We start from the raw sequence: 53,873 nt of genomic DNA, 5'->3' as shown, positions 1-53,873 counted from the left end.
GCCCGCAAAACGCGCCGCTCGCGATCTCCGAGACCCCGAACTGGGTCGACAACTGGGTGAAAACCGGGCTCTTGAAGGTCACCGACCTGAATGGCGACGGCCTGATCCAGTACTACAACGATGGCGCCGCCAAACAGGCTGCCGCGATCGCCGATGCCAAGAAAGCCGGCGCGGATGAGGCGAAGATCGCCGAACTCACCGCCGCCTTCAACGAAGCGGCGGCGGCCGGTGCGGCCAAACTCGCCGAGAAGAACCCGCAAGCCGCCGGCTGGAAGGGCAACGAGCTGACCGTGAACAACGACATCATGGTGCTCGCCAACCCGGAAATCGCGCAGCTCCCCGCTTGGGTTATCGCGCTCGTCGCCGCCGGCGGTCTCGCCGCCGCGCTCTCGACGGCTGCGGGCCTCCTGATGGCGATCTCCTCGGCGGTCTCGCACGACCTGATCAAGGGCCAGCTCAACCCGAACATCTCGGAAAAAGGCGAGCTCCTGGCGGCCCGTGTCTCGATGGCGGTTGCGATCGCCGTGGCGACCTGGCTCGGCCTGAACCCGCCCGGCTTCGCGGCGCAAACCGTGGCTCTGGCCTTCGGTGTGGCGGCGGCGACGATCTTCCCGGCGCTGATGATGGGCATCTTCACGAAGCGCATCAACTCGAAGGGCGCGATCGCGGGGATGGTTGTGGGTCTGGTGTTCACCGTGGTCTACATCTTCCTGCACAAGGGCTGGTTCTTCGTGGCCTCGACCGCGTCCTACTCGGATGCTGCCCCGATGCTCTTCGGCATCAAGTCGACCGCGATCGGCTCGATCGGTGCGATCCTCAACTTCGTGGTGGCCTATCTCGTCTCGAACGCGACGGAAGAGACCCCGGCCGAGGTGCAGGAACTGGTCGAATCGATCCGTATCCCCAAAGGTGCGGGCGCGGCGACCGGCCACTGAGGCCCGGGCTGCGGGCGGGGCTCCGGCTCCGCCCCCTTCAAGATCCGGGTCGCCCCCAAGGGCGGCCCCCCTTCCCGGGGAGAGTTCCATGGACGCCGATATTCAAGCCATCACCGCCTTTCTCGAAAGCGTCCACCCCTATGATACCCTGCCGCGTGACGAGCTGGCGTCGGTCGCCCGTTCCTTCCGCCGCATGGAATTCAAGTCGAATTCGCTGATCTATGTCTTCGACGCGCCGATCGGCGGGCTTTACCTGATCAAGCAGGGCGCGGTGGAGATCACCGATGGCAACGGCGGGCTGGTCTCGCTTCTCGGGCCCCGCAACAGCTTTGGCGAGCGCGGCTTGATGCGCGGCGGCATCGCCGTGACCCAGGCCAGGGCGACCGAGGATTCGATCATCCTCGTGCTGCCCGCGCCCACGTTCAAATATCTCAACGAGACCTTCCCGGCGTTTTCGCGCTTCTTCACCCGCACCCGCGGCGACCGCGTGACCAACGATATCGCCACCCAGAAGGTCGCCGATCTGATCGCGCGCAAGCCGCTCTCCTGCGGGCCGGGCGCCTCGGTGCTCGAGGCCGCGCAGTTGATGCGCGATGCGCATGTCTCCTCGCTCGGCATCGTCGACCCCGAGGAGCGGCTCCTCGGCATCGTCACGGTGCGCGATCTGTCCAACAAGGTGCTCGCCGAGGGGCGCGATCTGGCCACCCCGGTCGCCGAGGTGATGACCGCCGACCCGGTCTCGCTGCCGCCCACCGCGCTCGGCTCCGATATCCTGCATATCATGCTCGAGCGGCGCATCGGCCATCTGCCGATCACCGAGGGCGGCAAATTCGCCGGCATGATCACCCAGACCGACCTGACCCGCTTCCAGGCGGTCTCCTCGGCGGTCTTGATCCGCGATGTGGTCTCCTCGGAAACCGTCGCCGAAATGGCCGCCGTCACCGCGCGGATCCCGCAGCTTCTCGTGCAGCTCGTCGGCGGGCATCAGAGCCATGAGGTCGTCACCCGGCTGATCACCGATATCGCCGATGCGGTCACCCGCCGGCTCCTGGTGATGGCCGAGCGCGAGCTTGGCGCGCCGCCGGTGCCCTATCTGTGGCTCGCCTGCGGCAGCCAGGGCCGCCAGGAACAGACCGGCGTCTCGGATCAGGACAACTGCCTGATCCTCGATGACAGCGCCACCGAAAACGACATGGCCTATTTCCGCGCTTTCGCGAAAATCGTCTCCGACGGGCTCAACGATTGCGGCTATGTCTATTGCCCGGGCGACATGATGGCCACCGCCGAGCGCTGGTGCCAGCCCGTGCGGGTCTGGCGCGACTATTTCCAGGGCTGGATCAACACCCCGAGCCCGGAGGCGCAGATGCTCGCCTCGGTGATGTTCGACCTGCGCCCGATCGGCGGCACGGGGCTGCGGCTCTTCCAGGATCTGCAGGCCGAAACCCTCGATCTCGCGGCGCGCAATTCGATCTTCACCGCGCATATGATCTCGAATTCGCTCAAACATACCCCGCCGCTCGGGCTTTTGCGCGGCTTTGCCACGATCCGCTCGGGCGAGCATCGCAACCATATCGACATGAAACACAACGGCGTCGTGCCGGTGGCGGATCTGGCGCGCGTCTATGCGCTCAAGGGCCAGCTCAGCGCCGCCAATACCCGCGCGCGGCTTCTGGGCGCCGAGGAGCACGGGATCATCTCCGCCTCGGGCGCGCGCGATCTGATCGAGGCCTATGATCTGATCGCCACGATGCGGCTCGAAAACCAGTCGCATCTGATCAAATCCGGGCGTAAACCCGACAATTATCTCGCCCCGTCCGATCTGTCGGATTTCGAGCGCTCCCATCTGCGCGACGCCTTCGTCGTCGTGCGCACGATGCAATCGGCGATCGGTCACGGCAAGGGCGTGGTGAGCTGAGGATAGAAAATGACCAATGATTTCATCACGATGTTCGCAGCGGGCCTGTTCGCGCTGATCATCGTGTTTGCCGCGCGCCATGCGGCGAAAAAGGCGCTTGGCGTGGTGTTTCCGCGCTGGGTGATGCCGGCGGCGGCGGGGCTTGCGATGCTGGGCGTGACGATCTGGGGCGAATATGCGTGGTTCTCGCGGCTGCGGGCGGGGCTTCCGGCCGAGGTCGTGGTGCTGCGCTCGGTCGAGCAGAGCATGGGCTGGCGGCCCTGGACCTATCTCGTGCCGATCACCACCCGCGCGATCGCGCTCGACCGGCGCGAGCTGGTGCAGGTCGCGCCGGGGATCGTTTCGGGCAAGCTGATCTTGCTGCAACGCTGGGCGCCGGTGCAGACCGTGCCGGTGGCGTGGGATTGCACCAAGGGCGCGCGGGCGGATCTGCTCGACGGCGCCACGATCGGGCCCGATGGCGCGCTGACGGCCGGCGCCTGGGTGCCGCTCGAGGCCGATGATGCGGGGTTGAAGGCCGCCTGTATGGGAGGATGAGTATGGCTGGGGGGAGCAAGCCGCGGGTTCTCATTGTGGAGGATGAGGACAATATCGCGATCGCACTCGACTACCTGATGAGCCGCGAGGGCTATGAGCACGACCGGATCGCCTCGGGCGCGGGGGCGCTCGAGCGGATCCGCGACACGCGGCCCGATCTGGTGTTGCTCGACGTCATGCTGCCGGAGGTCTCGGGCTATGAGATCTGCCAGGAGGTGCGCGCCGACCGCGGGCTCGCGGGGGTGAAGATCTTGCTGATGACCGCGCGCGGCTCGGCGATGGAGCGGCGCAAGGGGCTCGCGCTCGGGGCCGATGGCTTTATCGCGAAACCCTTTGAGCTCAAGGAGTTGCGGGAAGAAGTTCACAGATTGCTCGAAGCGGGGGCGACGCCATGAGCCTCGCCGGTCTGAGCCTGCGGCTGCGTATCTTCCTGTTCTTCGCCGCGCTCGCGCTTGGCAATGTCGCCGCGCTCGTGGCGGGGCTCGTCTATGGTTACACCAAGCTCGGCGAGCCCGATCTGCTCGACGGTTTCCTGATCGGCGGCACGGTGGCGGGCTTCGTGATCTTCGGCCTCGTCGTCGCGGTCTGGTTCCTCTTCGACGAAAACGTCGCCAAGCCGATCGAGCGGCTCGCCGGGGGGATGCGCGCGCGCACCCATGCCGAGGTGGTGGCCGAGCTCGACCAGACCGCCGGGCGCTACTTGGGCGATCTCGCCCCGGCGGCGGCGGCGGTGACGCAGCATCTGGCCGAGACCCGCTCGGCGCTCACCGAGGCGGTGCAGCGCGAAACCACCCGCCTTGCGCGCGAGAAGGAGCGGCTCGAGGCGCTCCTGTCGGATGTGCCGGTCGGCGTGCTGCTGTGCACGGCCGATCATCAGCTCGTTTTCTACAACGGCCAGGCGGTTGATCTTCTCGGCGGCGCCCATGCGCCCGGGCTTGATCGGCGGGTGTTCGATTACCTCCACCAGCCGCCGATTTCCCACGCCTATGCGCGGCTGATCGAGACCGACGACCCGGATGCGGCCTCGGATCTGCTCTGCGCCACCACCGCCGACGGCAAGGTGCTTGCCGCGCGGATGCGGCTTTTGTCGGAGGGCGAGGATCATCATCTGACCGCGCGGCCGGGCTATGTGCTGACCTTGCGCGATGTCTCGGGCGACATGCGCGCGCATGCGAGCCGCGAGCAGCTGATGGATGAGCTTTTCGACCGGATCCGCCGGCCTGCGGCGGCGCTGCAATCGCTCACTGGGGTGCTGACCGCCGATGACGGCCCGACGGGCGCCGCGCGCGATCGGGTGCGCGAGGCCGCGCGCAGCGAGGCCGCCCATCTCGCGCAGGCGATCCACACGCTCTTCGAGCGCCACGAGCAGAACCGCGCCGATTGGTGGCCGCTCGCGATGATCCGGGCCTCCGATCTCGGCGAGGCGGTGCGCGCGCGGGTCGAGGCCGAGGGGGGGGCGCTGCTCGCGGTCGCCGCGCCCTTGATGCTTCGCTGCGAAGGCTTTGAAATGGTTGCGCTTTTGGCCGGCCTCGCGGCGCGGCTCGAGGGTCGGAGCGACCTGCGTCTCGAGATTTCCGAGGATGGCGCGGGGGCGATGATCGCGCTCGAATGGACCGGCGCGCCGGTCGCGATCGGCGCGCTCGAGCGCTGGCTCGATGCGCCGCTCGAGACCGGGCTTGCCGGTGTCACCGGGCGCAGCGTGCTGGTCAGCCATGCCAGCGAAATCTGGCCCGAGCGGCTTGGCGAGGGGCGCGCGCGGCTGTGCATCCCGCTGCGCGAGGCGCGCCGCTCGGTCAAGCGCCCGAAACCGGTGCCGCGCAAGGTGGTCTATGATTTCGACCTGCTCGGCCAATCGCGCGAGGCGGAATTCGCCGCAACCCCGCTCGAGCGGCTCACCTATGTCGTCTTCGATACCGAAACGACGGGGCTTTTGCCCTCGGAGGGCGACGAGATCGTGCAGATCGCCGCGGTGCGGATCGTGAACGGCCGGCGCGTCGAGAGCGAGGTCTTCGACACGCTCGTCAACCCCGGGCGGCGGATCCCGCCGGCCTCGACCGAGATCCACGGGATCTCCGATGCGATGGTCGAGGACGCCCCGGATATTGTGGATGTCGGTCGGCGGTTCCACAAATTCGTGGAAGGCGCGGTGCTGGTCGCGCATAACGCGCCCTTCGATATGGAGTTCCTGCGGCGCAAGGAACTCGCCATCGGGCTCAATTTCGACAACCCGATCCTCGACACGGTGCTGCTCTCGGCGGTGGTCTTCGGCCAATCCGAAACCCATAGCCTCGACGCGCTGACCCATCGGCTCGGCATCACCATCCCCGAGGAGGCGCGCCACACCGCGATCGGCGATACGGTGGCGACGGCGGATGCGTTTCTCAAGCTGATGCCGGCCTTGAAGGCGCGCGGGCTGGCGACCTTTGGCGATGTGGTGGCCGAGGTGCGCAAGCACGGGCGGCTGATCAAGGATCTGAACGGCTGATCAGAGCAGCGCGAGCACGGCCTCGGGCGGGCGGCCGAGCCGCGCGGCGGTCTCGCTGAGCACGAGCGGGCGCTCGATCAGCCGCGGCCTGGCGGCCAGCGCGTCGAGGATCTCGTCCTCGCTCGCGTCGCGCGCAAGGCCCGCCTCGGCGGCCTCTTTCCAGCGCACCAGCGCCTCGGCGGGCGCGTTAAGACGCGCGAGTGCCGCCGCGAGCTCGGCCCGGCTGGGTGGGGTTTCGAGGTAAAGCCGCACCTCGGGCGCCGCGCCATGCTCTTGCAAGAGCGCGAGCGTTTGGCGCGATTTCGAGCAGCGCGGATTGTGCCAGATCGTCAGAGCCATTTGTCGCGCCCTGTGCCCACCGCCTGCGCGACCGAGCCGAAGCCATCGCGGACCAAAAGCGCGTCGAGCCCGCGCGCGATCTCGGCGGCGAGCGAGAGCCCGCCATAGACCATCGCGGTATAGATCTGCACGGCCGAGGCGCCGGCGCGGATCTTTTCATAGGCCTGCTCGGCGGTGGCGATGCCGCCGACCCCGATCAGCGGCAGTTTCCCGGCCGTCAGACGCGAGAGTTGTGCGAGCACGCGCGTGGACTTTTCGAACAATGGCGCGCCCGAAAGCCCGCCCTGTTGGCCCGCATTTGCACTTTTCAAACCTTCGCGCGAGAGCGTGGTGTTCGTCGCGATGATCCCGTCGAGGCCCGAGCCGAGCGCAACCTCGGCGATCTCCTCGATCTCGGCGGGGCTCAGATCGGGGGCGATCTTGAGGAACACCGGGATCGGGCGGGCGAGCTCGGCGCGCGCGGCCATCACCCCGGCGAGGAGCGCGGCGAGCGCCTCCTTGCCCTGCAGATCGCGCAGCTTTTCGGTATTGGGGGAGCTGACGTTCACGGTCGCGAAATCGAGATGCGGGCCCGCGTGGCGCAGCACGGTCGCGAAATCGGCGGCGCGGTCGGCGCTATCCTTGTTGGCGCCGAGGTTGAGCCCGACCGGGATCCCCGCCGGGCGCGCGGCGAGGCGGGCGGTGATCGGGGCCATGCCCTGATTGTTGAAGCCAAACCGGTTGATCGCGGCGCGATCCTCGGTCAGGCGCCAAAGCCGGGGCTTGGGGTTGCCGGGCTGGGCGCGCGGCGTCGCGGCGCCAACCTCGAGAAAGCCAAAGCCCGCGCGCATCAGCTGCGCGAGCGCCTCGGCGTTCTTGTCAAAGCCCGCGGCAAGCCCGACCGGGTTGGGCAGCGCCAGCCCCGCGAGCTCGGTCGCGAGCCGCGCCGAGCTGACCGGGCCGGGCAGCGGCGCGAGCCCCGCCCGCAGCGCGCGGATCGAGAGCCCATGGGCGGTTTCCGGGTCGAAGCGGTGCATCAGCGCAAGGCCTGCGCGTTCGAACGGGGTCATTGCAGGGCCTCCGGGAAGATATGGCCCGCGGGCCCGAGCGGCAGATCATGGACCTGCACGACCTCGGTGAGCGTGAGCGGGCGGTAGAGATGCGGGAAGAGGGCGCCGCCGCGCGAGACCTCCCATTTCAGCTCGGGGCCGAGCGCCTCGGCCTCGACCGCGGCCAGAACCAGATCGGCCACGCCCGCGAAATGTTTCGCGGCGGTCTCGGGCGCCTGGGCGGCGGTCGAGAAATGGATGAAGCCATCGGCCAGATCGACGGGGGCGCCGAGGGTGAAACCGACGGCGCGGAGGGCATCCCATTCGGGGCGGCGGAGGATTTTATAGATCAGCATCGCTCTCACATGCCTTTTGCCCGGGGATTGGTCAATCCCGCCGATCGGCGCAGAGGGGCTTTGACAGCGGCGCGCCTTGCCCGCAAGCTGGGCCCATCTCAATTTCCGGAGGGTTACATGATTGCTCGTTTTCTCGCTTCGGCGGCCGTTTTGGCGCTTTCGGCCGGGGCGGCATCGGCCGATTACACGCTGCATATCCTGCACACCAACGATCTGCACAGCCGGATCGAGCCGATCAACAAATACGATTCGACCTGTGGCGCCGAGGATGAGGCCGAGGGCAAATGTTTTGGCGGCATCGCGCGGGTGGCGGCGAAAGTGGCCGAGCTGCGCGATCAGATCACGGCCGAGGGCGGCCATGTGATCGTGCTCGATGCGGGCGACCAGTTCCAGGGCTCGCTGTTTTACACGACCTACAAGGGCGCCGATACGGCAGAGTTCATGACCGATATCGGCTATGATGCCATGGCTGTCGGCAACCATGAGTTCGATGACGGCCCGGCGGCGCTGGCCGCCTTCATCGAAAAGGTCAAGTTCCCTGTCATTTCGGGCAACCTCGATCTGTCGAACTCGGCCGAGCTGAAGGGCAAGGTCGCCAAACATGCGGTGCTCGAGGTGGGGGGCGAGAAGATCGGGGTGATCTCGGCGCTCGCGACCGATACGGTCGAGACCTCCTCGCCCGGGCCGAATGTGATCTTCCAGGCCGAGGCCGACAGCCTTGCGGCGGAGGCGGCGGCGCTCGAGGCCGAGGGGGTGACGAAGATCATCGCGCTCACGCATACGGGCTTCGTGAAGGACAAGGCGCTCGCGGCGGTGCCCGGGGTCGATGCGGTCGTGGGCGGGCATTCGCACACGCTCTTTTCCAACACCGAGGAGGGGGCGGAGGCCTATCCGACGATGGTCGGCGCGGTGCCGGTGGTGTCGGCCTATGCCTATTCGAAATATCTCGGCCATCTGGTTTTGACCTTTGACGACGCGGGCGTGCTGAAGGAGGCCAAGGGCGACACGATCTTGCTCGATGCCTCGGTGACGCCCGATGCGGCGGTCGCGGCGCGGGTGGCGGAGCTGGCCAAGCCGTTGCAGGAGATGCGCGAGAAGGTGGTGGCGGAGGCCGCGGCCGAGATCGACGGCGCGCGGGAGAACTGCCGGCTGAAGGAATGCGCGATGGGCAATCTGATCGCCGAGGCGATGCTCGACCGGGTCAAGGATCAGGGCGTGACGATCGCGATCCAGAACGGCGGCGGCGTGCGCGCCTCGATCGATGCGGGGCCGGTGACGATGGGCGAGGTGCTCACGGTTCTGCCGTTCCAGAACACGCTCTCGACCTTTGAGGCCAAGGGCTCGACCATCGTTGCGGCGCTGGAAAACGGCGCGAGCCAGATGGAGGAGGGCGCGGGGCGGTTTGCGCAGGTTGCGGGGCTGAAATACACCGTCGACCCGGCGGCCGCGGTGGGCGCGCGGATCTCGGAGGTGATGGTGCGCTCGGGCGAGGATTGGGCGCCGATCGACCCCGAGGCGGTCTATGGCGTGGTCACGAACAACTATGTCCGCACCGGTGGCGACGGGTTCAAGATGTTCGATGCCGAGGGGATGAAGGCCTATGATTTCGGGCCCGATCTCGCCGATGTCACGGCGGAGTATCTGGCCAAGGTCGGGCCCTATAGCCCGGTTCTCGATGGTCGCATCACGGTGAAGTGACGCCTTTTCAACGGGTTGCGGGGGCCTTTCGGGGCCCCCGTTTGCATGGGGGGCAAGATGGACGCAGAGGGCCTGTTGCGGGCGATGTTTGGCGCGGCGGTGGCGGCGGCCGATCCGATGCGGGTCTTGCCGCGGGTTTTGGGGCCGCGGCCGGGGGGCCGGGTCGTGGTGGTCGGCGCGGGCAAGGCTTCGGCGCGGATGGCCGAGGCCGTCGAGGCGGCTTGGGGGCCTTGCGAGGGGCTGGTGATCACGCGCTATGGCTATGCGCGGCCGTGCCGGGGGATCGAGATCGTCGAGGCGGGCCATCCGATCCCCGATGCGGCGGGGGTGGCGGCGACGGAGCGGATGCTCGGGCTCTTGCGGGGGCTTGGCGCGGAGGATTTCGTGCTGGCGCTGATCTCGGGCGGGGGCTCGGCGCTTCTCTGTGCGCCGGCGCCGGGGCTGGGTTTGGCGGAGAAACAGGCGCTGACGGGGGCGCTTCTGGCCTCGGGCGCGCGGATTTCGGAGATCAATCTGGTGCGCAAGCATCTGAGCGCGGTGAAGGGCGGGCAGCTTGCGGCGGCGGCCTATCCGGCGCGGCTGCGGGCGCTTTTGATCTCGGATGTGCCGGGCGATGACCCGGCGGCGATCGCCTCGGGGCCGACGGTGGGCGAGGCCCAAGGCGCGGGGGCGGCGGCGGCGGTTCTGGCGCGCTACGGGATCGCGCCGCCTGCGGCGGTTTTGGCGGCGGGGGCGGGGGTGATTGCGCCGGGCGATGCGCGGCTCGGGCGGGCCGAGACGGAGGTGATCGCGGCGCCAGGGGCCTCGCTGGCGGCGGCGGCGGAGGTTGCGCGGGCGGCGGGCTGCGCGGTCGAGATCCTCGGCGATGCGCTCGAGGGCGAGGCGCGGGAGGTGGGCCGGGCGCAGGCGCGTGCGGCCTTGGCGCGGCGCGGGGCGGGGCCGCTCGTGCTCCTCTCCGGGGGCGAATGCACGGTGACGCAGACGCCCGGCGCGCGCGGGGTCGGGGGCCCGAACGCGGAATTCGCGCTCGCGGCGGCGCTCGAGCTTGCCGGTGCGGCGGGGATCTGGGGGATCGCCTGCGATACCGACGGGGTCGATGGCGCGGCCGAGGTGGCGGGGGCGGTCTTCGGCCCCGAGACGCTCGCGCGCGGGGCCGCGGCGGGGCAGGACCCCGCGCGCGCCTTGGCCGAGCATGACAGCCACGGCTTCTTCGCGGCGGCGCAGGGCGCGGTGGTGACCGGGCCGACGCTCACCAATGTCAACGATTTCAGGGCGTTGCTGGTTCTTCCGGCAGAACGGTGACCGGCGCGGGGAGGACCACCTCCTCGAGGTTGGCGCTCGGCCCGATCCGGTCGACGACGGCGAAGAGGCCCGGCGCGGCGAGCGGGGTCAGCACGCCATGCCAGGTGCCGCGGCGAAAGTTGATGCCCTGCGCGCCGCTCGTGAGGAAGGCGCGCGGCGCGCCGGGGCGCCCGCCCGCATCGGGGGCGACGATGATCAGGAACGGATCGGCCGTCATCGGCAGGAAGGCCTGGCTGCCCTCGGGGTGGCGCTCGAGCAGCTCGAACGTATAGGGCAGCGCGCGCGGCACCGCCTGAAAGACCGAGATCCCGGCGCGGCCGGGCGCGGGGCCGAAATCGAGCGTGGCGCGGTCATGAAAGCGCCCGCAGAGGCCCGCGTTGATGATCTTGTCGGGCGGGCCGGCGGCCTCGAGCACCTCGCCGAAGGGGGCGAAGGCGGCGGCGGTCAGCGGTTCGGCGCGGATCTGCATGGCTCAGCGCGCGAAGGGGCCGCGCAGATGGGCGTGGCGGTTCACATCCTTGTAAAGCAGGTAGCGGAACGGCCCCGGCCCGGCGGCGTAGCAGGCCTGCGGGCAATAGGCGCGCAGCCACATGAAATCGCCCGCCTCGACCTCGACCCAATCGCGGTTGAGTTTGTAAACCGCTTTGCCTTCAAGGACATAGAGGCCGTGCTCCATGACATGGGTTTCCTCGAAGGGGATCAGCCCGCCGGGTTGGAAGGTGACGATATTGACATGCATGTCGTGGCGCAGGTCGGTCGGGTCGACAAAGCGGGTGGTCGCCCAGCGGCCCTGGGTGTCGGGCATCGGCGTGGGCGCGATCTCGCGCTCATTGGTCACGAAGGCCTCGGGCGGCGTCAGGCCGGGCACGCGGTCGTAGAGTTTGCGCAGCCAATGGAAGCGCAGCGGGTGGTCGGCGCCGTTCTTGACGCGCCAGGCGGTGCCCGGCGGGATATAGGCATAGCCCCCCGCGGCGAGCTCATATTCCTGCCCGTCGAGCGAGAGCCACATCTCGCCCTCGGTGACGAAGAGCACATGTTCGGCGCCGGGCTCCGGGTCGGGCTCGTCCGAGCCGCCATCGGGGGCGACCTCCATGACATATTGCGAGAAGGTCTCGGAAAAGCCGCTCATCGGGCGGGCGATCAGCCAGAGTTTCGTGCCCTCCCAGCCGGGCAGGTAGCTCGTCACGATCTCCGAAAAGCAGCCCTTCGGGATCACGCAATAGGCCTCGGTGAAGACGGCGCGGCCGGTCATCAGCGCGGTTTGCGGGGGCAGGCCGCCCGGGGGGGTGTAGTAGCCGGTCATGGCAGAAGATCCTTCAGGCGCAGGCCCGCGATCCGTTCGACCTGGGCGCAGGCGGTGGCAAATTCGGTGTCGGCGTCGTTGGCGAGGCGGGTCTCGAAGGCGCGCAGGATGCCCGCCTTGTCATGGTCGCGCACGGCGATGATGAAGGGGAAGCCGAAGCGCGCGGTATAGGCGGTGTTAAGCGCCTCGAAGCGGGCGCGCTCGGCGTCGGTGAGCGCATCGAGCCCGGCGGAGGCCTGTTCGGCGCTGCTTTCCGCGGTCAGGCGTTTGGCCTGGGCGAGTTTGCCGGCGAGATCGGGGTGGGCGCGCAGCACGCGCAGCCGCTGGCTCTCGGAGGCGGAGCGGAAGGCGCGGGCGAGGGCGTTGCCAAGGCCCACCGCGCTGTCATGGGCGGGGCCGAGCTCGAGATCCCAGGCCTGCTCGGCGATCCAGGGGCTGTGCTCGTAGATCGCGCCGAAGGCGTTGACGAACTGGCCGCGGGTCATCTGGCTCGGGCGGGCGAAGCGGCGATGGGGGTGGGTGGCGGCCCAATGCGCGGCGATCTGGCCGCGGGTCGCGAACCACACGCCGTCATGGGTGCGGGCGTAATCGAGGAAGCGCTTGAGCCCCGCGACCTTGCCGGGGCGGCCGATCAGCCGGTTGTGCAGCCCGATCGAGAACATCTTGGCGCGGCCCTCGAGGCCCTCGGCGTAGAGCGTGTCGAAACTGTCCTTGAGATATTGGAAGAACATCTCGCCCTCGATCCAGCCCGGCGAGGTGGCGAAGCGCATGTCATTGGCCTCGAGCGTATAGGGGATGACGAGCTGATCGCGCGCGCCGACTTCCAGCCAATAGGGCAGGTCGTCGTCGTAAGTATCGGAAATCCAGTCGAAAATGCCGGTCTCGGCGGTCAGGCGCACGGTGTTGGCCGAGCAGCGGCCGGTGTACCAGCCCGTCGGCGGGGCGCCCACGACCTCGGTGTGCAGGGCGATCGCCTCGGTGATCTGGCGGCGCTCCTCGGCCTCGGGCATGTCCTTGTGTTCGACCCATTTCAGCCCGTGGGAGGCGATCTCCCAGCCCGCCGCCTTCATCGCCTCGACCTGTTCGGGGTTGCGGGCGAGGGCGGTCGCGACGCCGTAGATGGTGATCGGCAGGCCCATCCCGGTGAAGAGCCGGTGGAGCCGCCAGAACCCGGCCCGGGCGCCGTATTCATAGATCGACTCCATGTTCCAATGGCGCTGGCCCGGCCACATCGCGGCGCCGGCGATATCGGAAAGGAAGGCTTCGGAGGCCGCATCCCCATGCAGGATCGAATTCTCGCCGCCCTCTTCGTAATTGAGCACCAGCGAAATCGCCACTTTCGCGCCGCCCGGCCAGGCCGCATCGGGCGCGTTCGGGCCGTAGCCGCGCATGTCGCGAGGGTATCGGATCATCGGAGCCTCCGTTTTTCCAGCCGATCAAAAGCGCAATCCGGGGCGGGCGCAAGAGGCTTTGCGCGCGCCCTTGTGAGCGGCGCCGCGCCGCCGCATAGTCGGGCAAAACGGAGGCTCCGATGGACGGATATTTGACGACGCATGTGCTCGATACGGCGCGCGGCCAGCCCGCCAAGGGGCTGCGGGTGGTGCTTTTTGCGCTCGAAGGGGGCGCACGGCGGTTGGTGGCGGAGGCGCAGACCAATGCCGACGGGCGCACCGATGCGCCGATCCTGCCGCGCGGGGCCTTCGCGCCGGGGGTTTACGAGCTCGAGTTCCACGCCGGGGATTACCTGCGCGCGAGCGGGCAGGCGGGGGCGGAGCCGCTTTTCCTCGACATCGTGCCGATCCGTTTCGGGATTTCGGACCCGCAGGCGCATTATCATGTGCCGCTGCTGCTCTCGCCCTATGGGTTCAGCACCTATCGGGGGAGCTGATCGCCTGAAATTTGATCTTCGGGTCAGAAAACGGGCGGGCGGGGCGCGAAATCCGGCCCGGCGGGCTTGAAGCGCGGGCGCGGCGGGCGGATGCTTGGCCAAAACGAGGGAAGCATGCTCGATTATACCTTCTGGCTGGAATGGGCGCAGTTTGCCGTGCGCTGGGTGCATGTGATCACGGCGATCGCCTGGATCGGGTCGTCGTTCTATTTCATCGCGCTGGATCTCGGTCTGCGGCCGGAGGCGGGGGCGCCGCGGGGCGTGCATGGCGCGGCTTGGCAGGTGCATGGCGGCGGGTTCTACCACATCCAGAAATATCTCGTGGCGCCCGAGCGGATGCCGAGCGAGCTGACCTGGTTCAAATGGGAAAGCTACGCGACCTGGCTGTCGGGGTTTGCGATGCTGATCCTGGTCTATTGGCTCGGGGCGGAGTTCTTTCTGGTCGACCCGCGGGTGGCGGATATTCCGGTCTGGGCGGCGGTGGCGATCTCCTTCGGGTCGCTGGTTTTTGGCTGGTTGGCCTATGATTTCATTTGCAAAACCCGGTTCGGGGATGACAACACGCGGCTGATGGTGGCGCTTTATGTGATCCTCGTGGCACTGGCCTGGGGCTATACGCAGGTGTTCTCGGGGCGCGCGGCGCTTTTGCATCTGGGGGCGCTGACGGCGACGATCATGTCGGGGAACGTGTTTCTCATCATCATCCCGAACCAGAAAATCGTTGTGGCGGATCTTGTGGCGGGGCGGGTGCCGGACCCCAAATATGGGAAGATCGCCAAGCAGCGCTCCACCCATAACAACTATCTGACGCTGCCGGTGTTGTTCATGATGGTGTCGAACCACTATCCGCTGGCTTTCTCGAGCGCGTGGAACTGGCTGATCGCGGCGCTGGTGTTTCTGATGGGGGTGACGATCCGGCATTTCTTCAACAGCCATCATGCGCACAAGGGCACGCCCTGGTGGACCTGGGGGGTGACGGCGGTTCTGTTTGCTCTGGTGGTCTGGCTCTCCTCGCTCGGCCCGGGCGACGAGGCGGTGGGGCTTGATGAGGCCGCTTTGGCGCCGGCGCAGGCGCGGTTTGTGCAGGCGCCGGGGTTTGACGAGGTTGCCGGGATCGTGATGGGGCGGTGTTCGATGTGCCATGCGGCGGAGCCGGGGTTCGACGGGATCGGGCGGGCGCCGAAGGGGGTGCATCTCGAGACGCCGGCGCAGATCGCGGCCGCCGCGCGGCAGATCTATGTGCAATCGGGGCTGACCCATGCGATGCCGCCGGCGAATCTGAGCCTGATGGAGGAGGCTGAACGCGCGGCCATTCGGGCCTGGTATCGGCAGGCGATGGGGCTGGCTTCAGCAGGCTGAGGGCTGAGGCGGGCTGAGGGCTGCGGCGGAGGTGAAAAGAGCGGCGCAGGGCCGCTCTTTTGCTTGGATCTCAGAAGTCTTCCCAGTCGTCTTCCGTCCGGACGGGCTTCAGGGCGCGGGCGGCGGAGTTGCGGCGCACCGAGCTGAAGGCGATCGGCGGATTGGCCTCCGCTTGGGGGGCTACGTTCGGGCCGGCCGGTTTGCGCGCGCTCGCAACCGCTTTGAGATGCGGCGCCGAGGCGCGCGCGGGGGGCGGCGCGGGCATCGCGAGGGGGGCTGCCGCGCCCGGGGCGCCGAGGCGGAAGCGGGCCATGGTCGTGCCGAGGCTGTCGGCCTCTTGCAGGAGCGACTGATGGGCGGCCGAGGTTTGCTCGAACATCGCGGCGTTTTGCTGGGTCACCTGATCGAGCTGGTTCACCGCGGTGTTGATCTCGGCAAGGCCCGCCGATTGCTCGCTGGTCGAACCGGCGATATCCGCAACGGTGGTATAGATGTCCGCAACCGAGGTCTGGATGCCGTTCAGGGTTTCGCCCGCCTGGCCGACGAGTTCGACGCCGCGTTTGACCTGCGTCGAGGAGGAGGAGATCAGGCTGGCGATTTCACGCGCGGCGTCCGAGGAGCGTTGCGCGAGGGCGCGGACCTCGGAGGCGACGACGGCGAAGCCGCGACCGGCTTCGCCCGCGCGGGCCGCTTCGACGCCCGCGTTGAGGGCGAGCAGGTTGGTCTGGAAGGCGATCTCGTCGATCACGCCGGTGATGCGGGAGATCTTGTTCGAGCTTTGCTCGATCTCGCCCATGGCGAGCACCGCCTCGTGCACCACCTCGCCGCTGGTCTCGGCGTGTTTCTTGGCTTGAGAGACCATTTCGTTGGCGCGTTTGGCGCCCTCGGCCGCGGAGACGACCGAAGCGGTCAGCTCGTTCAGCGCGGCGGCGGTTTCCTCGAGGGTCGCGGCTTGTTGTTCGGTGCGGCGCGACAGATCTTCGGCGGCGTGGGAAATCTGGCCGGTTTCCGAGCGGATCGAATCGGCTTTCTCGAGCACGCTTTGCATGGCGCTGCGCAGGGTCGCGGTCGCGCGGTTGAAATCCTGGCGCAGGGTTTCGTATTCGCCGGGGAACACGGTGTCGATGGGCCGGGTCAGGTCGCCTTCGGAGAGGTGCTCGAGCGCGGCGCGCAGGGTGTCGATCACGTTGCGCTGATCGGCCTGATCTGCGGCGCGCGCGGCTTCAATGCGGGTGCGTTCCTCGACGATCTCGGTGATGTCGGTGCCGAGCAGCACCTGTTTGATCACGGTGCCGCTGCGATCGCGGATCGGGCCGAAGACGGCGTCGAGATGCGCGAGCGGTTGCGGGGCGCGCTCAAGCGACAGGGGGCCGACGATCTGGTCGCCCCGCGCGAGGCGGGCAAAGATCGCGTCCGAGCCGCCTGCATCGCGCAGGAGCGGGGCGAAATCGCGCATCCGCAGCGTGTCGAGGGGGGCACCGAGCATCTTGCAAAACAGCGCGTTGGCTTGCAGCAATTTGCCGTCGGCGGTGAATTCGGCGCGGACCTGGGTGGTATCCATCGCCTCGAGAATGGCGGCGTTCTGGCGCGATTCGGTGACATCGAGCCATTCCGACACATGGCCGATCTTCCCGCCGTCGGCATCGAAGACCGGGTTGATCAGCACGGTCAGCGCGCCGGAGGCGAGCTCTTGTTCGAGGCGCAGGGTCTCGGTCGCGCCGCCGTCGAGAGGGGCGGCGGTCTGGTGGGCCGAGGGCAGGATTTGATCGGCGCGGGTTCCGAGCAGGGTCTCGGGGTCGAAGCCGGGCTGCAGCTCGCGCAGGGCGGCGGCGTGTTTGTGCAGCAAGTGGCGCATCGCCGCGTTCATGTAGGTGATGCGGTGATCGTTGTCGGTCAGCATGAAGGCGGTGGTGCCGGCGCTCAGCGCGGCGCCGCGGATCAGGGCGAGGCGGTTGGCCTCCTCCGAGGCGGCGAGGTCGTCGCGGAAGGCGCTGAGCGAGCGGGCGATCGCGCCGATTTCATCCTGGCGGCCGGTTTCGGGGATGGTGAGGGCGTAATCTTGCGCCGAGACGCGGGCCATGGCGCCGTTGACGCGGGTCAGCGGGCGGGCCAGGCCGCGATGCAGGGCCCAGCCGATCAGCGTTTGGCTGATCAGGGCGATCACGGTGGTGATCGCGATGCTCTTGAGAAGCTGGGCGTTGATCACGGCGATGGCGCGCTTGTCGCTCCAGGCGATGGCGATGGCGCCGACATTGGTTTCCCCGACTTTCACCGGGATCGCGTAGGTGAGCTCGTCGGGCGAGCGGGCCGGGCTCTGGGTGCTCAGCGCGGTGGCGGCGGTGGCCTTGAGTTGCGCGGGGGCGCCGCCGGCATCGATCTCGGCGAGGACGGTTCCGTCGGCCAGCAGCGCGATGGCGCCAAGGCCTTCCCCATCCGAATCCGCGATCAGCGCCTTGAAAGCGTCATCGGCGGGCTCCGCCTTGGAAAAGCGCAGCGCGCCGCTGATCTGCCGCGCGATCAGCGGGGTCAGTGCGGCGACATGCTCGCGCGCCTCGAGCACGGCGGTGGCGCGGGCGCTGCGGTAATTGGCGATGCCGAGGCTCGTCGCGGCGAAGATCGTCGCGGCGAAGGTCATCATCAGGGTCTTGAAGAACACCGAGCGGTAGAAGGGGAGGGAGGCCTGGATCGTGGTCATGATCTGTCCGTCAGTTGAGTTGCTCGGCATCGACCGCGACGGTCATCGCGCCGATGGCGGCGCCCGAGGCGGGGTCGGTGACGGTGAAGGAAATCTGGACCTGATAGGTCTGGGTCGATTCGTCGAATTCGACCTCGCTGACATGGACCGCCTGCGGGCCGGCCCCATAGGTTGCGGTGAACTTCTCTTCATCCCCCTGCCAGTAGTCCGAGGTCAGGTAGGCGGTGGCGACGTTGAGGCCGAGGTTGTCCATCACGAAGGCTTCGGTGAAGCGGCCCTGCGAGGCATCGATCTTGGCGCGCAGCGTGTCGGAGGCGGCATTGCCGAGCACCGGGGCGATGGTCGGTTGCGCGGCGGCGCCGACCTCGGCGCCCCAGGCTTTGTCGAGCGCGTCGATCCTGGCGGCGTCGAAGCCCGCATGGGCGGTATTTTGTGCCTCGATCGCGGCGATGATCTCGGGATCCTGCGCCCAGGAGCGCAGCTCATCCGCGACAAGGCCCTGGGCCTGGGCGCTGACATCAGCGGCCTGGGCGCAGGGGGCGAGGGCGAGAAGGGCGGCGAGGGGGAGGAATTTGAACATCGACAGGCTCCAGACGCGAAGTGGATCACATTTGGAGATCACTTTAGCGATCAACCCTTTCCAGCAGTTTAACCGCCGCAGATTAACCGCCTTGGCAGAACGAGATTTTCTGGCCACCCTTGCAGCGTCTGGTGCGCGCTACTAAGACTCTCGTAAAGATCTACGGTTATGCAGTGAGACGGCAACGGAAGGCAGGCTGATGAAAGACCCGATTGAGACGTATATGAACACGCTCGTGCCGATGGTGGTCGAACAGACCTCGCGGGGCGAACGCGCCTACGATATCTACTCGCGCCTGCTCAAGGAGCGGATCATTTTCCTCTCCGGCCCGGTGCATGACGGCATGTCGACGCTGATCTGCGCGCAGCTGCTGTTCCTCGAGGCGGAAAACCCGACCAAGGAAATCTCGATGTATATCAACAGCCCCGGCGGCGTGGTGACCTCGGGGCTGTCGATCTACGACACGATGCAATATATCAAGCCGAAGGTCTCGACGCTGGTGATCGGCCAGGCGGCCTCGATGGGCTCGCTCCTGCTGCAGGCCGGCGAGAAGGGGATGCGATTCTCGCTGCCCAATTCGCGCGTCATGGTGCACCAGCCCTCGGGCGGCTATCAGGGCCAGGCCACCGACATCATGATCCACGCCCAGGAGACGCAAAAGCTCAAGCGGCGCCTGAACGAGATCTATGTCAAGCACACCGGCAACGATTACGAGACCGTCGAAGCGGCGCTCGAGCGCGACAATTTCATGTCGGCCGAAGACGCCAAGGCCTGGGGCCTGATCGACGAGATCCTCGAGAATCGCGGCAAGGCCGAGAGCGACAAGTGATCTGCCAGAAGTGAGCCTCCCTTAACCGGGAGGGGCATTTTGGCATTGTGGTGACATAGGGGCTGCCCTAGACTTTCGGACAGGGCAGCCCGCAAGGGCCCCGGGGGCGCCCCGGGCAGCGCAGAGGAAGACGATGGCGAATAATTCCGGCTCCGACAGCAAGAACACGCTCTACTGCTCGTTCTGCGGCAAGAGCCAGCATGAGGTGCGCAAGCTGATCGCGGGCCCCACGGTGTTCATCTGCGACGAATGTGTCGAACTGTGCATGGACATCATCCGCGAGGAGACGAAGTCCAGCGGGCTGAAATCCACCGATGGCGTGCCGACGCCGCGCGACATCTGCAAGGTGCTCGACGATTATGTCATCGGCCAGATGCATGCCAAGCGCGTGCTCTCGGTGGCGGTGCACAACCATTACAAGCGCCTCAACCACAGCTCGAAGACCGATATCGAGCTTGCGAAATCGAACATCCTGCTGATCGGGCCGACCGGCTGCGGCAAGACGCTGCTGGCGCAGACGCTGGCGCGGATCCTCGATGTGCCGTTCACGATGGCGGATGCGACGACGCTGACCGAGGCGGGCTATGTCGGCGAGGATGTGGAAAACATCATCCTCAAGCTCCTGCAGGCCTCGGAATACAACGTCGAGCGCGCGCAGCGCGGCATCGTCTATATCGACGAGGTCGACAAGATCACCCGCAAGTCGGACAACCCCTCGATCACCCGCGACGTGTCGGGCGAGGGCGTGCAGCAGGCGCTGCTGAAGATCATGGAGGGCACCGTCGCCTCGGTGCCGCCGCAGGGCGGGCGCAAGCATCCGCAGCAAGAGTTCCTGCAAGTCGACACGACCAACATCCTGTTCATCTGCGGCGGCGCCTTCGCGGGGCTCGACCGGATCATCGCGCAGCGCAACAAGGGCACGGCGATGGGCTTCGGCGCCGATGTGAAGAACAACGATGACCGCGGCGTGGGCGAGCTCTTCAAGGAACTCGAGCCCGAGGATCTGCTGAAATTCGGCCTGATCCCGGAATTCGTCGGCCGTCTGCCGGTGATCGCGACGCTCGAAGACCTCGATGAGGCGGCGCTGGTGACGATCCTGACCGAGCCGAAGAACGCGCTCGTCAAGCAATACCAGCGGCTCTTCGATATCGAGGGCGTGAAGCTGACCTTCACCCCCGATGCGCTCTCCGCGATCGCCAAACGCGCGATCAAGCGCAAGACCGGCGCGCGCGGGCTGCGCTCGATCATGGAGGACATCCTGCTCGACACGATGTTCGACCTGCCGGGGATGACCGATGTGCAGGAGGTCGTGGTGAACGAGGAGGCGGTCGACGCCGCCGAGGCCAAGCCGCTGCTGATCTACGCGGAAAAGAAAGAACCCAAGACCGCCGGCTGAGGCGGGAAGCGGCGGGCGAAGGCCCGCCGTTTTGCTTTTGGCTGCGGCGATTTGCCCCCAAAACTCTGGACCTTGGCGCGGCCTGCGCTATAAGGGGCCAAGCAAGCTCTGCGGAGGAACGAGATGAAATTTCTGCTGCGCCTTCTGACCTGGTGGAACAGCCAGACCCTTGGCACCCAGCTTTATACCGCCCGCAAAGGCGTGAAAGTGGGCGAGGATGAGCAGGGCAATATCTATTATCAGACCCGTGACGGCGTGCGACGTTGGGTGATCTATAATGGCGATGTCGAGGCGACGCGCGTTCCGACCGAATGGCACGGCTGGCTGCACCATACGTTCAAAGAACCGCCGACCAAGGCGCCGCTCGCCCACAAGCCGTGGGAGCTGCCGCATATGGCCACGCAGACCGGCCTTGCCTCGGCCTATGTGCCGGCGGGCTCGATGCGTCAGGCCGCCCCGGTGGAGCGCCGCGATTACGAGGCGTGGCAGCCGAAGTAAGGCGCCAAGGGGGCTCCGATGAGCGAGAATCGGGCCGAGGTTCTGGCAGGGCTGGCGGTCGTCGCGGTGGCGGCGGGGTTCATGCTCTGGGCGGGCAGCGGCTCGCGGCTGGCGCCCACGGGCGCGAGCTATCCGCTCGAGGCGGCGTTCCGCTCGGTCGAAGGGGTGTCGGTGGGCACCGATGTGCGTCTCGCCGGCGTCAAGATCGGCACGGTGAGCGCGATCGCACTCGATCCGAAGAGCTATTTCGCCAAGACCACGCTCGCGCTCGACCCGGGCGTGCAGATCCCCGATGATTCGGTGGCGATCGTGGCGTCCGAAGGGCTGATGGGCGGAGCCTATATCGAGATCGTGCCGGGCGGCAGCCTCGACACGCTCGCCGCGGGCGCCGAGATCACCGATACCCAGGGCGCGGTTTCGGTTCTGTCCTTGATGATGAAATTCGCAGGCGGCGGCGCGGCCCCCGCCGCGCAGGAGGGCGCGCAATGATCGGCAAACTGGTTCTGGCTCTGGTCCTGGCGGGCGGCGCGGCCGCGGCGCAGGGGGCCCCGGAGGGGCTCGCCGAGGCGCCGGGCGCGGTCTTGCGCGGGCTCGACAAGGTCGCGGGCATGTCGCAAGACATCACGCTGGCCACCGGCCAGACCGCCGAATTCGGCCATATCACGGTGACGCTGCGCGAATGCCGTTACCCGGCCGAAGACCCGTCCTCGAACGCCTATGCCTATCTGATCATCGCCGACAAGGGCGCCGAGAAACCGGCCTTCGCGGGCTGGATGATCGCCTCGAACCCGGCGCTCTCGGCGCTCGATCATCAGCGCTATGACGTCTGGGTCATGCGCTGCAAGATCGACTGAGGGCTGGGCACGGCGGGGGCGGTGAATTCTGCGGGCCGCTCGAGCGCGCGCGCGAGTTGGCGGCGATACTCGAGCCGCGGGATCTCGACGCCGCCGAGGCTGGCCAGATGCGGCGTCAGATATTGCGTATCGAAAAGCCGGAACCCCGCCTGGGTCAGCCGGTCGACGGTATAGGCGAGGGCCACCTTCGAGGCATCGGTGATGCGCGAGAACATGCTCTCGCCGAAGAAGGCCGCGCCCAGCGTGATGCCGAAGATCCCGCCCGCGAGCTCACCACCTTTCCAGACCTCGAGACTATGCGCATAGCCCGCGGCGTGAAGTTCGTCATAGAGCGCGACGAGCGGCGCGTTGATCCAGGTCTCGGGCCGGTCGGCGCAGCCCTCGACCACGGCGCGAAACGCCGCGTTTGTTGAAATAGTGAAAGTCTCGCGCCGGATCACCCGGGCCAGAGACCGCGAGATGTGGAATTTCTGCAAGGGGATCACGCCGCGCAGCTGCGGGTCGAACCAGTAAAGCTCGCGCGCCTCACGGCTTTCGGCCATCGGGAAGATGCCCTGCGCATAGCCCGAGAGCAGCATTTCCGCGCTCAATCCCTGCATCGCCCTCCCTCTCCTGCGGCCGCCTCCGGGCCAGAATGCGCGCAAACCGCGGCGGGTTCAAACAGGTTTCGGGCATGAAAAAACGCCCCCTTGCGGGGGCGTCTCAACAGCGTCGCGGCTCAGCCGTAGGTCCGGGCGAGCCATTTCTCGAGCCAGTGGATCGAGTAATCGCCGCGCTGGATATCGGGCTCGGCCAAGAGCGCGGTGAAGAGCGGCACCGTGGTATCCACCCCGTCGACGATCAGCTCGCCGAGCGCGCGCCCGAGCCGCGCGAGCGCCTCGTCGCGGTCGCGGCCATGCACGATCAGCTTGCCGATCAGGCTGTCGTAATAGGGCGGGATCTTGTAGCCGTCATAGAGCGCGCTATCCATCCGCACGCCGAGGCCACCCGGCGCGTGATACTGGGTGATCTTGCCGGGGCAGGGCGAGAAATTCGGCAGCTTCTCGGCGTTGATCCGCACCTCGATCGCGGCGCCGCGGATGGTGAGATCGTCCTGGGCGAAGCTCATCGCCTCGCCGGCCGCCACGCGGATCTGCTCGCGCACGAGGTCGACGCCATAGATCGCCTCGGTCACCGGATGTTCCACCTGCAGGCGGGTGTTCATCTCGATGAAGTAGAACTCGCCATCCTCGAACAGGAATTCGATCGTGCCGGCGCCGGAATACTGCAGCTCGGCCATGGCATTGGCGCAGATCCCACCGATGCGGGCGCGTTGCTCGGGCGTGATGCAGGGGCCGGGCGCCTCTTCGAAGACCTTCTGGTGACGCCGTTGCAGCGAGCAATCGCGCTCGCCGAGATAGACCGCCTTGCCGCGGCCATCGCCAAAGACCTGCACCTCGATGTGACGCGGCTTCTGGAGATATTTCTCCATATAGACCTCGTCATTGCCGAACGCGGCCTTCGCCTCGGAGCGCGCGGTGCGGAAGGCGATCTCGAGCGCCTCCTCGTTTTCGGCGACCTTCATGCCGCGCCCGCCGCCGCCGGCGGTGGCCTTGATGATCACCGGATAGCCGATTTCGGCGGCCACGCGTTTGGCCTCGGCCACGTCGGCGACCCCGCCGTCCGAGCCCGGCACGACCGGGATGCCGAGCTTTTTCGCGGTGTCCTTGGCGGTGATCTTGTCGCCCATGATGCGGATATGCGCCGCCGAAGGGCCGATGAAGGTGATGCCGTGATCTTCCAGCACCTGCACGAAATTCGCGTTTTCCGAGAGGAAGCCGTAGCCCGGGTGGATCGCCTGCGCGCCGGTGATCTCGCAAGCCGCGACGAGCGCGGGGATCGAGAGGTAGCTTTCCGAGGAGGGCGGCGGGCCGATGCAGACCGATTCATCGGCCATGCGCACATGCATCGCGTCCGAATCGGCGGTGGAATGCACCGCGACCGAGGCGATCCCCATCTCGCGGCAGGCGCGGATCACGCGCAGCGCGATCTCGCCGCGGTTGGCGATCAGGATCTTGTCGAACATGGCTGCGCCCTCACTCGACGATCATCAAGGGCGTGCCGAATTCGACCGGGCTCGCGTCGTCGATCAGGATGCGCTTGACGGTGCCCGATTTCGGCGCGGGGATGTGGTTCATGGTCTTCATCGCCTCGACGATCAGCAGCGTCTGGCCTTCCTTGACCGTATCGCCGACCTTGACGAAGGCCGCCGCACCCGGCTCGGGCGAGAGATAGGCGGTGCCGACCATCGGCGAGGCGACGGCGCCCGGATGCGCGGCCGGGTCGGCCTCGGCGGCCGGGGCCGCGGCCGGGGCCGGGGCCGGGGCGGCCGGCGCGGGGGCGTGGGCCATCGGGGCGGGGGCGGCATAGACCGGCGCGGGCGCGGCGACCACGGTGGCCTGTTTCACCACGCGCACCTCGAGGCTGTCATCCTCGCCATATTCCCGCACCACCGCGATTTCCGTCAGCTCGTTCTTGTTCAGAAGCTCCGCGAGAGCCTGAATGAAGGCGACGTCGTTTTCATGGGTCTGTTTGCTCATGCCATCCTCGGAAGGTGCTGTCAGGGAATGGGCCCCCTCGGGGCCCTTATTGTCGCGATGCTTATACGCCAGCATGCGGGGGGAGGAAAGCGGCAACGACTGCCGCAGCGTCAGCGCGCACCGGGCTGGCGGGTAAAATCTGCCCAAAATTTCAGCAATCACCCCGCCGCAGCGCGGAATTTCGGGGCTTTCACGCCGGGCCAGGCTCTCGCAATAATTTTACCACTTGATAAAATTTAGCCCCGTGGCAGCGTGGAAAAAAACCAAAACGCCAGCCAGGGAGGTCCACCCGTGACCACAAGCCAGCTTACCCCCGGGGTCGTCCCGGGGCGGCTCTCGCCGCAAGACTATTGCGAGAATTTCGCCGATATCGCGCCGCGGCTCAGCGCCCATGAGGCGCGCGTCGCGGCCGATCGGTGCTATTTCTGCCATGACGCGCCCTGCGCCACGGCCTGCCCGACGACGATCGACATCCCGCTCTTCATCCGCCAGATCGCGACCGGCACGCCCGACGCCGCGGCCAAGACGATCCTGTCGCAAAACATCCTGGGCGGGATGTGCGCGCGGGTCTGCCCGACCGAGACGCTGTGCGAGGGCGCCTGTGTGCGCGAGGCGGCCGAGGGCCAGCCCGTCGAGATCGGCCGCTTGCAGCGCTTTGCCACCGATACGCTGATGGAAAAGGGCCCGCAGCCGTTCAAGCGCGCGGCGTCCACCGGGCGCTCGGTCGCGGTGGTGGGGGCGGGGCCGGCGGGGCTCGCCTGCGCGCATCGGCTGGCGATGAAGGGCCATGAGGTCACCATTTACGAGGCGCGCGCCAAGGCGGGCGGGCTCAATGAATACGGGATCGCGGCCTATAAGGCGCCGGGCGGGTTTGCCGCGGCGGAGGTCGCGTGGCTCCTCTCGATCGGGGGGATCACGCTGGTCGAGAACTGGCGGCTCGGGCGCGCGGGCGATGGCACGCTCGAGGATCTGCTGGCGGACTATGACGCGGTCTTCCTCGGGATCGGGCTTTCGGGCGTCAACGACCTTGGTGTGCCGGGCGCCGATCTGGCCACCCCGGCGACCGAATTCATCGCCGCGCTGCGCCAGGCCGAAGACCTCGCCACGCTGCCGGTGGGGCGCAAGGTGGTGGTGATCGGCGGCGGCATGACCGCGATCGACGCCGCGGTGCAGGCGAAGCTCCTGGGCGCCGAGACCTCGACGCTGGTCTATCGCCGCAGCCAGGCCGAGATGCCGGCCTCCAAGGTCGAGCAGGACCATGCCGCGGTGAACGGCGTGCGGATCATCACGAATGCCGCGCCGGTCGCGATCCATGCGGTCGAGGGCGGGCTCGAGGTCGAATTCGCGCGCACCGAGACCGGCGGCGCCGGCCTGCGCCAGCTTGACGATACCTTCCGGCTGAAGGCCGATCAGGTGCTCTCCGCGATCGGTCAGGCGCTCGGGGCGCTGCCCGAGGGGGTCAAGCCCGCGGGGCGCAAGATCGGCACCGATGGCGCGGGGCGCACCGCGCGGGCGCGGGTCTGGGCCGGGGGCGATTGCACGCCCGCGGGCGAGGATCTGACCGTCACCGCCGTCGCCCAAGGGCGCGATGCCGCTGAAGACATTCACACTTTCCTGATGGGGGCCTGATCATGGCTGACCTGCGTTCCGAATTCGTGGGGATCAAATCCCCGAACCCGTTCTGGCTGGCCTCGGCGCCGCCGACCGACAAGGAAGTCAATGTGCGCCGCGCCTTCGAGGCGGGTTGGGGCGGCGTCGTGTGGAAGACGCTCGGCTCCGAGGGCCCGCCCGTCGTCAACGTCTCCGGGCCGCGCTACGGCGCGATCTTCGGCGCCGACCGGCGGCTTCTGGGGCTCAACAATATCGAGCTGATCACCGACCGCCCGCTCGAGGTGAACCTGCGCGAAATCAAGGCGGTGAAGCGCGATTACCCCGACCGCGCGCTCGTCGTCTCGCTGATGGTGCCCTGCGACGAGGCCTCGTGGAAGGCGATCTTGCCGCTCGTCGAGGAGACCGGCGCCGATGGGGTCGAGCTCAATTTCGGCTGCCCGCATGGCATGGCCGAGCGCGGCATGGGCTCGGCGGTGGGGCAGGTGCCCGAATATATCGAGATGGTGACGCGCTGGGTCAAACAGACCACGCGCATGCCCTGCATCGTCAAACTCACCCCCAACATCACCGATATCCGCCGCCCGGCCGAGGCCGCCAAGCGCGGCGGCGCCGATGCGGTCAGCCTGATCAACACGATCAACTCGATCACCTCGGTCGATCTCGACGCCTTCTGCCCCGAGCCGATGATCGACGGCATGGGCACCCATGGCGGCTATTGCGGCCCGGCGGTGAAGCCGATCGCGCTCAACATGGTGGCCGAGATCGCGCGCTCGGCCGAGACCGCAGGGATCCCGATCTCGGGGATCGGCGGCGTCACCACCTGGCGCGACGCGGCCGAGTTCATGGCGCTCGGCGCGGGCAATGTGCAGGTCTGCACCGCGGCGATGACCTATGGGTTCAAGATCGTGCAGGAGATGATCTCCGGGCTCTCCGACTATATGGACGCCAAGGGCTTCACCTCGACCGCCGAGATCGTCGGCCGCGCGGTGCCGAAGGTCACCGATTGGAAATATCTCAACCTCAATTACGTCACCAAGGCGGTGATCAACCAGGACGATTGCATCAAATGCGGGCGCTGCTACGCGGCCTGTGAAGACACCTCGCACCAGGCGATCGCCATGGACGAGGAGCGGACCTTCACGGTCAAGGACGAAGAGTGCGTGGCCTGCAATCTCTGCGTCAATGTCTGCCCGGTGGACTGCATCACGATGAAGCAGCTCCCCTTGGGCGAGGTCGATCCCCGCACCGGGCGGGCGGTGGGCCCGGCTCAGAACTGGACCACCCACGCCAACAACCCGACCGTGGCCGCGGCCGAATAAAGCAACCAGATCAGCGCGTTACGTCGATATTCGGCGGGGGCGCGCTGTCCATCTGATGCCAGTCGCCCTGCGAGCTCCCAGCCTGCGGGGCGATCTGCTGTGCCTCTTGGGCTGGCTGAGGGCGCGTCTCCCTCTCCGGTTGCGCCTCCTCGGCAGCGGTGCCGGGCGCGCTCGCCCCTGTCGCGGCGGCATAGCCGGCGGGCGCGGCGGCGGGCGGCGCGGCGGCGGCGGCGCCTTGACGGGCCGCGGCGGGCGCCTCGGCGCCATCCTCGGCGGGCGCGGCCCCGCGCGGGGGCTCGGCCTCGGGCTCGGGCGCGGGATCGGGGCTCAGCGCCTCGGGCGGCGCAAGCCGACGCGCGGCCGCCGCTTCGAGCGGCGTCACGTCAAAGGTTGGCGGCGGCCCGGTCGGCGCATCGGGGTCGGGCGGCGGCTCGATCCCCGCGAGCAGCGTCGCGAGCACGGTTTCCTCCGCGCCGGAGCCCGTGGCCCCCGCGCTCTGGACGCCAAGGCCGGCCAAAGTGCTCTGGCTCGCTGCCGTTTGCACGATCAGCGCCGCCTGCGCCTTGAGCGCCTGCACCTGTTGGGCACGGTCCTGCGGGGTCTGGGTATCCACCCCCGCCTCCATGCCTGAATTGAGATTGGCGGACTTCGCCGCAGGCTCCACCGTACTGGCGGGAGCTTTCTTCGGTGTCGCTGGCATCAGCAGCGGCGACCAGCCGATTTGAGGCATCAGCCCCGAAATCTGGTCCATCCCCACACTCCTCGCACTCAACACCCCCACCATGGACGATTCTGCGCGCCCGAGGTTACTCAAGCGTGAATCTCCCCGGGATTCTCGGCAAAGGGTTAACGGCGCGGGGCCTCAGGGCGCGAGGAGCCGCTCGAACAGCGTCTCGAGAAAGCGCTCGGCCTCGGCGAAGGGGGCGCGCCCCGGGCCCAGAACCGCGCGCACCTGCACGTCGAAATCGGCGTAATGCTGGGTCAGCGCCCAGATCGAGAAGATCAGGTGATAGGGGTCGACCGGCGCGATCTTGCCCGCCGCCGCCCAGGCGCCGATCACCGCCGCCTTGTCATCGACGAGCGTCTTCAGATCGCCCTCGATCCCCTCGATGAACCGCGGCGCGCCCTGCAGCACCTCATTGGCGAAAAGCCGGCTCTCGCGCGGCATCTCGCGGCTCATCTCGAGCTTGCGGCGCATGTAGCCCATGATCTCGGCCTTCGGCTCGCCCGCCGGGTCCATCGCGCGCAGCGGCGCGAGCCAGATATCCATCAGCCCCTCGAGCAGCGCCACATGGATCGCCTCTTTCGAGGGGAAATAATAGAGCAGGTTCGGCTTCGAGAGCCCCGCGGCCTGCGCGATCTGGTCGAGCGTCGCGCCGCGGAAGCCTTGCGCGGAAAACACTTCGAGCGCGGCCTCGAGGATCGCTTCGGTGTTGCGGCGCTGGATCCGGGTCTGCGGGCGCGGGGGCGTGGCTTCGGTCAAATTGCGTCCTCCAATTGCGGGGCCTATAGCGCAGCCCCCCCGGCCGATCAACGCGCGCCGCGCCGCAAATCGCAGGTTTTGGCGGCTCTTGTCTCTGGATAGGCCGTTCCTGACCGAAAGGTCAAATCAGATCGCCGCTTTTGTCGCCCCGGCGCGGGCGGCGGCGGCGCGCTGCACACCAAAGCGTCATTTCGCGCCCGCGCGCGCGGCGGTTAAACTGGCCAAAACCCCGGAGACCCGATGCGCCTGACCCTGCTTCCGCTTCTCGGCCTTGGCCTGCTCGCCGCGCTTCCCGCGCGTGCCGAGCTGGTGCGCTGCACCACCTCGCTGCGCGGCGAGGCGGTTGGCTTCGCTTATGACCCGCAAAACGAGGCGCTGCGGGGCAGCCGGTCGCTGCGCGAGAAGGTCTTGGGCGGCAAGAAGGGCGTCGATTGCCCGGGGCTGGTGACGCTGCGCGCGCTCACGCCCGAGCTCGATGACGCGGGGCGCGCGCCGTTCTGTCTGCAATGGGATGAAAAGGCGGGCACCTATCTCGGCTATGCGACGGGCGCGCGCGATCCTTGGGGCCATTGCCGCGCGCCCTCGCGCAGCTTTTGCGAGCGGGTGAACGGCTCGGCCGCGGCGGCGGGGCGGATCATGGGCAATGCGAGCGGCATCGCGCGCGAGGCCGAGGCGCAGGTCAGCGCCAACCCGGTCGGCGCGGTGGTGATCGAGGGGCAGGGGGCGCGGCTCGGTGCCAAGTTGCGCGACATGGGCGCGAGCGCGGTTCTGGGGCTCAGCCCGGCGGGGCTGGCGGCGGTGGCGGTCACGGCGGTGGCGGTGGGCGGCGCGGTCTATGTCTGCTCGGATCAGGGGGCCGAGGGGGCCGCGCTCGCCGCCGCGCCCGAGGCCTTGCCGCCCGAGGGCTCGGTGATCGGCGAGGCGGGGGCGGGGCCGGTCCTGCGCGCCGAGGACATGGCGACCGATCTGCCCGCGACGAGCGGCGACGGGATGGTGCCGATGCTGACCATCGCGCCGCCCGATCTGAGCCCGGCGGGGCCGCCGGCGCCGCCCGCCGCGGTGCCGCCCGCCGCGCCGCCCGCCCAGCCCTGATCAGGCCGGATCGACGCCGATCCCGCGCAGGATGATCTCCTTGACGCTGGTCTTGGCCGCCTGCCAGGCCGCCGGGCTCAGCGGCCCGCCGTTCAAGACCTCGATCTGGTGGTTGAAATCGGCGTAATGCTGGGTCGTGGCCCAGAGCATGTAGAGCAGATGCGCGGGCTCGACCGGCGCCATCTTGCCCTCGGCGATCCAGCGTTCGATCACCGCCGAGCGCCCCGCGGTCCACTCCCGCAGCGTCGTCTCGAGGTAATCTTGCACCACCGGCGCGCCATGCATCACCTCCGAGGCCCAGACCTTCGAGCCGTTCGGATGGCGGCGCGAGATCTCCATCTTGGCCTCGATATAGGCGCCGATCCCCTCGGCCGGGCCCGCCGCATCATCCATCACATTCGCCGCCTTCAGCCAGATCTTGAAGATCCGCTCGACGACCGCGCGGTAAAGCGCCTCCTTGGTGGCGAAGTAATAATGCAGATTGGCCTTCGGCAGGCCCGCCATATCGGCGATCAACTGCATCGTGGCGCCGCCATAGCCGGCCTCGGCGAAGACGGTTTCCGCCGCTTTCAGGATCGCAGCCTCATTGGCGCGGCGGGTCGCGGCGCGCGAGTGCCCGTTTTTTGTGCGACTGCCTGTCGTCTCGTCTTTCACCGCGCGGCCTTTCGGAATTTTGTTGACCGTATGGTCAGGTCATGGTGCCCTGAACCTGACCATACGGTCAGAACAAGATTCGTCGCAAGAGGGCCGCAAGCGCCCCGCAGCCGACAGGGAGATAAGCCGATGTCCGCACCCGGAGAAAACCTCCGTATCAATTCCGCACGCCTGTGGGACAGCCTGATGGAGATGGCCAAGATCGGCCCGGGCGTCGCGGGGGGCAACAACCGCCAGACGCTGACCGACGAGGATGCCGCGGGGCGCGCGCTCTTTCAGAGCTGGTGCGAGGCGGCGGGGATGGTGATGGGCGTCGACAAGATGGGCACGATGTTCGCCACCCGTGCGGGCGAGGATCCCGACGCGCTGCCGGTCTATATCGGCAGCCACCTCGACACCCAGCCGACGGGCGGCAAATATGACGGCGTGCTGGGGGTGCTCGGCGGGCTCGAGGCGATCCGCACGATGAACGATCTGGGCATCAAGACCCGCCATCCGATCGTGCTGACCAACTGGGCCAATGAGGAGGGCGCGCGGTTTGCGCCGGCGATGCTCGCCTCGGGGGTGTTCGCGGGCGAGATCGACCTCGATTACGCCTATGCGCGGCAGGATCTCGAGGGGCTGAGCTATGGCGCCGAGCTCGAGCGGATCGGCTGGAAGGGCCCCGAGGAGGTCGGCGCGCGCAAGATGCACGCCTATTTCGAATATCACATCGAGCAGGGGCCGATCCTCGAGGCCGAGGAGAAGACGATCGGGGTGGTGACCCATTGTCAGGGGCTGTGGTGGCTCGAATTCACGCTGACCGGCAAGGAGGCCCATACCGGCTCGACGCCGATGGCGATGCGGGTCAATGCGGGTCTGGCGATGGCGCGGATCTTCGAGATGGTGCAGGAGGTCGCGATGGCGGCGCAGCCGGGCGCGGTGGGCGGCGTGGGGCAGGTGAAATTCACCCCCAATTCGCGCAACGTGCTGCCGGGCAAGGTGGTGTTCACCGTCGATATCCGCTCGCCCGATCAGGCCAAGCTCGACGGGATGCGCGATGCGGTCGAGGCGCGGGCGGCGGCGATCTGTGAGGAGCTCGGGGTGGGGTGTTCGGTCGAGCGGGTCGGGCATTTCGACCCGGTGACCTTCGCGCCCGAGCTCGTCGCGCGGGTGCGCGGCGCGGCCGAGAAGCTCGGGCTGAGCCATATGGATATCATCTCGGGCGCGGGGCATGATGCGTGCTGGGCGGCGAAAGTGGCGCCGACGACGATGATCATGTGCCCCTGTGTGGGGGGGCTGTCGCATAACGAGGCCGAGGAGATTTCGCCCGAATGGGCGGCGGCGGGGGCGGATGTGCTGCTCCATGCGGTGCTCGAGACGGCAGAGGTTGTGCGCTGAGGCAAGCGGCCGGGGGCGCCGCCCCCGGACCCCCGGGATATTTTGGGCAAGATGAAAGCCTGAGGAGATTTCAAAATGGCGAGCAAGGTCATCAAGAACGGGACGATCGTGACGGCGGATCTGACCTACAAGGCGGATGTGCTGATCGAGGGGGGGCAGATCATCGCGATCGGGCCCGATCTGAAGGGCGATCGGGTGATTGACGCGACGGGGTGTTATGTGATGCCCGGCGGCATCGACCCGCATACCCATCTCGAGATGCCGTTCATGGGCACCTATTCGGCCGATGATTTCGAGAGCGGCACGCGCGCGGCTTTGGCGGGCGGCACGACGATGGTGATCGATTTCGCGCTGCCGAGCCCGGGGCAGGGGCTGATGGATGCGCTCAAGATGTGGGACAACAAGGCCGGGCGGGCGCATTGCGATTATTCGTTTCACATGGCGGTGACCTGGTGGGGCGAGCAGGTGTTTGGCGAGATGAAGCTCGTCACCGAGCGCGGGATCAATTCGTTCAAGCATTTCATGGCCTACAAGGGCGCGCTGATGGTGAACGACGACGAGATGTTCGCCTCGTTCAAGCGCTGTGCGGAGCTCGGCGCGATCCCGATGGTGCATGCCGAGAACGGCGATATCGTGGCGGAAATGTCGGCCAAGCTCCTGGCGGAGGGCAATACCGGCCCCGAGGCGCATGCCTATTCGCGCCCGAGCCAGGTCGAGGGCGAGGCCACCAACCGCGCGATCATGATCGCCGATATGGCGGGGGTGCCGCTCTATGTCGTGCATACCTCCTGCGAGGAGGCGCATGAGGCGATCCGGCGGGCGCGGATGCAGGGCAAGCGGGTCTATGGCGAGCCGCTGATCCAGCATCTGACGCTCGATGAGAGCGAATATTTCAACGCCGATTGGGACCATGCGGCGCGGCGCGTGATGAGCCCGCCGTTTCGCAACAAGATGCATCAGGACAGCCTCTGGGCGGGGCTCTCGTCGGGCAGTCTGAGCTGTGTGGCGACCGACCATTGCGCCTTCACCACCGATCAGAAGCGCTTCGGGCTGGGCGATTTCACCAAGATCCCGAACGGCACCGGCGGGCTCGAGGACCGGCTGCCGATGCTCTGGAGCGCGGGCGTCAACACCGGGCGGATCACGATGAACGAATTTGTCGCGGTGACCTCGACCAATATCGCGAAGATCATGAACATGTATCCCAAGAAGGGGGCGGTTCTGGTGGGGGCGGATGCCGATCTGATCGTCTGGGATCCGAAGGCGCGCAAGGTGATTTCCGCCGCGTCGCAACAATCTTCGATTGATTACAACGTCTTCGAGGGTAAAGAGGTGACGGGGCTGCCGCGCTACACGCTCTCGCGGGGCGAGGTGGTCTTCTCCGAAGGCGCGATCACCGGGCCGGAGGGGCATGGCGAATTTGTCGCGCGCGCGCCGGGCACGCCGGTGGGCCGTGCGCTCTCGACGTGGAAAGAGCTGACCGCGCCGCGGCCGGTGGCGCGGGCGGGGATCCCGGTGACCGGGGTCTGAGCCGGGCGTGCGGCGAGCCGCTCGCCGCACCTTAACTTTGGCCTGCAACCAACTGACAAGAAAGAAAATATGCGCGCGCCCGTGATCGAAGCCAAAGACGTGAACCTGATTTTCGAGACCCGTGACGGGCCGGTTCACGCGCTCAAGGATGTCAACCTGACGGTGGAGCGGGGCGATTTCGTCTCGTTCATCGGGCCCTCGGGCTGTGGCAAGACGACGTTTCTGCGCTGTATCGCGGCGCTCGAGACGCCGACGGGGGGTGATCTCAAGGTCAATTCGATGAGCGCCGAAGCCGCGCGCAAGGCGCGCAGCTATGGCTATGTGTTCCAGGCGGCCGGCCTCTACCCCTGGCGCACGATTGCGGGAAATGTGAAACTTCCGCTCGAAATCATGGGCTTTACCAAGGCCGAACAGGAGGAGCGTGTTGCAAAAGTGCTCTCGCTGGTCGACCTCGAGGGCTTTGGCAAGAAATATCCCTGGCAGCTTTCGGGGGGGATGCAGCAGCGCGCCTCGATCGCGCGGGCGCTCGCCTTCGACGCCGATATCCTGCTCATGGACGAGCCCTTCGGGGCGCTCGACGAGATCGTGCGCGACAAGCTCAACGAGGAGCTCCTCAAGCTCTGGTCGGCGACCGGCAAGACGATCGGCTTCGTCACCCATTCGATCCCCGAGGCGGTCTATCTCTCGACCAAGATCGTCGTGATGAGCCCGCGCCCCGGGCGGATCACCGATGTCATCGAAAGCCCGTTGCCGCGCGGCGCGCGCCCGCTCGAGATCCGCGACACGCCGGAGTTTCTCGAGATCGCGCATCGGGTGCGCGAGGGGCTGCGGGCGGGGCATGCCTATGATGCGTAAGGGCGCCGCACGGGCCGCGCTCCCGCTTCTGGGCGTGCTCATCCTGGGGGCGCCGGCCGGGGCGGAGACCCTCGAGCAGGCCTATGGCCTTGGCGCCACGCCGCCGCAGCCCGAGGTCTGGCTGAAGCTCGGTGCTGACATGTCGGTGCGCGCGCGCCTCCTTGATGCTCAGGGCGGGCTGGCCCAGACCGCGCGCCCGGGCGAGAAGCTGCATCTCGCGCTCGAGTTCCGTGCCGCCGAGGGCGCGGCGGATCGCGCGCTCGATCTGACCTGTGCGGCGCGCTTTTACGATGCGGAGGGCACCGCCTCCGCCTATCAGGGCGCGGCGGTGCCCTGCTACCACGGCCGCCTGGCCGATGGCGCGGCGGATTTCCAGCCGATTGATTTCACGTTTGTTTTCGTCAATGACGCCGAGGATCCTCTCGGCACGGCGGCGGTTGTGGCCACGGTCCGGGACCGCGCGACGGGCCGCGGCCGAGAGCTTGCGCCGACCTATCGGCTCGGGAGGTAAGGGGATGCGAAATCTGGGACCGATCCTGACCGTTGTCGCCGCGATCCTGGTGATCTGGTATGGCGCGGCGGTGAAGATGAACGCGAAATGGGTCTATGATCAGGCCGCGCGCGCGGGCGCCGAGGTCAGCACGAGCCAGCTTCTGCGCGAGACCATGGCGCAGGAGCGCCCGGTGCTGCCGGCGCCGCATCAGGTGGCCAAGGGGCTTTGGCAGGGCGTCGCGGGGCAGAAGATCACCTCGAAGCGCAGCCTCGTCTTCCACGGCTGGGTGACGCTGTCGGCGACGCTGGCGGGCTTTGCGCTCGGCGCGGCGGCGGGGCTCCTGCTCGCCATCGGCATCGTGCATTCGCGCGCGATGGACATGTCGGTGATGCCCTGGGCGATCGCGAGCCAGACGATCCCGATCCTTGCGATTGCGCCGATGGTGATCGTGGTGCTGGCCTCGCTCGGCATCAAGGGGCTGCTTCCGAAGGCGATCATCGCGGCTTACCTCAGCTTCTTCCCGGTGCTCGTCGGCATGGTGAAGGGCCTGCGCGCCCCCGATGCGATGCAGCTCGACCTGATGCGCACCTATAACGCCAACCGGGCCGAGACTTTCTGGAAGCTGCGCCTGCCCTCTTCGATGCCCTATCTCTTCGCCTCGCTGAAGGTCGGCATCGCGGCGGCGCTGGTCGGCACGATCGTGGCCGAGCTGCCTGCGGGCGCGACCCAGGGCCTCGGCGCGCGGCTCCTTTCGGGGAGCTATTACGGCCAGACGATCCAGATCTGGGCCGCGCTTTTCGCCGCCGCCACGCTCGCGGCGGGGCTCGTGGTCGCGGTCGGCGCGATCGAGCGGGTGGTCCTGCGCAAGATGGGGATGGCGGCATGAAACTCCTGATGTTTGCCCTCGCGTTCTGGCTCGGTGCGAGCCTTTTCAACAGCTGGCTCGCGGCGCGGTTCTCGCACAGGCGCTGGGCGCAGCTCTTCGTGCCGGCGCTCTTCGGGGTGACGCTGCTCGTCCTGTGGGAGGGGGTGGTCGCGGGCTTTGCGATCAGCCCGGTGATCCTGCCCGCGCCCTCGGCCATCGTCGCGCGCTTTGCGCAAAGCACGGCGCTCCTGTGGGGCGATTTCGCCCAGACGATCCTGAAGGGCGCGCTTGCGGGCTATCTCCTCGGTTGCGGCGCGGCGATCGTGACCGCGATCGTGATCGACCGCTCGCCATTCCTGCAGCGCGGCCTGATGCCGGTGGGCAATTTCGTCGCCGCCCTGCCGATCGTCGGCATCGCGCCGATTCTGGTGATGTGGTTCGGTTTCGATTGGCAGTCGAAGGCGGCGGTGGTGGTCTTGATGGTGTTCTTCCCGGTGCTGGTGAACATGGTCGCGGGGCTGAAAGCCACCGATCATTTGCAGCGCGACCTGATGAAGACCTATTCGGCCAGCTACCGCGACACGCTGTTCAAGCTGCGCCTGCCGGCGGCGATGCCGTTTCTCTTCAACGGCTTGAAGATCGCCACCACGCTCGCGCTGATCGGGGCGATCGTTGCCGAATTTTTCGGCAGCCCGACGCGCGGCATGGGCTTTCGGATTTCGACCGCCGTCGGGCAGCTTGATATGCCGCTCGTCTGGTCGGAGATTGCGGTGGCGGCGCTCGCGGGCTCGGGGTTCTTCGGGGCGATGGCCCTGCTCGAAAGGCTCGTCACCTTCTGGCACCCGTCGCAACGGGCGCGATGATCTGAGTTTCAAACACCGGCACAAAGCCGGGATCAACACTGGAGAAGTGCATGAAGAAGTTTCTGATCGGGGCGGCGCTGGCGGCGCTGACGGCGGGTTCGGCGAGCGCCGAGGAGGTCAAGCTCCAGCTCAAATGGGTCACCCAGGCCCAGTTCGCGGGCTATTATGTGGCTCAGGAGAAGGGGTTTTACGACGAAGAGGGCCTCGAGGTGACGATCATGCCGGGCGGCCCGGATATCTCGCCCACGCAGGTGATGGCCGGCGGCGGCGCCGATGTCACCGTCGACTGGATGCCCTCGGCGCTCGCGGCGCGCGAGAAGGGGCTCGATCTGGTCAATATCGCCCAGCCCTTCAAGAGCTCGGGGATGATGCTGACCTGTCTGAAGGAAACCGGCATCAAGGGCCCGGAGGATTTCAAGGGCAAGACGCTCGGCGTGTGGTTTGGCGGCAATGAATATCCGTTCCTGAGCTGGATGGCGACGCTCGGGATCCCGACGGATGGCTCGGAGGGCGGTGTGACCGTGCTCAAACAGGGCTTCAACGTCGATCCGCTCCTGCAAAAACAGGCCGCCTGCATCTCGACCATGACCTATAACGAATATTGGCAGGTGATCGATGCGGGCCTCGCGCCCGAGGATCTCGTCACCTTCAAATATGAGGATGAGGGCGTGGCCACGCTCGAGGACGGGCTTTATGTGATGGGCGACAAGCTCGCCGATCCGGCCTTCAAGGCGAAGATGGTCAAATTCGTGCGCGCCTCGATGAAGGGCTGGAAATATGCCGAGGCGAACCCCGATGAGGCGGCCGGCATCGTGCTCGAGAACGACGAATCGGGCGCGCAGACCGAGACCCACCAGAAGCGCATGATGGGCGAGATCGCCAAGCTCACCGCGGGCTCGCAGGGCGCGCTCGATCCGGCCGATTATGAGCGCACCGTGAAGATCCTGCTCGGCGGCGGCTCGGACCCGGTGATCTCGAAGGCGCCGGAAGGGGCCTATACGCTTGAAATCACGGATGAAGCGCTGAAATAAGCGCGCAATTTTCGCGATTGCGGGGCGCGGCTGCCGGCTGCGCCCCGTTTTGGTAAGGGCTTTGTTAACCTCGCTGTGGTGTGCTGATTGCGCGTGATGGAGGCGCAAGATGCAGGAAACCGGCCAGTATAGTGAGGATCGGCTTTCGGGCTGGGTGATCTGGCTCGGCGGGTTCGCGCTTTGTGTGGGGATCGCGGGGGCCTTCTGGTTCGTCTGGAAGAGCCAGTTCGCCGCGCCCTCGGGGTTTCTCTTCGGCTCCCCCACGCGCGAGATCGAGGCGGGCTATTGCCTCGGCGTCGCGCAACAGGTCGTGCCCGGCGGCTCGCCCACCGGCGGCTTTGTCTCGGAGACCACCGATTTCTGGATCAAGCGGTTGCGAAGTTACACCCGCGACATGGGCCCGCCGATCGCCGCCGCCCAGGCGCGGATTGCCCGCGATTTGCAGGTAAGCCTCGGGGGGGAGCGCGAATGGCTCGAGGAGGCGATGATCACCTGCACCAAGCGCGCGCAGACCTATGGCGCGAAATTCCAGACGCTGAAGTGAGCCCGGCCCGGCGGTCTTTGTAAATCCGTTGGAAATTTCGGGCGTTGCGGGTAAATCTGGGGCGAACCCAGAGGGAGGCGCCCGTGGCCAGATCCGCCCTGACCGGCACCCGTATCCGCGAGCGGCGCACCGCGATCCGGATGAAACAGGCCGATCTGGCGCGCCTCTCGGGGATCTCGCCGGCCTATCTCAACCTGATCGAGCACAACCGCCGCCGGGTTGGCGAGGCGCTGATGATCCAGATCGCCGGCGCGCTCGGCGTGGCGCCCGAGGCGCTCTCCGAGGGCGCGGAGGGGATGCTTTTCGAGGGGCTGCGCGAGGCCGCAGCCAGCGCCGAGATCGAGGGGGGCGCGCGCGGCGCAAGCCCGCCCGAGATCGAGCGGATCGAGGAATTCGTCGGCCGTTTCCCGGGCTGGGCGGGGGTGCTTGCCGGCCGTCAGGCGCGCGTCGGCGCGCTCGAGCGGGTCGTCGAGAGCTATTCCGAGCGGATGGCGCAGGACCCGTTCCTGCTCGCCTCGCTCCATGAGGTGCTCTCGGCGGTGACCAGCCTGCGCTCGACGGCGGCGATTCTCGTCGAGACCGAGGATATCGAGCCCGAATGGCGCGCGCGGTTTCTGCGCACGATCCAGGAGGAGAGCCTGCGGCTTTCCGATACCGCCGAGGCGCTGGTCGGCTATCTCGACGAGATCGAGGAGGCCGAGACCGGGCTGAGCTCGCCGCAGGAGCAGGTCGAGGCCTGGCTGACCGGGCGCCGGTGGCATCTCGAGGAGCTCGAGCGCCCCGATCCGCCGCCTGCCGAGACGCTGATCGAGGGGGTGGCGGAGCTCGCCTCGGGGGCGGCGCGCAAGCTCGCGCTCGCCCATATCGCGCGCGCGGCGGCCGATGCGGCGCTTCTGCCGCTCGCGCCCTTTGCCGCGGCGCTCGCCCGTCATGGCGCCGATCCGGGCCGGCTCGCGGCGGAATTCGCCGCGCCGCTCGGCGCGGTTTTCCGCCGCCTCGCGACGCTGCCTGCGGGCATCGAGGGCGCGCCCGCGGCCGGGCTTGTCGCCTGCGACGGCTCGGGCACGCTGACCTTCCGCCGCCCCGCGCCGGGCTTTGCGCTGCCGCGCTTTGGTGCGGCTTGCCCGCTCTGGCCGCTTTACGAGGCGCTCACCCGCCCGATGCAGCCGATCCGCGCGGTGGTCGACATGGCCGGGCGCCTGCCGCAGCGCTTCCTGACCTACGCCTTTTGCGAGCCGCGCCAGCCCGGCGGCTTTGACGGGCCGGTGCTGATGGAGGCGATGATGCTGATCCTGCCCGGCCCGCGCGCGGCGCCGGGGGATGCGCGCGCGGTGGGTTCGTCGTGCCGGATCTGCCCGCGCGGGGCCTGCCCGGGGCGGCGCGAGCCCTCGATCCTTGCGGAAAGCTGAGCGCTAACGCGTTTGACAGCGCCCCCGCGCGCGCCGATAGTCGGGCCGGGGGAGAGGAGGAAGCCGATGTCGTCAAAACATGTGCTTCTGGTCGAGGATGAGCCGCATATCGCCGAGGCGATCCGGTTCATCCTGACGCGCGCGGGCTGGCAGGTCTCGCTGGAGGAAAACGGCGCGCGGGCGCTGGCGCGGATCGGCGCCGAGCGGCCCGATGCGGTCATTCTCGATCTGATGTTGCCGGGCCGCTCGGGGCTCGAGATCCTGAGCGCGCTGCGCGGCGCGCCGGGCGGCGATGTGCCGGTGCTGATGCTCAGCGCGCGTGGCCAGGGGCGCGACCGCGACGCCGCGCTCGCCGCGGGCGCGACGGCGTTTCTCGCCAAGCCCTTTGCCAATGCCGCGGTGCTTGAGGCGCTCGAGGCGATTTGCGCGGGCGCCGAGGCGCGGAGCGCCTGATGCCGCAGCGGGGGCAGCCGGTGTTTCTGGCGCGCCGCGCCTATCGGCGGCGGCGGATGATGGATGCGGTGCGGCTCCTGCCGGTGCTGGGCACGGTGTTGCTGCTCCTGCCCGGGATCTGGGCGCCGGCCGAGAGCGACCGGCCCGATACCGGGCGCGGGGCGGTCTATCTCTTCACCGTCTGGGCGGGGCTCGCGGCGGCGGCTTTCGCGCTCGCCCGCGGGCTTGGCCCCGCGCTCGACGAGGCCGAGCGCGCCGAGCCCGCCGCCCCCGAGCCGGAGGACCGCGATGCCCTTTGACGTGCTGGTGGCGGTCAGCCTGATCTATGTGATCGTGCTGTTCGCGGTCGCCTTCGTGGCCGAGCGGCGCGCGCGTCAGGGCCGGCTGATGATCCTGCATCGCCCGATCGTCTACCCGCTCTCGCTCTCGATCTATTGCACCGCCTGGACCTTTTACGGCGCGGTGGGCTACGCCGCGCGCTCCGGCCTCGAATTCGCGACGATCTACCTCGGCCCGACGCTGGTCTTCGTCGGCTGGTGGTGGGTCTTGCGCAAGCTCGTGCGCATCGGCCGGGCGCAGCGCGTCACCTCGATCGCGGACCTGATCTCCTCGCGCTATGGCAAATCGAACCTGCTTGGCGTCATCGTCACCTTGATGTCGGTGGCCTCCTCGACGCCCTATATCGCGCTGCAATTGCAATCGGTGACGCTGTCCTTCGGCGTCTTCTCCGAGCCCGCGCCGGTCGGCTGGGGCCCGGCGGTCTGGAACCTGCCCGATCAAAGCGCCACCGCGCTCTGGATCGCGGCGGGGCTGGCGCTCTTCACGATCCTCTTCGGCACCCGCAACCTCGACGCCAATGAGCGCCACCACGGCGTCGTCATGGCGATCGCGCTCGAGGCGGTGGTGAAGCTCGTCGCGCTCGTCGCGGTGGGCTCCTTCGTGGTCTGGGGGGTGGCGGACGGGCCCGCCGATGTGCTCGCCCGCATCGACGCCTCGCCGATCGCGGAATGGGATCTCAAACCGGGCCGCTTTGCCGGGCTGATCTTCGTCTCGGCCGCCGCGGTGCTGACGCTGCCGCGGATGTTTCAGGTGCTCGTCGTCGAAAATGTCGATGAGCGCCACCTCGCCACCGCGAGCTGGGCCTTTCCGGCCTATCTGCTGCTGATGAGCCTGTTTGTCGTGCCGATCGCGGTGGTCGGGCTCGAGCGCCTGCCGCCGGGCGCCAACCCCGACCTTTTCGTGCTGACCCTGCCGCTCGCGCTCGATCAGGGCAAGCTCGCGCTGCTGGCGTTCCTCGGCGGGTTTTCCTCGGCCACCTCGATGGTGATCGTCGCCGCGATCGCGCTGGCGACGATGGTGTCGAACCATATCGTCACGCCGCTCTGGCTCGCGCTGAACCGCCAGGGCGCGCGCGAGCCGGGCGATATCCGCGGCCTCGTGCTCTTCTCGCGGCGCGTCTCGATCGCGGCGGTGCTGGCGATGGGCTATGGCTATTACCGGCTCTCGGGCGGATCGACGGCGCTCGCGGCGATCGGGCTGATTGCCTTCGTCGGCGCGGCGCAGGTGCTGCCGGCGCTTCTGGGGGGGATGTTCTGGCGCGGCGCCACCCGGCGCGGCGCGGCGGCGGGGCTCGTCACCGGCTTTGCGATCTGGCTCTATACGCTCTTTCTGCCCTCCTTCGGCGGCGGCGGGCTGATCTCGACGGCGGTGATGCAGGCGGGGCCCTTCGGGCTTGGCTGGCTGCGCCCGCAGGCGCTTTTCGGCATCGCGGGGCTCGACCCGCTGCTCCATGCGCTCTTCTGGTCGCTCCTTTTCAACACGCTCTTCTTCCTCATCTTCTCGATGACCTCCTTCCCCGGCCCGATGGAGCGGCTGCAAGGCGTCGCCTTCGTCAATGTCTTCGAGCAGACCGCGGGGGCGCGGTCGTGGCTGCGCGGTCAGGCCGAGGCCGAGGATCTGCTCTCGATGGCGCAACGGATCCTCGGCCCCGAGGAGGCGCAGCGCTTCTTTCAGGCGCAGGCCGCGGGGCAGGGCAAGGGCGGCTTCCTGCCCGACCCGACGCCTGATTTCCTCGCCCGCCTCGAGCGCCAGCTCGCCGGCTCCGTCGGCGCCGCGACCGCCCATGCGATGATCTCGCAGCTCACCGGCGGCGCCTCGGTCTCGGTGCAGGATCTGATCGCGGTTGCCGGCGAAACCGCCGAGATCAAGGAACATACCGCCGCGCTCGAGGCGAAATCGGCCGAGCTCGAGCGCACCGCGCGGGCGCTGCGCGAGGCCAATGAGAAGCTCACCTCGCTCTCGGTGCAAAAGGATGCCTTCCTCGGCCAGATCAGCCATGAGCTGCGCACGCCGATGACCTCGATCCGGGCGTTTTCCGAGATCCTGATGGAGCCCGACCTGCCCGAGCCGATGCGCGCCCAATATGCCGAGATCATCTTCGAGGAGGCGCGGCGGCTGACCCGGCTGCTTGACGATCTGCTCGATCTGAGCGTGCTCGAACACCGCAAGGCGCAGCTCTCGGTCTCGGTGGCGAACCTGCATGACCTGATCTCGCGGGCGGTGCAGGCGGCCTCCTCGACCCGCCCCGAACGCGCCTTCCGCCTCGAGCGCGATTTCCCCGCCGAGCATATGCCGGTCTTCACCGATACCGACCGGCTCGTGCAGGTGTTCATCAACCTCGTCTCGAACGCGCGCAAATATTGCGACGCCGAGCGGCCGGTGCTGCGCATCGAGGTGAAGCGCCGGGGCGGCCGCGTGCAGATCGACTTCATCGACAACGGCAAGGGGATTCCCAAGCAATCCCAATCGCTTATCTTCGAGAAATTCGCCCGCCTGACGGATACCTCGCGCGCCGGCGGGGCGGGGCTCGGGCTCGCGATCTGCCGCGAGATCATGGCCAATCTGGGCGGCACGATCGATTATCTGCCCGGCCAGGGGGGGGCGGCCTTCCGCGTCAGCCTGCCCTTGCGGCGCGAGGCGGGTGAGGGCGCCACAGGGTAAATTCCTTTCCGAAACTTCGAAGGCCTAAACGATTTGTAAACCTTGATCTGCGATTCCTGTCTCAAGTGCCCCCAATGGGCAGGACGGGACGGATGACACAGGAGCGGGTTCACACGGCGTTGCGCAAGAAAGCCGAGGCGGGCAGGCCCGCACCGGACAGCGCCCCCATGACCCCTGAACGGGCGGTCAGCCAGGCGCTTGCGAAGGTCGCCGAGGAGCAGCTGTCGCTGCCGGTGCAGATCAAATCCTGCCGCGAAACCCGGATGAGCCTTGCGGATCTGCCCGAGGCGCTCGAGGATCTGTCGCTTCTGGCGGTGATCGAGGGGCCGGGCGAGGGGCTCGGGCTCGTCGCGCTGCCGCCGGTGACGCTGGCGACGCTGATCGAGGTGCAGACCATGGGGCGGCTTGGCAAGGGCACGCCGCCCGCGCGCCGCCCGACGCGGATCGACGCGGCGATGGTGGCGGAGTTCATCGACGGTGTGCTCGGCGCGATCGAGGAGTCGTTGATCGAGATGGAGGCGGTCGCCTGGGCGGGCGGGTTCCGCTACGCCTCGTTCCTCGATGATCCGCGTCCGCTCGGGCTGTTGCTCGAGGATATCCCCTATCGGGTCTGGAAAGTGTCGCTCGGGCTCGGCGCGGGGGCGGAGCGGGAGGGCGAGTTCCTCTGGGCGGTGCCCGCGCAGGGCCGCGGCCAGCGGCTGCGCCGCTTCCCCGGCATGGGCGCGAGCCCCGCGAGCGAGGCCGCGCAGGATGAAGCCTTTGCGCGCGCGCAGGCCGAGGCGGAATGGGCGGGCAAGCTCGAGAGCACGGTGCTCGGCACCCATGTCACGCTCGATGCGGTTCTGCACCGCGCCACGGTGCCGCTCTCGGCGGTGATGGGGTTTCGCGTCGGCACCGAGATCCCGATCTCGATGGATGCGCTCGAGCGGCTGTGCCTCGAGGCGGTGGGCGCGCGCAAGATGGCGCGCGCGCGGCTCGGCCAGCACAAGGGCTTTCGCGCGGTGCGGCTGAGCGATGAGGCGGAGGAGGGCGCCGAGATGGAGGCGCCGAGCCTTGCGCGCCCGCATCTCGCGCCGAGCGAGTTCAGCGCGGGCACGAGTCCCTTCGCCGGGCTCGCGGCGGAGCCGCATGTGCCGAGCGGGTTGGGCGATCCGCATTCGGTGGCCTATGACCTGCCCGAGGGCGGGTTCCCGGCGATGGATATGGGGGGCTTGGGCGGGCTCTCGGACGAGGGGGCGATGCCGATGGGCATGGCGCTCGACGGGTTTGACAGCGCCGAGGGCGCGGGCGATCTGCCGCCGCTCAAGATCGGGTCGGGGCTTTGAGCGCGGCTCAGGCGTCGTTTTCGGTGCGCGCCCCGTCGAGCCGGGCGAGAAGCGCGCGCGCCGGCACCGCGAGCCACATCCCCGCGATCATCGCCGCCACGAAGAGGGCAACCGGCCAGCCGCCGAAGCTCAGCGCGCCCATCGCCGGGCCCGGGCAGAGCCCCGCGAGCCCCCAGCCCGCGCCGAAGAGGAGCGAGCCGAGCACGAGGTTGCGATCCACCAGTTTCGGGAAATCCCCCGGCATCGGCAGGCCGAGCGCGGAGCGCTCGCGTCGCGCCGCGAGCCACCAGACCGGCACCATCACCCCCACCGCCGCCGCCATCACGAAGGCGAGCGTCGGATCCCAGCGCCCGAAGACATCGAGCCAACCCTGCACCCTGGTGGTATCGACCATGCCCGCGACCAGAAGCCCCGCGCCAAACAGGCCCCCCGCCACGAAAGCGCTCAGATACCGCATCAGATCCACCCCAGAAGATGCCGCGCGACCACGAGCGCGAGCCCGCCGCCGATCAGGTAAAACGCCGTTGCCGTGATGCCGCGCAGCGAAAACCGCGAGATCCCGCACACCCCGTGCCCCGAGGTGCAGCCATTGGCGAGCCGCGTGCCGAGCCCGACGAGCAGCCCCGCCGCGATCAGGATCGCGGGATTGGTGCTCGCATGGGTATCGACGACGCGGTAGAGCGGCACGAGCAGCGGCGGCACCGCGACGAGGCCGGCGAGAAAGGCGATCCGCTCGGCGCGGCTCTTGCGCCCCGAATTGTCGACGAGCCCGCCGAGAATGCCGCTGGCGCCCAAAACCCGGCCGTTGACGAGCAGATAGAGCGCCGCGGCCGCGCCGATCATCGCGCCGCCGACAAGGCCCCAGATCCAGTCCTGATGCATCTCTTCCCCCCGGGTTGCGCCGCCGGGCTTAACGGGCGGGGGCCGGGCGCGCAAGATTGACCTGCGTCAATGTATCTTCTTGCGCGCAGGCGCATCCTGCATCTGTGCACAGGAGGACAGCATGAAAACGCTTGATATGCGCAAGGCGGAGCTTGAGGCGCGGCGCGCGCAACTGGTGGCGCGGCTCGAGCAGGTGAGCGAGGAGCTCGAGGTGGAGGAGCCCAAGGATTGGGAGGATCTCGCGACCGAGCGGGAGGGCGACGAGGTGCTCGAGGATCTCGGCGCGACCGCGCGCCACGAGATCCGGATGATCGACGCGGCGCTCGCGCGGATGGCGGCGGGCGAGTATGGCTATTGTGTCGTCTGCGGCGCGCAGATCTCCGAGGCGCGGCTCGATGTGGTGCCCGCGACGCCCTTCTGCCGGCATCACGCTGCGCGGCATTGAAGCTAATTTCCGATTGCTTTGCAGGGGTTTGGCCGTAAACTCGGGGAAACCGGGCGGGATCTGGCCGAACCCGGGGCACGGAGGGGCGAGCATATGGCACGACGGGTGAAGCTGCAGCGGCGCGAGGGCGTGGCGTGGCTCACGCTGCCCGGCGGCGGCGAGGCGGGGTTCGATGCGGAGCTGCGCGCGAGCCTGGGCGGCGCGCTGGAGCTTGCGCTGGCCGAGCCCGGGCTGAAGGCGGTGATCTTGCGCGCGGGCGAGGGCGGCTGGCCGGTCTCGCGCGAGCCGGGGGCCGATTATGCCGAGGACGAGGCGCCCGCGATGCGCGCTCTCGCTGATCGGGTGGCCTTTGCGCCGGTGCCGGTGGTGGCGCTTTTGACGGGCAAGGTTTCGGGCGGCGGCATGGCGCTGGCGCAGGCGGCGCGGCTGCGGCTCGCGCTCACCGGCACGCAATTCGCCGCGCCGGAGTTCCGCTTCGGGCTGATCCCGGCGGCGGGGGGCTTTGTGCGGCTGGCGCGGCGGGCCGGGGCGGGGGCGGCGCTGCGGTTTCTGACCGCGCCGCGCGAGTTCAATTCGCCCGAGGCGATGGCGATCGGGCTTTGTGACGCGCAGGCCTCGGCGGGCACGTTGGAGGGGGCGGCGCTCGGCGCGGCGCTCAACGCCTTCGAGGGGGGGGCGGAGCTGCCCTTCGCGGCGCGCGATGCGGCGCTGGCGGATCCCGCGGGCTATCTGGCGGGGCTCGAGGCGGCGCGGGCCGGGGCGCCGGGCGGGTTCCTCGCGCCGATCGCGGCGCGGGCGGCCGAGGTGGCGGAGGCGGCGCTCTTGCTGCCCGAGGATGAGGCGGTGTCTTTCGAGGCGGTGGCCTATACCGATATGGCCGCGCAGGAATTGCCCGCGGCGCTGCGCTGGCAGGCGCGGGCCTGGCGGGCGGCGGCCGAGCTGCCCGGGGGGTGGCGGGTGCGCCGCTCGGCGGGCCGGTCGCGCTCTGGAATCAGCCCGAGGGCTTCGCGGCGGAGCTGCTCGGCATGGGCCATGAGCTGCGGTTCGGCTTGAGCGAGGCCGCCGGGCTCGAGGCGGCCTTCACCGCGATCGCCGAGGTGCAGGAAAAGGCCGTGCGGGCGGGGCGGCTCGCGCCGGAGGTGCGCGAGGCGGATTGGGGGCGGCTGACGGCGGCCTTTGATATTGCAGCGCTTTCCGGCGCGGCGGCGGTGATTGCGCGGCCGCGCCCGGGCGAGGCTGCGGCGATCATGGCGGCGACGCCCGGCGCGCTGCATGTCTTCGAGGCGCCGGCCGGGGCGGGGGCTTGCGGGTTTTCGCGCGCGGGCAAACTGGTCGAATTGCAGGGCGAGGGCGCGGGCTTTGCGCAGGCCGCGGCGCTGTTGCGCGCCGGCGGGGCGCGGGTGATCGCGGCGGGCTGGGGCCTTGGCGCGCGGCTCGAGGCGGCGTTCTTTGCTGCGGCCGAGCGCGCGGTGATGGCGGGGGCGGCGCCTGAAACGGTCGACCGGGTGCTCTCGGTCTGGGGCTTTGCCGAGCCGCCGTTCCTGCGCGCCGACCGGATCGGCATCCCCGCGGTGGCGGCGCGGCTCGAGGCGGCGGGGCGTGCGCCGGGGGTGTTGTTCACCTTCCTCGCGATGGAGGGCCAGACCGGGCGCGAGGAGGGCCGCGGCGTCTATATCTACCCCGAGCCGCAATCGGCCCCGAAACCCGCGCCGGGGTTGGCCGAGATTCTGGTTGCGCTGCGGGCCGAGGCGGGGGTGACGCCAAAGCCGCTCTCGGCGGTCGAGATCGCGGCGCGGATCTGGGCGGAGATGGCCGGCGAAGGGGCGGCGGCTTTGCAGGCCGGGCGGGCCCATCGCGCGGGCGATGTCGATCTCGCGGCGGTGGCGACGGGCTTTCCGCTCCACCATGGCGGGCCGATGTTCCTCTCGGATCGGGCGGGCCTTCTGGCCACGCGCAAGCGCCTGCGCGCGCTCGCGGCCGAAGGGGCGCCGGCTCCGGTCACGCTTTGGGATGTGTTGATCCGCAACGGCCGCGTCTGGGCCGAGCTCGACGGCTGATCAGCCGAGCAGCACGCCCACCACGACCATCATCAGCCCGATCACCGAGACGAAGAGCGCGCCGAGGTTGATCGCGACCACGCGTTGCAGCCGCGCGCGCAGGCCCGCGTCATCGAGGCCCGCGCGTTTGGCCTTGGCGATGGCGAGGATGCACCAGATGATCCCGCCGAGGCCCGCAAGCGACACCACCGCGCCGATCCAGATCAGCATTTCCATCTCGCATCCTCCCGGTCTGAGCTCGCGCAGGCCCTAGCGCGCGGCGCGCCCGCAGGCAAGCGTTTTGGCGCCCGCGCGGCCCGGCGGCGCTTGATGCGGGCGCGCGCGCAGGCTACTCAGGGGCAAATCTTCCGAGCAGGAGCGAGCCGATGCCCAATGATGCCGCCTATAACGTGACCGCCGACGAGCTGCGCCAGTTCATCGAGCAATTCGAGGGGCTGGAAGCCGAGAAAAAGGATATCGCCGAGCAGCAAAAGGACATCATGTCCGAAGCCAAGGCGCGCGGCTATGACACCAAGGTGATGAAGAAGATCATCGCGATGCGCAAACGCGACAAGAACGATCTGGCCGAGGAAGAGGCGATCCTCGATATCTACAAGGCCGCGCTCGGCATGGCCTGAGGCCGCAAGGCCGAACTCGTATGGGCCAGAGGCCGCAAGGCCGAACTCGTATGGGCCAGAGGCCGCAAGGCCGAACTCGTATAGGCCAGAGGCTGCACCAAAGCCCCGGCCGCGCGCGGGTGGCAAAGGAATCTGCGTATTTTTGCCAAGAAGAAGCGGATGGGTTTCTTCTTGGTCCAAATACGCAAATCCGACCCCGGCCCGGGGGCTCGACGGGGGTTAGGCGGCGATGAACTGCACGCCCGGCATCTGCGCGATCTCGGCGATATCGGCGTCATAGATCAGGCTGATCTCGTCGACGAGATCCTCGGTCCAGCCGGGCAGGGGCACGTCGACCTCGATCGCCTCGGGGCGGGCGAATTTGTCGAGGAAGGCGGTGACGATCTTGCGCCGTTGCAGCACTGATTGCGGGGGGTGCGAGGCGAGATAGCCGCGCATCCGCTCGAGCCCCTCCTCGGTCATGATCTGCGCGAGCAGCGCATCATCGCCCTTCAGCGCCGTCGTCGCCGGCAGCCCGGCAAGCGCGCGCAGCACCTCCGGCCAGATCAGCGGCATATCCTCGTTGCACCACAGCACGATCGGCCGCCCCTGCGCGGCCTCGACCATGCCGCGAACCACCGGCGCCCAGCGCAGATCGCGCGGGTCGAGCCCGCACATGATATCCTCGTAGCTGCGCTTGGGCTGGCGCGCGACGAGCGCGGGGATCAGCAGCGCGGGGTTGATCAACCCCATATGGAACTCGGTGCGCGCCTGCGGAAACAGGTTGGCGAGCGGCGCGAGCTTGTCGGGGACCATCGTGTAAAAGCCCTGCGGCGTGATCACCCGGTCGGGCAGGCAGAGGAAGAACTCATGGCTGAAGATCAGCCGCCCGACATCGTCGCGGTCCGAACAGGCGGCGAGCACGGTGTCCTGGGTGGCCTGATCGGCGGGCGCGCCGCGCATCTCGAGCAGCGCATCGCGCAGCACCAGCCGGTAGCGCTTCGGCCGCGGCACCACGACGCCCGCGGCGTCGAGCGTTTCGCCGTTTTCGGCGAGTGTGCGCACGAGGCTGTCTTCGTCGGTGGAATGCGCCCCGAGGTGATAGACGACCTGCATTGTTCTTTTCCTGCCTGACCTTCGCCAAACACTACAGGCGGTTTTCTGGACAGGCAAACGGGTTTCGGTATAAGCCTGCGACATGGTGACTGATTCAAAAACTCAGGAAATTGCGCGCGGGGGTGCCGCCGGCTTGCGGGTGGCGGGCTCGGGGCTGTGGTCGGTGGGCGCGGCGGCGATTGCGGCGGTGGTTCTGGCGCCGATCCTGGCGGTGATCTGGCTGGCGCTGAGCCCGACGGAGAATATCTGGCCGCATCTTCTGGCCACCACGCTGCCGCGCTATCTGGCCAATACCGCGGTGCTGGCGGGCGGTGTGGCGGTGCTCACCGCGATGATCGGGGCGGGGGCGGCCTGGCTCGTGTCGATGTATCGCTTCCCGGGGTCGGTCTGGCTCGAGTGGCTGCTGCTCCTGCCGATGGCGATCCCGGCCTATATCGGCGCCTATGCTTTGGTGGATTTCCTTGATTATTCAGGGCCTTTGCAGGTTGCGCTGCGGGAGACCTTCGGCTGGGCCTCGGCGCGGGACTATTGGTTCCCCGAGGTGCGGGCGCGCTGGGTGGCGGTGGTGGTGCTGGCGGCGGCCTTCTATCCTTACGTCTATCTCCTCGCCCGCGCGGCCTTCCGCGAGCAATCGGGCGGCAGCTATGAGGTCGCGCGCGCGCTTGGTGCGGGGCCGGTGGGGCTCTTCCTGCGGGTGGGTCTGCCGCTTGCGCGCCCGGCGATCGCGGCGGGGGCGGCGATTGCGATGATGGAAACCGTCGCCGATTTCGGCGTGGTCGATTATTTCGGCGTGCAGACGCTGACCACCGGGATCTTCACCACTTGGCTCGAGGGCGGCAATGCGGGCGGCGCGGCGCAGATCGCGGGGGTGATGCTCGCGGTGATCTTCCTGCTGCTTGGGCTCGAGAAACGCTCGCGCCGGCACGCGCGCTACTACCAATCCGCCCGCCAGCCCCGCCCGATCACGAAGCTGCGCCTCACCGGCCCGTCGGCTTGGGTGGCGAGCGCGCTTTGCGCGGCGCCCTTCGTGATGGGCTTCGTGTTGCCGGTGGGCGTGATCGCGGCCTATGCCTGGGCCAACCCGGAGGGCTGGGTCGGGCCCGGGCTTGCGCGCGCGCTTGGTCATACGCTCCTGACCGGGGGCGTGGCGGCGGCGCTGTGCGTGGCGGCGGCGCTTTTCATGGTCTACGGCGTGCGGATGACCGGGCGGCGGCTGCCGCGGCTCGTCTTGCCGCTCACCGCGCTCGGCTATGCCGCGCCCGGCGCGGTGCTCGCGGTGGGGATCTTGATCCCGCTCGCCGCGCTCGACCATCGCCTCGCCGATCTGATCTTCGCGCTGAGCGGCACCGACCCGGGGCTGTTGCTCACCGGCTCGGCTTTCGCGATCATGTTGGCCTATGTCGTGCGGTTTTTCGCGCTCGCGCAATCGGCCGCCGACAGCGCCTTTGGCCGCGTGCCGCCCTCGCTGCCGATGGCGGCGCGCTCGCTCGGGCGCAGCGCGGGGGGGGCGCTGCGCGAGGTCTACCTGCCGCTCATGCGCGGCTCGGTCGCCTCGGCGGTGCTCCTGGTCTTTGTCGAGAGCGTCAAGGAGCTGCCCGCGACGATGCTCCTGCGGCCGTTCAATTACGAGACGCTGGCGACGCGCGTCCATGAAAAGGCGAGCCTCGAGAACCTCGGCGATGCCGCCCCCGCGGCGCTTCTGGTGATGGCGGTGGGGCTCGTGGCGACGGTGATCCTCGCGCGCGCGAACCTCGGCGGCGGGCGCTGAGGCGCTTGCGCGGCGCGCGCGGCGATTGTAGGAAGCCCGAGGGCCGGCATAGCTCAGTTGGTAGAGCGGCGATCTTGTAAGTCGAGGGTCGGGGGTTCAAGTCCCTCTGTCGGCACCAGTTTTTCTCGCAAATCGCGCCGCTCCGGCGGCTTGTGCCGGGGCGCGAAATCTTCTAGCTCTGGGGCATTATCTCTGGAGGCTTCATGTATCGCTTTGGATTCATCGCGCTTTTTGCGCTGACGGCCTGCGCGCCGAGCGTCATCACCGAGTATAACGGCCATTCGCTGCGCGTGCAGACGACCGGCGCCAAACCCACCGCCGAAGCGGTCGCCGAGGCGCGGCGGATCTGCGCGATGCAGGGGCTTCAGGCCGAATATGCCTCGACCCAGACGCCGCCGAATGCGCTCCACAGCAGCCATCTGTTCCTGTGCCTGCCGCAGGCGAAGCCCAATGCCGGCCTGCCGCGCCCGGGCGGCCCGGCGCGCGTCGATTACCTCGAGCGCACCGCGACGATGTAGGGCTCAGGCGTCGAGCTCGATCCAGACCGGCACATGGTCGGAGGGTTTGTCGCGCCCGCGCACCTCCTTGTCGATGCCGCTGTCGCGCAGAAGGTCGGCCGCCTGCGGGCTGAGCAGCAGGTGGTCGATGCGGATGCCGTTGTTGCGCGCCCAGGCGCCGGCCTGGTAATCCCAGAAGGTGTAGAGCCCGGGCTCGGGGTGCTGGGTGCGGAGCGCATCGGTAAAGCCGAGGTTCACGATCCGCCGGAACGCCGCGCGGCTCTCGGGGCGGGCAAGCGCATCCTCGCGCCAGGCCTCGGGTTTGGCGGCGTCGGCGTCGAGCGGGATGATGTTGTAATCGCCCGCCATCACGACCGGCTCCTCGGTGCGCAAGAGCGCAGCCGCGCGGGCGCGCATCCGCTCCATCCAGGCGAGCTTGTAGTTGAATTTCGGCCCCGGCGCGGGGTTGCCGTTGGGCAGGTAGAGCCCGCAGATCCGCACCGCGCGGCGGCCCACGACGGTCGCCTCGATCCAGCGCGCCTGCTCGTCGCTCTCGTCGCCCGGCAGGCCGCGGGTCACATCCTCGAGCGGCAGCCGCGACAGGATCGCGACCCCGTTGAAGCTCTTTTGCCCATGCGTTTCAATACGATAGCCGAGGCCGTCGAAGATCTCATGCGGGAAGGCCTCGTCGACCGACTTGATCTCCTGCAAGACCACGACATCGGGCTCGGCCTCCTTGAGCCAAGCCGGCAAGGCCTCGGCGCGGGCCTTGATGCCGTTGATGTTGAAGGTTGCGAGTTTCATGGGGGCCTCCCTTTGGGATGGTTGTAGGGGAGGGGGCGCGCGAGGGGAAGGGGTTAGGGCCCTGCAAAGGTCTTGATTGCATTGGCCAGAGCTAAGACGGCATCGTCGAGCCCGGCCAGCTTGGCCACGATTGCGGCAGCCGTTCCTTTACCAACTGTGGCGCCCAAGGTCTCGACGGCCTTGTCCAAGGCCTTGTCCGCTTTCAGCCCACAGTATCTGGCGATAGCAATGGCGGCGTTCTTGAGGCTCGTGCCAATTTTGCGCAGCACAGATTTGTCGGGCTTCGGCTTCGAAAGCTCAAGCTCGGCATTGTCGAGCATAGCCCAGATTATGGTCAGTTGCTGGGGAAGGGGCGCATCATCCAGCGGTTCGGGCGGGTGATTGTGCCCGATTGGTGCCGCGGCGGCAGCGGTAACCATTGGAGCAAGTTCGGTCTTGAGGCGCCGGGTTTCAGCGAGGAGCCGATGTCGCGCCTCGATCTCGGCGATCAGCGCAGCGATGTGTTCTGCGCCCTTTTCCCAATCCTCGTCGGGGATGAGGGCGATGTCGGTCAAAAGCTCGTCGTGGGTTTCCCAATCGCCCGTGAGCGGGCGCCCTGCGAGGGCGGCCTCATACCAGCGGATCCAGAAGTCATGGCCGGGGTGGACGGTGAGCCAAGCGCGCGCCGTGGCCCATGCCTGCTGCAGGGCCTCGGGGGCGTCTGGCCACAGCGCAGATTGTTCGGGGTTGGCGCTGGTTTCCAACTTTGCGGCGTCGCTCTGAATTTGGGTCCAAGCGGCGGCGGCGAAGGCGGAGTCGGCGGTGGTGGCGGCGAAGGCGGAGTCGGCGGCGGTGGCGGCGAAGGCGGCGGCGAAGGCGGCGGAGTCGGCGGTGGTGGCGGAGCGGGTGGCGGCGGCGGAGCGGGTGGTGGCGGAGCGGGTGGTGGCGGCGGCGGCGGCGGTGGCGGCGAAGACGGCGGCTTTTTTGACTTCGGGGGCCGGGTTCCCCACAGTGGCCCCCGAAGTCAAATTCGGGCGCAAAACAGGTAGGGCTGTCAGACCATGTTTTTGTGCCCAGCCCTCGTTGAGTTCCTGAACAAAAAGCGGCAGCACCCGCATGGCGGCCCGATGGGCGATGATGACGGCATCGCGCTGTTGTGTCGTCTCGGGCCGCGCCGCAAGCCAGGCTTGCAGCGTTTTTTCGTCCCTGATCTCACTCGCCTGCATCATTCACCCGCACCCTGCCG

At 68.2% G+C, this 53,873-nt stretch carries 56 protein-coding genes and 1 tRNA gene (1 of these 57 running past the window's edge); 37 read left to right on the top strand and 20 right to left on the bottom strand.

The features are described 5' to 3' along the window. The 5 genes from LPB142_RS11685 to LPB142_RS11665 form a co-directional block, all read left to right on the top strand. On the top strand, window positions 1–935 hold the end of the coding sequence (locus LPB142_RS11685) for a sodium:solute symporter family protein (RefSeq protein ID WP_071166480.1). It extends 940 nt beyond the left edge of the window; the window shows 935 of its 1,875 coding nt (coding positions 941–1,875); its start codon lies beyond the left edge, outside the window; it ends in the stop codon at window positions 933–935. Window positions 936–1,023: 88 nt separating this feature from the next. Then, a complete protein-coding gene (locus LPB142_RS11680) occupies window positions 1,024–2,850 on the top strand; it encodes a DUF294 nucleotidyltransferase-like domain-containing protein (protein WP_071166479.1) in 1,827 nt (608 codons plus the stop codon). A 9-nt stretch (window positions 2,851–2,859) separates the two neighbouring features. Then, window positions 2,860–3,387, top strand: a complete 528-nt coding sequence (locus LPB142_RS11675; protein WP_071166478.1) for a hypothetical protein — start codon at window positions 2,860–2,862, stop codon at window positions 3,385–3,387. A gap of 2 nt (window positions 3,388–3,389) precedes the next feature. Beyond that, complete coding sequence (locus LPB142_RS11670) at window positions 3,390–3,782, top strand: response regulator transcription factor (RefSeq protein ID WP_068765861.1); 393 nt, start codon at window positions 3,390–3,392, stop codon at window positions 3,780–3,782. Next, complete coding sequence (locus LPB142_RS11665; protein ID WP_071166477.1) at window positions 3,779–5,872, top strand: exonuclease domain-containing protein; 2,094 nt, start codon at window positions 3,779–3,781, stop codon at window positions 5,870–5,872. Before LPB142_RS11670 ends, LPB142_RS11665 begins: the two co-directional genes overlap by 4 nt. Here the strand turns inward: LPB142_RS11665 and arsC are convergent, their stop codons facing one another. From arsC to LPB142_RS11650, 3 genes are read right to left on the bottom strand one after another with little or no spacing between them, the layout of a single operon-like run. Further along, window positions 5,873–6,211: an arsenate reductase (glutaredoxin) gene (arsC, locus tag LPB142_RS11660; protein WP_071166476.1), complete on the bottom strand. Its 339-nt coding sequence runs from the start codon at window positions 6,209–6,211 to the stop codon at window positions 5,873–5,875. Further along, window positions 6,202–7,260 (bottom strand): quinone-dependent dihydroorotate dehydrogenase, encoded by a 1,059-nt coding sequence (locus LPB142_RS11655; RefSeq protein WP_071166475.1) that lies wholly within the window; start codon window positions 7,258–7,260, stop codon window positions 6,202–6,204. The genes arsC and LPB142_RS11655 overlap by 10 nt, the downstream gene beginning before the upstream one ends. Then, window positions 7,257–7,595, bottom strand: a complete 339-nt coding sequence (locus LPB142_RS11650) for a DUF952 domain-containing protein (RefSeq protein WP_071166474.1) — start codon at window positions 7,593–7,595, stop codon at window positions 7,257–7,259. Before LPB142_RS11650 ends, LPB142_RS11655 begins: the two co-directional genes overlap by 4 nt. 117 nt (window positions 7,596–7,712) lie before the next feature. Here LPB142_RS11650 and LPB142_RS11645 point away from each other — a divergent pair, with 117 nt between their 5' ends. After that, the gene (locus tag LPB142_RS11645) at window positions 7,713–9,293 is read left to right on the top strand and encodes a bifunctional metallophosphatase/5'-nucleotidase (protein ID WP_071166473.1); all 1,581 of its coding nucleotides are present in this window, start codon (window positions 7,713–7,715) and stop codon (window positions 9,291–9,293) included. A 57-nt stretch (window positions 9,294–9,350) separates the two neighbouring features. Next, window positions 9,351–10,595 carry a glycerate kinase type-2 family protein gene (locus LPB142_RS11640; protein ID WP_071167236.1) on the top strand — a complete coding sequence of 415 codons (1,245 nt, stop codon included), beginning with the start codon at window positions 9,351–9,353 and terminating at the stop codon, window positions 10,593–10,595. Here LPB142_RS11640 and LPB142_RS11635 read toward each other — a convergent pair. From LPB142_RS11635 to puuE, 3 genes are read right to left on the bottom strand one after another with little or no spacing between them, the layout of a single operon-like run. Then, window positions 10,561–11,064 (bottom strand): ureidoglycolate lyase, encoded by a 504-nt coding sequence (locus tag LPB142_RS11635; protein WP_071166472.1) that lies wholly within the window; start codon window positions 11,062–11,064, stop codon window positions 10,561–10,563. The two genes, LPB142_RS11640 and LPB142_RS11635, sit on opposite strands and share 35 nt — an antisense overlap. Window positions 11,065–11,067: 3 nt before the next feature. Further along, the gene (locus LPB142_RS11630) at window positions 11,068–11,898 is read right to left on the bottom strand and encodes a bifunctional allantoicase/(S)-ureidoglycine aminohydrolase (protein ID WP_071166471.1); all 831 of its coding nucleotides are present in this window, start codon (window positions 11,896–11,898) and stop codon (window positions 11,068–11,070) included. Further along, the gene (puuE, locus tag LPB142_RS11625; protein WP_071166470.1) at window positions 11,895–13,310 is read right to left on the bottom strand and encodes an allantoinase PuuE; all 1,416 of its coding nucleotides are present in this window, start codon (window positions 13,308–13,310) and stop codon (window positions 11,895–11,897) included. The genes LPB142_RS11630 and puuE overlap by 4 nt, the downstream gene beginning before the upstream one ends. Before the next feature lie 119 nt (window positions 13,311–13,429). Here puuE and uraH point away from each other — a divergent pair, with 119 nt between their 5' ends. Together uraH and LPB142_RS11615 are read left to right on the top strand one after the other, a co-directional pair. Further along, window positions 13,430–13,786, top strand: coding sequence for a hydroxyisourate hydrolase (gene uraH / locus LPB142_RS11620; protein WP_068765870.1), 357 nt, complete (start codon window positions 13,430–13,432; stop codon window positions 13,784–13,786). 114 nt (window positions 13,787–13,900) lie between these two features. Next, window positions 13,901–15,145: a urate hydroxylase PuuD gene (locus tag LPB142_RS11615; protein WP_071167235.1), complete on the top strand. Its 1,245-nt coding sequence runs from the start codon at window positions 13,901–13,903 to the stop codon at window positions 15,143–15,145. A gap of 70 nt (window positions 15,146–15,215) precedes the next feature. Here the strand turns inward: LPB142_RS11615 and LPB142_RS11610 are convergent, their stop codons facing one another. Continuing rightward, entirely contained in the window at window positions 15,216–17,840 is a 2,625-nt protein-coding gene (locus tag LPB142_RS11610; RefSeq protein ID WP_071166469.1) for a methyl-accepting chemotaxis protein, read from the bottom strand. 10 nt (window positions 17,841–17,850) lie between these two features. Next, window positions 17,851–18,420, bottom strand: coding sequence for a hypothetical protein (locus LPB142_RS11605; RefSeq protein ID WP_071166468.1), 570 nt, complete (start codon window positions 18,418–18,420; stop codon window positions 17,851–17,853). A gap of 199 nt (window positions 18,421–18,619) precedes the next feature. On the opposite strand from LPB142_RS11605, the gene LPB142_RS11600 reads away from it, so the two are divergent. The 5 genes from LPB142_RS11600 (at window position 18,620) to LPB142_RS11580 (ending at window position 21,997) form a co-directional block, all read left to right on the top strand. Next, complete coding sequence (locus LPB142_RS11600; RefSeq protein ID WP_068765873.1) at window positions 18,620–19,249, top strand: ATP-dependent Clp protease proteolytic subunit; 630 nt, start codon at window positions 18,620–18,622, stop codon at window positions 19,247–19,249. Window positions 19,250–19,382: 133 nt separating this feature from the next. After that, on the top strand, window positions 19,383–20,645 hold the full coding sequence (clpX, locus tag LPB142_RS11595; protein WP_068765874.1) for an ATP-dependent Clp protease ATP-binding subunit ClpX: 1,263 nt from the start codon (window positions 19,383–19,385) through the stop codon (window positions 20,643–20,645). Window positions 20,646–20,768: 123 nt separating this feature from the next. Beyond that, the gene (locus LPB142_RS11590) at window positions 20,769–21,143 is read left to right on the top strand and encodes an NADH:ubiquinone oxidoreductase subunit NDUFA12 (RefSeq protein WP_068765875.1); all 375 of its coding nucleotides are present in this window, start codon (window positions 20,769–20,771) and stop codon (window positions 21,141–21,143) included. 18 nt (window positions 21,144–21,161) lie between these two features. Continuing rightward, window positions 21,162–21,632: an outer membrane lipid asymmetry maintenance protein MlaD gene (gene mlaD, locus LPB142_RS11585; protein WP_071166467.1), complete on the top strand. Its 471-nt coding sequence runs from the start codon at window positions 21,162–21,164 to the stop codon at window positions 21,630–21,632. Continuing rightward, window positions 21,629–21,997, top strand: a complete 369-nt coding sequence (locus LPB142_RS11580; protein ID WP_071166466.1) for a DUF2155 domain-containing protein — start codon at window positions 21,629–21,631, stop codon at window positions 21,995–21,997. The genes mlaD and LPB142_RS11580 overlap by 4 nt, the downstream gene beginning before the upstream one ends. On the opposite strand, the gene aat is transcribed toward LPB142_RS11580, so the two are convergent. The 3 genes from aat to accB all read right to left on the bottom strand — a co-directional run bounded on the left by aat (window position 21,961) and on the right by accB (window position 24,576). Then, a complete protein-coding gene (gene aat / locus LPB142_RS11575) occupies window positions 21,961–22,596 on the bottom strand; it encodes a leucyl/phenylalanyl-tRNA--protein transferase (RefSeq protein WP_071166465.1) in 636 nt (211 codons plus the stop codon). The genes LPB142_RS11580 and aat overlap by 37 nt on opposite strands. A gap of 119 nt (window positions 22,597–22,715) precedes the next feature. Continuing rightward, complete coding sequence (gene accC, locus LPB142_RS11570) at window positions 22,716–24,062, bottom strand: acetyl-CoA carboxylase biotin carboxylase subunit (protein ID WP_071166464.1); 1,347 nt, start codon at window positions 24,060–24,062, stop codon at window positions 22,716–22,718. 10 nt (window positions 24,063–24,072) lie between these two features. Continuing rightward, window positions 24,073–24,576, bottom strand: a complete 504-nt coding sequence (accB, locus tag LPB142_RS11565; RefSeq protein WP_068765880.1) for an acetyl-CoA carboxylase biotin carboxyl carrier protein — start codon at window positions 24,574–24,576, stop codon at window positions 24,073–24,075. 291 nt (window positions 24,577–24,867) lie between these two features. On the opposite strand from accB, the gene LPB142_RS11560 reads away from it, so the two are divergent. Together LPB142_RS11560 and preA are read left to right on the top strand one after the other, a co-directional pair. Further along, on the top strand, window positions 24,868–26,205 hold the full coding sequence (locus LPB142_RS11560) for an NAD(P)-dependent oxidoreductase (RefSeq protein WP_071167234.1): 1,338 nt from the start codon (window positions 24,868–24,870) through the stop codon (window positions 26,203–26,205). Between the two features lie 2 nt (window positions 26,206–26,207). Continuing rightward, window positions 26,208–27,506 carry an NAD-dependent dihydropyrimidine dehydrogenase subunit PreA gene (gene preA / locus LPB142_RS11555; RefSeq protein ID WP_068765882.1) on the top strand — a complete coding sequence of 433 codons (1,299 nt, stop codon included), beginning with the start codon at window positions 26,208–26,210 and terminating at the stop codon, window positions 27,504–27,506. 10 nt (window positions 27,507–27,516) lie between these two features. Here the strand turns inward: preA and LPB142_RS11550 are convergent, their stop codons facing one another. Both LPB142_RS11550 and LPB142_RS11545 read right to left on the bottom strand, forming a co-directional pair. Continuing rightward, a complete protein-coding gene (locus LPB142_RS11550; protein ID WP_156894368.1) occupies window positions 27,517–28,257 on the bottom strand; it encodes a hypothetical protein in 741 nt (246 codons plus the stop codon). 111 nt (window positions 28,258–28,368) lie between these two features. Continuing rightward, window positions 28,369–28,989, bottom strand: a complete 621-nt coding sequence (locus tag LPB142_RS11545) for a TetR family transcriptional regulator C-terminal domain-containing protein (RefSeq protein ID WP_071166462.1) — start codon at window positions 28,987–28,989, stop codon at window positions 28,369–28,371. Window positions 28,990–29,229: 240 nt separating this feature from the next. On the opposite strand from LPB142_RS11545, the gene LPB142_RS19425 reads away from it, so the two are divergent. Next, entirely contained in the window at window positions 29,230–30,081 is an 852-nt protein-coding gene (locus LPB142_RS19425) for a hypothetical protein (RefSeq protein ID WP_071166461.1), read from the top strand. Here the strand turns inward: LPB142_RS19425 and LPB142_RS11535 are convergent, their stop codons facing one another. After that, window positions 30,082–30,735 (bottom strand): TetR/AcrR family transcriptional regulator, encoded by a 654-nt coding sequence (locus LPB142_RS11535; RefSeq protein ID WP_068765886.1) that lies wholly within the window; start codon window positions 30,733–30,735, stop codon window positions 30,082–30,084. It lies immediately after the preceding gene. A 129-nt stretch (window positions 30,736–30,864) separates the two neighbouring features. On the opposite strand from LPB142_RS11535, the gene LPB142_RS11530 reads away from it, so the two are divergent. The 13 genes from LPB142_RS11530 to LPB142_RS11470 all read left to right on the top strand — a co-directional run bounded on the left by LPB142_RS11530 (window position 30,865) and on the right by LPB142_RS11470 (window position 44,483). Further along, window positions 30,865–32,115 (top strand): Zn-dependent hydrolase, encoded by a 1,251-nt coding sequence (locus LPB142_RS11530; RefSeq protein ID WP_071166460.1) that lies wholly within the window; start codon window positions 30,865–30,867, stop codon window positions 32,113–32,115. A gap of 75 nt (window positions 32,116–32,190) precedes the next feature. Beyond that, complete coding sequence (hydA, locus tag LPB142_RS11525) at window positions 32,191–33,645, top strand: dihydropyrimidinase (RefSeq protein WP_071166459.1); 1,455 nt, start codon at window positions 32,191–32,193, stop codon at window positions 33,643–33,645. A gap of 69 nt (window positions 33,646–33,714) precedes the next feature. Next, window positions 33,715–34,500: an ABC transporter ATP-binding protein gene (locus LPB142_RS11520; protein WP_068765889.1), complete on the top strand. Its 786-nt coding sequence runs from the start codon at window positions 33,715–33,717 to the stop codon at window positions 34,498–34,500. Next, the gene (locus tag LPB142_RS11515) at window positions 34,490–35,011 is read left to right on the top strand and encodes a hypothetical protein (protein WP_068765890.1); all 522 of its coding nucleotides are present in this window, start codon (window positions 34,490–34,492) and stop codon (window positions 35,009–35,011) included. The genes LPB142_RS11520 and LPB142_RS11515 overlap by 11 nt, the downstream gene beginning before the upstream one ends. Further along, window positions 34,905–35,879 (top strand): ABC transporter permease, encoded by a 975-nt coding sequence (locus LPB142_RS11510; protein ID WP_394328597.1) that lies wholly within the window; start codon window positions 34,905–34,907, stop codon window positions 35,877–35,879. Before LPB142_RS11515 ends, LPB142_RS11510 begins: the two co-directional genes overlap by 107 nt. Then, a complete protein-coding gene (locus tag LPB142_RS11505) occupies window positions 35,876–36,721 on the top strand; it encodes an ABC transporter permease (protein WP_068765892.1) in 846 nt (281 codons plus the stop codon). Before LPB142_RS11510 ends, LPB142_RS11505 begins: the two co-directional genes overlap by 4 nt. A 50-nt stretch (window positions 36,722–36,771) precedes the next feature. Further along, the gene (locus tag LPB142_RS11500; RefSeq protein ID WP_071166457.1) at window positions 36,772–37,752 is read left to right on the top strand and encodes an ABC transporter substrate-binding protein; all 981 of its coding nucleotides are present in this window, start codon (window positions 36,772–36,774) and stop codon (window positions 37,750–37,752) included. 109 nt (window positions 37,753–37,861) lie between these two features. Continuing rightward, window positions 37,862–38,296: a hypothetical protein gene (locus tag LPB142_RS11495; protein ID WP_071166456.1), complete on the top strand. Its 435-nt coding sequence runs from the start codon at window positions 37,862–37,864 to the stop codon at window positions 38,294–38,296. Between the two features lie 83 nt (window positions 38,297–38,379). After that, window positions 38,380–39,705 (top strand): helix-turn-helix transcriptional regulator, encoded by a 1,326-nt coding sequence (locus LPB142_RS11490; protein ID WP_068765895.1) that lies wholly within the window; start codon window positions 38,380–38,382, stop codon window positions 39,703–39,705. 66 nt (window positions 39,706–39,771) lie between these two features. Then, window positions 39,772–40,158, top strand: a complete 387-nt coding sequence (locus tag LPB142_RS11485) for a response regulator (RefSeq protein WP_068765896.1) — start codon at window positions 39,772–39,774, stop codon at window positions 40,156–40,158. Next, window positions 40,158–40,457 (top strand): hypothetical protein, encoded by a 300-nt coding sequence (locus tag LPB142_RS11480; protein WP_071166455.1) that lies wholly within the window; start codon window positions 40,158–40,160, stop codon window positions 40,455–40,457. The genes LPB142_RS11485 and LPB142_RS11480 overlap by 1 nt, the downstream gene beginning before the upstream one ends. Continuing rightward, on the top strand, window positions 40,447–43,158 hold the full coding sequence (locus tag LPB142_RS11475; protein ID WP_071166454.1) for an ATP-binding protein: 2,712 nt from the start codon (window positions 40,447–40,449) through the stop codon (window positions 43,156–43,158). The genes LPB142_RS11480 and LPB142_RS11475 overlap by 11 nt, the downstream gene beginning before the upstream one ends. A 167-nt stretch (window positions 43,159–43,325) precedes the next feature. Continuing rightward, complete coding sequence (locus LPB142_RS11470; protein ID WP_071166453.1) at window positions 43,326–44,483, top strand: flagellar motor switch protein FliM; 1,158 nt, start codon at window positions 43,326–43,328, stop codon at window positions 44,481–44,483. Between the two features lie 7 nt (window positions 44,484–44,490). Here LPB142_RS11470 and LPB142_RS11465 read toward each other — a convergent pair whose 3' ends face one another. Next, the gene (locus LPB142_RS11465; RefSeq protein WP_083392673.1) at window positions 44,491–44,940 is read right to left on the bottom strand and encodes a DUF6691 family protein; all 450 of its coding nucleotides are present in this window, start codon (window positions 44,938–44,940) and stop codon (window positions 44,491–44,493) included. Further along, window positions 44,940–45,365, bottom strand: coding sequence for a YeeE/YedE family protein (locus LPB142_RS11460; protein ID WP_071166452.1), 426 nt, complete (start codon window positions 45,363–45,365; stop codon window positions 44,940–44,942). The genes LPB142_RS11465 and LPB142_RS11460 overlap by 1 nt, the downstream gene beginning before the upstream one ends. A 121-nt stretch (window positions 45,366–45,486) precedes the next feature. On the opposite strand from LPB142_RS11460, the gene LPB142_RS11455 reads away from it, so the two are divergent. The 3 genes from LPB142_RS11455 to LPB142_RS11445 all read left to right on the top strand — a co-directional run bounded on the left by LPB142_RS11455 (window position 45,487) and on the right by LPB142_RS11445 (window position 47,867). Then, complete coding sequence (locus LPB142_RS11455) at window positions 45,487–45,810, top strand: TraR/DksA family transcriptional regulator (protein WP_071166451.1); 324 nt, start codon at window positions 45,487–45,489, stop codon at window positions 45,808–45,810. A gap of 93 nt (window positions 45,811–45,903) precedes the next feature. Continuing rightward, window positions 45,904–46,863, top strand: coding sequence for an enoyl-CoA hydratase/isomerase family protein (locus LPB142_RS11450; RefSeq protein WP_083392672.1), 960 nt, complete (start codon window positions 45,904–45,906; stop codon window positions 46,861–46,863). Further along, a complete protein-coding gene (locus LPB142_RS11445; RefSeq protein WP_071166449.1) occupies window positions 46,761–47,867 on the top strand; it encodes a hypothetical protein in 1,107 nt (368 codons plus the stop codon). Before LPB142_RS11450 ends, LPB142_RS11445 begins: the two co-directional genes overlap by 103 nt. Here the strand turns inward: LPB142_RS11445 and LPB142_RS11440 are convergent, their stop codons facing one another. Beyond that, complete coding sequence (locus LPB142_RS11440) at window positions 47,868–48,083, bottom strand: hypothetical protein (protein ID WP_071166448.1); 216 nt, start codon at window positions 48,081–48,083, stop codon at window positions 47,868–47,870. A 149-nt stretch (window positions 48,084–48,232) separates the two neighbouring features. Here LPB142_RS11440 and LPB142_RS11435 point away from each other — a divergent pair, with 149 nt between their 5' ends. Continuing rightward, entirely contained in the window at window positions 48,233–48,484 is a 252-nt protein-coding gene (locus LPB142_RS11435) for a DUF2312 domain-containing protein (protein WP_068766553.1), read from the top strand. 219 nt (window positions 48,485–48,703) lie between these two features. Here the strand turns inward: LPB142_RS11435 and LPB142_RS11430 are convergent, their stop codons facing one another. Further along, window positions 48,704–49,579 (bottom strand): hypothetical protein, encoded by an 876-nt coding sequence (locus tag LPB142_RS11430; RefSeq protein WP_068766554.1) that lies wholly within the window; start codon window positions 49,577–49,579, stop codon window positions 48,704–48,706. Between the two features lie 82 nt (window positions 49,580–49,661). Here LPB142_RS11430 and LPB142_RS11425 point away from each other — a divergent pair, with 82 nt between their 5' ends. The 3 genes from LPB142_RS11425 to LPB142_RS19420 all read left to right on the top strand — a co-directional run bounded on the left by LPB142_RS11425 (window position 49,662) and on the right by LPB142_RS19420 (window position 51,865). After that, window positions 49,662–51,347: an ABC transporter permease gene (locus LPB142_RS11425; RefSeq protein ID WP_071166447.1), complete on the top strand. Its 1,686-nt coding sequence runs from the start codon at window positions 49,662–49,664 to the stop codon at window positions 51,345–51,347. 42 nt (window positions 51,348–51,389) lie between these two features. Further along, window positions 51,390–51,465, top strand: a tRNA-Thr gene (locus tag LPB142_RS11420). Window positions 51,466–51,550: 85 nt separating this feature from the next. Continuing rightward, window positions 51,551–51,865 carry a hypothetical protein gene (locus tag LPB142_RS19420; RefSeq protein WP_068766556.1) on the top strand — a complete coding sequence of 105 codons (315 nt, stop codon included), beginning with the start codon at window positions 51,551–51,553 and terminating at the stop codon, window positions 51,863–51,865. A gap of 3 nt (window positions 51,866–51,868) precedes the next feature. Here the strand turns inward: LPB142_RS19420 and xth are convergent, their stop codons facing one another. Both xth and LPB142_RS19065 read right to left on the bottom strand, forming a co-directional pair. Next, a complete protein-coding gene (gene xth / locus LPB142_RS11410) occupies window positions 51,869–52,648 on the bottom strand; it encodes an exodeoxyribonuclease III (RefSeq protein WP_071166446.1) in 780 nt (259 codons plus the stop codon). Window positions 52,649–52,701: 53 nt separating this feature from the next. After that, on the bottom strand, window positions 52,702–53,856 hold the full coding sequence (locus LPB142_RS19065; RefSeq protein ID WP_071166445.1) for a hypothetical protein: 1,155 nt from the start codon (window positions 53,854–53,856) through the stop codon (window positions 52,702–52,704). Window positions 53,857–53,873 lie beyond the last annotated feature (17 nt).

The sequence above is a fragment of the Rhodobacter xanthinilyticus genome (assembly GCF_001856665.1).
Lineage (GTDB): Bacteria > Pseudomonadota > Alphaproteobacteria > Rhodobacterales > Rhodobacteraceae > Rhodobacter > Rhodobacter xanthinilyticus.
The sequence above is the reverse complement of the archived record's forward strand: the minus strand, read 5'-3'. Positions and strand labels throughout refer to the sequence as shown.

What these genes read in the sequence shown, in the direction of transcription:
- LPB142_RS11485 (WP_068765896.1), top strand. Translation starts at nt 39,772, where the DNA reads ATGTCGTCAAAACATGTGCTTCTGGTCGAGGATGAGCCGCATATCGCC.
- LPB142_RS11500 (WP_071166457.1), top strand. Translation starts at nt 36,772, where the DNA reads ATGAAGAAGTTTCTGATCGGGGCGGCGCTGGCGGCGCTGACGGCGGGT.
- LPB142_RS11605 (WP_071166468.1), bottom strand. Translation starts at nt 18,420, where the DNA reads ATGTTCAAATTCCTCCCCCTCGCCGCCCTTCTCGCCCTCGCCCCCTGC.
- LPB142_RS11590 (WP_068765875.1), top strand. Translation starts at nt 20,769, where the DNA reads ATGAAATTTCTGCTGCGCCTTCTGACCTGGTGGAACAGCCAGACCCTT.
- xth (WP_071166446.1), bottom strand. Translation starts at nt 52,648, where the DNA reads ATGAAACTCGCAACCTTCAACATCAACGGCATCAAGGCCCGCGCCGAG.
- LPB142_RS11505 (WP_068765892.1), top strand. Translation starts at nt 35,876, where the DNA reads ATGAAACTCCTGATGTTTGCCCTCGCGTTCTGGCTCGGTGCGAGCCTT.
- LPB142_RS11640 (WP_071167236.1), top strand. Translation starts at nt 9,351, where the DNA reads ATGGACGCAGAGGGCCTGTTGCGGGCGATGTTTGGCGCGGCGGTGGCG.
- LPB142_RS11510 (WP_394328597.1), top strand. Translation starts at nt 34,905, where the DNA reads ATGACGCCGAGGATCCTCTCGGCACGGCGGCGGTTGTGGCCACGGTCC.
- LPB142_RS19425 (WP_071166461.1), top strand. Translation starts at nt 29,230, where the DNA reads ATGCGCCTGACCCTGCTTCCGCTTCTCGGCCTTGGCCTGCTCGCCGCG.
- LPB142_RS19065 (WP_071166445.1), bottom strand. Translation starts at nt 53,856, where the DNA reads ATGATGCAGGCGAGTGAGATCAGGGACGAAAAAACGCTGCAAGCCTGG.
- LPB142_RS11470 (WP_071166453.1), top strand. Translation starts at nt 43,326, where the DNA reads ATGACCCCTGAACGGGCGGTCAGCCAGGCGCTTGCGAAGGTCGCCGAG.
- LPB142_RS19420 (WP_068766556.1), top strand. Translation starts at nt 51,551, where the DNA reads ATGTATCGCTTTGGATTCATCGCGCTTTTTGCGCTGACGGCCTGCGCG.
- LPB142_RS11520 (WP_068765889.1), top strand. Translation starts at nt 33,715, where the DNA reads ATGCGCGCGCCCGTGATCGAAGCCAAAGACGTGAACCTGATTTTCGAG.
- LPB142_RS11455 (WP_071166451.1), top strand. Translation starts at nt 45,487, where the DNA reads ATGAAAACGCTTGATATGCGCAAGGCGGAGCTTGAGGCGCGGCGCGCG.
- LPB142_RS11495 (WP_071166456.1), top strand. Translation starts at nt 37,862, where the DNA reads ATGCAGGAAACCGGCCAGTATAGTGAGGATCGGCTTTCGGGCTGGGTG.
- clpX (WP_068765874.1), top strand. Translation starts at nt 19,383, where the DNA reads ATGGCGAATAATTCCGGCTCCGACAGCAAGAACACGCTCTACTGCTCG.
- LPB142_RS11425 (WP_071166447.1), top strand. Translation starts at nt 49,662, where the DNA reads ATGGTGACTGATTCAAAAACTCAGGAAATTGCGCGCGGGGGTGCCGCC.
- LPB142_RS11475 (WP_071166454.1), top strand. Translation starts at nt 40,447, where the DNA reads ATGCCCTTTGACGTGCTGGTGGCGGTCAGCCTGATCTATGTGATCGTG.
- LPB142_RS11655 (WP_071166475.1), bottom strand. Translation starts at nt 7,260, where the DNA reads ATGACCCCGTTCGAACGCGCAGGCCTTGCGCTGATGCACCGCTTCGAC.
- LPB142_RS11610 (WP_071166469.1), bottom strand. Translation starts at nt 17,840, where the DNA reads ATGACCACGATCCAGGCCTCCCTCCCCTTCTACCGCTCGGTGTTCTTC.
- LPB142_RS11450 (WP_083392672.1), top strand. Translation starts at nt 45,904, where the DNA reads ATGGCACGACGGGTGAAGCTGCAGCGGCGCGAGGGCGTGGCGTGGCTC.
- LPB142_RS11440 (WP_071166448.1), bottom strand. Translation starts at nt 48,083, where the DNA reads ATGGAAATGCTGATCTGGATCGGCGCGGTGGTGTCGCTTGCGGGCCTC.
- LPB142_RS11530 (WP_071166460.1), top strand. Translation starts at nt 30,865, where the DNA reads ATGTCCGCACCCGGAGAAAACCTCCGTATCAATTCCGCACGCCTGTGG.
- aat (WP_071166465.1), bottom strand. Translation starts at nt 22,596, where the DNA reads ATGCAGGGATTGAGCGCGGAAATGCTGCTCTCGGGCTATGCGCAGGGC.
- arsC (WP_071166476.1), bottom strand. Translation starts at nt 6,211, where the DNA reads ATGGCTCTGACGATCTGGCACAATCCGCGCTGCTCGAAATCGCGCCAA.
- LPB142_RS11665 (WP_071166477.1), top strand. Translation starts at nt 3,779, where the DNA reads ATGAGCCTCGCCGGTCTGAGCCTGCGGCTGCGTATCTTCCTGTTCTTC.
- LPB142_RS11645 (WP_071166473.1), top strand. Translation starts at nt 7,713, where the DNA reads ATGATTGCTCGTTTTCTCGCTTCGGCGGCCGTTTTGGCGCTTTCGGCC.
- LPB142_RS11675 (WP_071166478.1), top strand. Translation starts at nt 2,860, where the DNA reads ATGACCAATGATTTCATCACGATGTTCGCAGCGGGCCTGTTCGCGCTG.
- LPB142_RS11435 (WP_068766553.1), top strand. Translation starts at nt 48,233, where the DNA reads ATGCCCAATGATGCCGCCTATAACGTGACCGCCGACGAGCTGCGCCAG.
- LPB142_RS11615 (WP_071167235.1), top strand. Translation starts at nt 13,901, where the DNA reads ATGCTCGATTATACCTTCTGGCTGGAATGGGCGCAGTTTGCCGTGCGC.
- LPB142_RS11460 (WP_071166452.1), bottom strand. Translation starts at nt 45,365, where the DNA reads ATGCATCAGGACTGGATCTGGGGCCTTGTCGGCGGCGCGATGATCGGC.
- preA (WP_068765882.1), top strand. Translation starts at nt 26,208, where the DNA reads ATGGCTGACCTGCGTTCCGAATTCGTGGGGATCAAATCCCCGAACCCG.
- LPB142_RS11515 (WP_068765890.1), top strand. Translation starts at nt 34,490, where the DNA reads ATGATGCGTAAGGGCGCCGCACGGGCCGCGCTCCCGCTTCTGGGCGTG.
- LPB142_RS11480 (WP_071166455.1), top strand. Translation starts at nt 40,158, where the DNA reads ATGCCGCAGCGGGGGCAGCCGGTGTTTCTGGCGCGCCGCGCCTATCGG.
- accC (WP_071166464.1), bottom strand. Translation starts at nt 24,062, where the DNA reads ATGTTCGACAAGATCCTGATCGCCAACCGCGGCGAGATCGCGCTGCGC.
- LPB142_RS11430 (WP_068766554.1), bottom strand. Translation starts at nt 49,579, where the DNA reads ATGCAGGTCGTCTATCACCTCGGGGCGCATTCCACCGACGAAGACAGC.
- accB (WP_068765880.1), bottom strand. Translation starts at nt 24,576, where the DNA reads ATGAGCAAACAGACCCATGAAAACGACGTCGCCTTCATTCAGGCTCTC.
- uraH (WP_068765870.1), top strand. Translation starts at nt 13,430, where the DNA reads ATGGACGGATATTTGACGACGCATGTGCTCGATACGGCGCGCGGCCAG.
- LPB142_RS11630 (WP_071166471.1), bottom strand. Translation starts at nt 11,898, where the DNA reads ATGACCGGCTACTACACCCCCCCGGGCGGCCTGCCCCCGCAAACCGCG.
- LPB142_RS11635 (WP_071166472.1), bottom strand. Translation starts at nt 11,064, where the DNA reads ATGCAGATCCGCGCCGAACCGCTGACCGCCGCCGCCTTCGCCCCCTTC.
- puuE (WP_071166470.1), bottom strand. Translation starts at nt 13,310, where the DNA reads ATGATCCGATACCCTCGCGACATGCGCGGCTACGGCCCGAACGCGCCC.
- LPB142_RS11465 (WP_083392673.1), bottom strand. Translation starts at nt 44,940, where the DNA reads ATGCGGTATCTGAGCGCTTTCGTGGCGGGGGGCCTGTTTGGCGCGGGG.
- LPB142_RS11680 (WP_071166479.1), top strand. Translation starts at nt 1,024, where the DNA reads ATGGACGCCGATATTCAAGCCATCACCGCCTTTCTCGAAAGCGTCCAC.
- LPB142_RS11600 (WP_068765873.1), top strand. Translation starts at nt 18,620, where the DNA reads ATGAAAGACCCGATTGAGACGTATATGAACACGCTCGTGCCGATGGTG.
- LPB142_RS11670 (WP_068765861.1), top strand. Translation starts at nt 3,390, where the DNA reads ATGGCTGGGGGGAGCAAGCCGCGGGTTCTCATTGTGGAGGATGAGGAC.
- mlaD (WP_071166467.1), top strand. Translation starts at nt 21,162, where the DNA reads ATGAGCGAGAATCGGGCCGAGGTTCTGGCAGGGCTGGCGGTCGTCGCG.
- LPB142_RS11650 (WP_071166474.1), bottom strand. Translation starts at nt 7,595, where the DNA reads ATGCTGATCTATAAAATCCTCCGCCGCCCCGAATGGGATGCCCTCCGC.
- LPB142_RS11550 (WP_156894368.1), bottom strand. Translation starts at nt 28,257, where the DNA reads ATGGACCAGATTTCGGGGCTGATGCCTCAAATCGGCTGGTCGCCGCTG.
- hydA (WP_071166459.1), top strand. Translation starts at nt 32,191, where the DNA reads ATGGCGAGCAAGGTCATCAAGAACGGGACGATCGTGACGGCGGATCTG.
- LPB142_RS11580 (WP_071166466.1), top strand. Translation starts at nt 21,629, where the DNA reads ATGATCGGCAAACTGGTTCTGGCTCTGGTCCTGGCGGGCGGCGCGGCC.